Origin of the sequence: Haladaptatus litoreus (assembly GCF_900156425.1) — an archaeon.
GTDB lineage: Archaea > Halobacteriota > Halobacteria > Halobacteriales > Haladaptataceae > Haladaptatus > Haladaptatus litoreus.
Genome location: NZ_FTNO01000002.1, coordinates 106,125 through 161,781, shown reverse-complemented (window position 1 = coordinate 161,781; position 55,657 = coordinate 106,125). Strand labels below are relative to the sequence as shown.

General features: G+C 59.7%; 62 protein-coding genes and 2 tRNA genes (1 of these 64 running past the window's edge). 32 read left to right on the top strand and 32 right to left on the bottom strand.

Annotated features, from left to right (window positions below):
- Positions 1-1,595, top strand: partial view of a flippase activity-associated protein Agl23 gene (locus BW974_RS11890; protein ID WP_076430504.1) — the 3' portion only. It extends 214 nt beyond the left edge of the window; the window shows 1,595 of its 1,809 coding nt (coding positions 215-1,809); its start codon lies beyond the left edge, outside the window; it ends in the stop codon at positions 1,593-1,595.
- On the opposite strand, the gene BW974_RS11885 is transcribed toward BW974_RS11890, so the two are convergent.
- Together BW974_RS11885 and BW974_RS11880 are read right to left on the bottom strand one after the other, a co-directional pair.
- Positions 1,596-2,783, bottom strand: coding sequence for a polysaccharide deacetylase family protein (locus tag BW974_RS11885; RefSeq protein WP_076430503.1), 1,188 nt, complete (start codon positions 2,781-2,783; stop codon positions 1,596-1,598).
- A 6-nt stretch (positions 2,784-2,789) separates the two neighbouring features.
- Entirely contained in the window at positions 2,790-3,587 is a 798-nt protein-coding gene (locus BW974_RS11880; RefSeq protein ID WP_217694325.1) for a polysaccharide deacetylase family protein, read from the bottom strand.
- 260 nt (positions 3,588-3,847) lie between these two features.
- Between BW974_RS11880 and BW974_RS11875 the strand changes: the two genes are divergently transcribed.
- Together BW974_RS11875 and BW974_RS11870 are read left to right on the top strand one after the other, a co-directional pair.
- Positions 3,848-5,179 (top strand): ATP-binding protein, encoded by a 1,332-nt coding sequence (locus tag BW974_RS11875; protein WP_076430501.1) that lies wholly within the window; start codon positions 3,848-3,850, stop codon positions 5,177-5,179.
- 3 nt (positions 5,180-5,182) lie between these two features.
- Entirely contained in the window at positions 5,183-6,001 is an 819-nt protein-coding gene (locus BW974_RS11870) for an MBL fold metallo-hydrolase (RefSeq protein WP_076430500.1), read from the top strand.
- Positions 6,002-6,024: 23 nt separating this feature from the next.
- Here the strand turns inward: BW974_RS11870 and BW974_RS11865 are convergent, their stop codons facing one another.
- The 6 genes from BW974_RS11865 to BW974_RS11840 all read right to left on the bottom strand — a co-directional run bounded on the left by BW974_RS11865 (position 6,025) and on the right by BW974_RS11840 (position 10,795).
- A complete protein-coding gene (locus BW974_RS11865; RefSeq protein ID WP_076430499.1) occupies positions 6,025-7,419 on the bottom strand; it encodes an aryl-sulfate sulfotransferase in 1,395 nt (464 codons plus the stop codon).
- A gap of 121 nt (positions 7,420-7,540) precedes the next feature.
- The gene (locus BW974_RS11860; RefSeq protein WP_217694324.1) at positions 7,541-8,053 is read right to left on the bottom strand and encodes a hypothetical protein; all 513 of its coding nucleotides are present in this window, start codon (positions 8,051-8,053) and stop codon (positions 7,541-7,543) included.
- 90 nt (positions 8,054-8,143) lie between these two features.
- Positions 8,144-9,115: a DUF5787 family protein gene (locus BW974_RS11855; RefSeq protein ID WP_076430497.1), complete on the bottom strand. Its 972-nt coding sequence runs from the start codon at positions 9,113-9,115 to the stop codon at positions 8,144-8,146.
- A gap of 37 nt (positions 9,116-9,152) precedes the next feature.
- Positions 9,153-9,383: a hypothetical protein gene (locus BW974_RS11850; protein WP_076430496.1), complete on the bottom strand. Its 231-nt coding sequence runs from the start codon at positions 9,381-9,383 to the stop codon at positions 9,153-9,155.
- A gap of 79 nt (positions 9,384-9,462) precedes the next feature.
- A complete protein-coding gene (locus tag BW974_RS11845; protein WP_076430495.1) occupies positions 9,463-9,726 on the bottom strand; it encodes a hypothetical protein in 264 nt (87 codons plus the stop codon).
- A 181-nt stretch (positions 9,727-9,907) separates the two neighbouring features.
- Positions 9,908-10,795: a winged helix-turn-helix domain-containing protein gene (locus BW974_RS11840; protein WP_076430494.1), complete on the bottom strand. Its 888-nt coding sequence runs from the start codon at positions 10,793-10,795 to the stop codon at positions 9,908-9,910.
- A gap of 147 nt (positions 10,796-10,942) precedes the next feature.
- Here BW974_RS11840 and BW974_RS11835 point away from each other — a divergent pair, with 147 nt between their 5' ends.
- The 11 genes from BW974_RS11835 to BW974_RS11785 all read left to right on the top strand — a co-directional run bounded on the left by BW974_RS11835 (position 10,943) and on the right by BW974_RS11785 (position 17,821).
- Positions 10,943-12,178, top strand: a complete 1,236-nt coding sequence (locus BW974_RS11835) for a translation initiation factor IF-2 subunit gamma (protein WP_076430493.1) — start codon at positions 10,943-10,945, stop codon at positions 12,176-12,178.
- Between the two features lie 17 nt (positions 12,179-12,195).
- Complete coding sequence (locus BW974_RS11830; RefSeq protein ID WP_076430932.1) at positions 12,196-12,555, top strand: type II toxin-antitoxin system VapC family toxin; 360 nt, start codon at positions 12,196-12,198, stop codon at positions 12,553-12,555.
- A gap of 1 nt (position 12,556) precedes the next feature.
- Positions 12,557-13,129, top strand: a complete 573-nt coding sequence (locus BW974_RS11825) for a DNA-directed RNA polymerase (RefSeq protein WP_049969528.1) — start codon at positions 12,557-12,559, stop codon at positions 13,127-13,129.
- 2 nt (positions 13,130-13,131) lie between these two features.
- Complete coding sequence (gene spt4, locus BW974_RS11820; RefSeq protein WP_049969529.1) at positions 13,132-13,329, top strand: transcription elongation factor subunit Spt4; 198 nt, start codon at positions 13,132-13,134, stop codon at positions 13,327-13,329.
- A gap of 1 nt (position 13,330) precedes the next feature.
- A complete protein-coding gene (locus tag BW974_RS11815; RefSeq protein ID WP_076430492.1) occupies positions 13,331-13,882 on the top strand; it encodes a GTP-dependent dephospho-CoA kinase family protein in 552 nt (183 codons plus the stop codon).
- A gap of 48 nt (positions 13,883-13,930) precedes the next feature.
- Entirely contained in the window at positions 13,931-14,584 is a 654-nt protein-coding gene (locus BW974_RS11810) for a DUF7504 family protein (RefSeq protein WP_076430491.1), read from the top strand.
- 71 nt (positions 14,585-14,655) lie between these two features.
- On the top strand, positions 14,656-14,982 hold the full coding sequence (locus tag BW974_RS11805; protein ID WP_076430490.1) for a 30S ribosomal protein S24e: 327 nt from the start codon (positions 14,656-14,658) through the stop codon (positions 14,980-14,982).
- Complete coding sequence (locus tag BW974_RS11800; RefSeq protein ID WP_076430489.1) at positions 14,982-15,116, top strand: 30S ribosomal protein S27ae; 135 nt, start codon at positions 14,982-14,984, stop codon at positions 15,114-15,116. The genes BW974_RS11805 and BW974_RS11800 overlap by 1 nt, the downstream gene beginning before the upstream one ends.
- Positions 15,117-16,733, top strand: coding sequence for a bifunctional N(6)-L-threonylcarbamoyladenine synthase/serine/threonine protein kinase (locus BW974_RS11795; RefSeq protein ID WP_076430488.1), 1,617 nt, complete (start codon positions 15,117-15,119; stop codon positions 16,731-16,733). It begins immediately after the preceding gene.
- 239 nt (positions 16,734-16,972) lie between these two features.
- On the top strand, positions 16,973-17,245 hold the full coding sequence (locus BW974_RS11790) for a DUF5808 domain-containing protein (RefSeq protein ID WP_076430487.1): 273 nt from the start codon (positions 16,973-16,975) through the stop codon (positions 17,243-17,245).
- Positions 17,246-17,281: 36 nt separating this feature from the next.
- Positions 17,282-17,821 carry an XTP/dITP diphosphatase gene (locus BW974_RS11785; RefSeq protein WP_076430486.1) on the top strand — a complete coding sequence of 180 codons (540 nt, stop codon included), beginning with the start codon at positions 17,282-17,284 and terminating at the stop codon, positions 17,819-17,821.
- 24 nt (positions 17,822-17,845) lie between these two features.
- Here the strand turns inward: BW974_RS11785 and BW974_RS11780 are convergent, their stop codons facing one another.
- The 11 genes from BW974_RS11780 to BW974_RS11735 form a co-directional block, all read right to left on the bottom strand.
- The gene (locus BW974_RS11780) at positions 17,846-18,316 is read right to left on the bottom strand and encodes a DUF7384 family protein (protein WP_076430485.1); all 471 of its coding nucleotides are present in this window, start codon (positions 18,314-18,316) and stop codon (positions 17,846-17,848) included.
- A gap of 147 nt (positions 18,317-18,463) precedes the next feature.
- A complete protein-coding gene (locus BW974_RS11775) occupies positions 18,464-20,290 on the bottom strand; it encodes an LEA/WHy family protein (protein WP_076430484.1) in 1,827 nt (608 codons plus the stop codon).
- 125 nt (positions 20,291-20,415) lie between these two features.
- Complete coding sequence (locus tag BW974_RS11770; protein WP_076430483.1) at positions 20,416-21,282, bottom strand: dihydrodipicolinate synthase family protein; 867 nt, start codon at positions 21,280-21,282, stop codon at positions 20,416-20,418.
- A gap of 675 nt (positions 21,283-21,957) precedes the next feature.
- Positions 21,958-22,218 carry a DUF1801 domain-containing protein gene (locus BW974_RS26195; protein ID WP_245800057.1) on the bottom strand — a complete coding sequence of 87 codons (261 nt, stop codon included), beginning with the start codon at positions 22,216-22,218 and terminating at the stop codon, positions 21,958-21,960.
- Positions 22,219-22,255: 37 nt separating this feature from the next.
- On the bottom strand, positions 22,256-22,765 hold the full coding sequence (locus BW974_RS26190) for a hypothetical protein (protein WP_217694322.1): 510 nt from the start codon (positions 22,763-22,765) through the stop codon (positions 22,256-22,258).
- A 172-nt stretch (positions 22,766-22,937) separates the two neighbouring features.
- A complete protein-coding gene (locus BW974_RS11760) occupies positions 22,938-23,597 on the bottom strand; it encodes a potassium channel family protein (RefSeq protein ID WP_076430931.1) in 660 nt (219 codons plus the stop codon).
- Between the two features lie 82 nt (positions 23,598-23,679).
- Entirely contained in the window at positions 23,680-24,225 is a 546-nt protein-coding gene (locus tag BW974_RS24650; protein ID WP_245800085.1) for an outer membrane protein assembly factor BamB family protein, read from the bottom strand.
- Positions 24,153-25,145 carry an outer membrane protein assembly factor BamB family protein gene (locus tag BW974_RS11750; RefSeq protein WP_084186264.1) on the bottom strand — a complete coding sequence of 331 codons (993 nt, stop codon included), beginning with the start codon at positions 25,143-25,145 and terminating at the stop codon, positions 24,153-24,155. The genes BW974_RS24650 and BW974_RS11750 overlap by 73 nt, the downstream gene beginning before the upstream one ends.
- A 103-nt stretch (positions 25,146-25,248) precedes the next feature.
- On the bottom strand, positions 25,249-26,787 hold the full coding sequence (locus BW974_RS11745) for a PQQ-binding-like beta-propeller repeat protein (RefSeq protein WP_076430481.1): 1,539 nt from the start codon (positions 26,785-26,787) through the stop codon (positions 25,249-25,251).
- A gap of 198 nt (positions 26,788-26,985) precedes the next feature.
- Positions 26,986-27,057: transfer RNA gene (locus BW974_RS11740), tRNA-Thr, on the bottom strand.
- Positions 27,058-27,108: 51 nt separating this feature from the next.
- Entirely contained in the window at positions 27,109-27,750 is a 642-nt protein-coding gene (locus BW974_RS11735; RefSeq protein WP_076430480.1) for a DUF7114 family protein, read from the bottom strand.
- A gap of 58 nt (positions 27,751-27,808) precedes the next feature.
- On the opposite strand from BW974_RS11735, the gene BW974_RS11730 reads away from it, so the two are divergent.
- A complete protein-coding gene (locus BW974_RS11730) occupies positions 27,809-28,516 on the top strand; it encodes an enoyl-CoA hydratase/isomerase family protein (protein ID WP_076430479.1) in 708 nt (235 codons plus the stop codon).
- 8 nt (positions 28,517-28,524) lie between these two features.
- On the opposite strand, the gene BW974_RS11725 is transcribed toward BW974_RS11730, so the two are convergent.
- Positions 28,525-29,319, bottom strand: a complete 795-nt coding sequence (locus BW974_RS11725) for an NAD+ synthase (protein ID WP_076430478.1) — start codon at positions 29,317-29,319, stop codon at positions 28,525-28,527.
- A 230-nt stretch (positions 29,320-29,549) separates the two neighbouring features.
- On the opposite strand from BW974_RS11725, the gene BW974_RS11720 reads away from it, so the two are divergent.
- Positions 29,550-29,620 (top strand) — tRNA-Gly (locus BW974_RS11720).
- 5 nt (positions 29,621-29,625) lie between these two features.
- Here BW974_RS11720 and BW974_RS11715 read toward each other — a convergent pair.
- The 4 genes from BW974_RS11715 to BW974_RS11700 form a co-directional block, all read right to left on the bottom strand.
- Positions 29,626-30,330, bottom strand: a complete 705-nt coding sequence (locus tag BW974_RS11715) for an Nmad3 family putative nucleotide modification protein (RefSeq protein ID WP_076430477.1) — start codon at positions 30,328-30,330, stop codon at positions 29,626-29,628.
- Between the two features lie 87 nt (positions 30,331-30,417).
- Positions 30,418-30,705 (bottom strand): DUF7577 domain-containing protein, encoded by a 288-nt coding sequence (locus BW974_RS11710; protein WP_076430476.1) that lies wholly within the window; start codon positions 30,703-30,705, stop codon positions 30,418-30,420.
- A gap of 152 nt (positions 30,706-30,857) precedes the next feature.
- The gene (locus BW974_RS11705) at positions 30,858-31,946 is read right to left on the bottom strand and encodes a PQQ-dependent sugar dehydrogenase (RefSeq protein ID WP_076430475.1); all 1,089 of its coding nucleotides are present in this window, start codon (positions 31,944-31,946) and stop codon (positions 30,858-30,860) included.
- A 146-nt stretch (positions 31,947-32,092) separates the two neighbouring features.
- Positions 32,093-32,983, bottom strand: a complete 891-nt coding sequence (locus BW974_RS11700; RefSeq protein ID WP_076430474.1) for an acyltransferase — start codon at positions 32,981-32,983, stop codon at positions 32,093-32,095.
- Positions 32,984-33,242: 259 nt separating this feature from the next.
- On the opposite strand from BW974_RS11700, the gene BW974_RS24225 reads away from it, so the two are divergent.
- Both BW974_RS24225 and BW974_RS24220 read left to right on the top strand, forming a co-directional pair.
- Positions 33,243-33,629 carry a hypothetical protein gene (locus BW974_RS24225; protein WP_084186263.1) on the top strand — a complete coding sequence of 129 codons (387 nt, stop codon included), beginning with the start codon at positions 33,243-33,245 and terminating at the stop codon, positions 33,627-33,629.
- 78 nt (positions 33,630-33,707) lie between these two features.
- Positions 33,708-34,091, top strand: coding sequence for an alpha-2-macroglobulin family protein (locus BW974_RS24220; protein ID WP_084186262.1), 384 nt, complete (start codon positions 33,708-33,710; stop codon positions 34,089-34,091).
- A 41-nt stretch (positions 34,092-34,132) separates the two neighbouring features.
- On the opposite strand, the gene BW974_RS11690 is transcribed toward BW974_RS24220, so the two are convergent.
- On the bottom strand, positions 34,133-35,638 hold the full coding sequence (locus tag BW974_RS11690) for a heme-binding protein (protein WP_076430473.1): 1,506 nt from the start codon (positions 35,636-35,638) through the stop codon (positions 34,133-34,135).
- A gap of 136 nt (positions 35,639-35,774) precedes the next feature.
- Here BW974_RS11690 and BW974_RS11685 point away from each other — a divergent pair, with 136 nt between their 5' ends.
- A complete protein-coding gene (locus BW974_RS11685; protein ID WP_076430472.1) occupies positions 35,775-36,290 on the top strand; it encodes a PadR family transcriptional regulator in 516 nt (171 codons plus the stop codon).
- 49 nt (positions 36,291-36,339) lie between these two features.
- Here the strand turns inward: BW974_RS11685 and BW974_RS11680 are convergent, their stop codons facing one another.
- From BW974_RS11680 to pyrH, 4 genes are all read right to left on the bottom strand, one after another.
- The gene (locus BW974_RS11680) at positions 36,340-38,190 is read right to left on the bottom strand and encodes a site-2 protease family protein (protein WP_076430471.1); all 1,851 of its coding nucleotides are present in this window, start codon (positions 38,188-38,190) and stop codon (positions 36,340-36,342) included.
- 64 nt (positions 38,191-38,254) lie between these two features.
- A complete protein-coding gene (locus tag BW974_RS11675) occupies positions 38,255-38,563 on the bottom strand; it encodes a hypothetical protein (protein ID WP_076430470.1) in 309 nt (102 codons plus the stop codon).
- 173 nt (positions 38,564-38,736) lie between these two features.
- A complete protein-coding gene (lysS, locus tag BW974_RS11670) occupies positions 38,737-40,389 on the bottom strand; it encodes a lysine--tRNA ligase (protein WP_076430469.1) in 1,653 nt (550 codons plus the stop codon).
- Positions 40,386-41,105 carry a UMP kinase gene (gene pyrH, locus BW974_RS11665; RefSeq protein ID WP_076430468.1) on the bottom strand — a complete coding sequence of 240 codons (720 nt, stop codon included), beginning with the start codon at positions 41,103-41,105 and terminating at the stop codon, positions 40,386-40,388. Before pyrH ends, lysS begins: the two co-directional genes overlap by 4 nt.
- Positions 41,106-41,192: 87 nt before the next feature.
- On the opposite strand from pyrH, the gene BW974_RS11660 reads away from it, so the two are divergent.
- From BW974_RS11660 to BW974_RS11645, 4 genes are all read left to right on the top strand, one after another.
- Complete coding sequence (locus BW974_RS11660) at positions 41,193-42,008, top strand: molybdopterin synthase (protein ID WP_076430467.1); 816 nt, start codon at positions 41,193-41,195, stop codon at positions 42,006-42,008.
- Between the two features lie 244 nt (positions 42,009-42,252).
- Positions 42,253-42,504, top strand: a complete 252-nt coding sequence (locus tag BW974_RS11655) for a DUF7123 family protein (protein ID WP_049969561.1) — start codon at positions 42,253-42,255, stop codon at positions 42,502-42,504.
- A 419-nt stretch (positions 42,505-42,923) separates the two neighbouring features.
- Entirely contained in the window at positions 42,924-43,874 is a 951-nt protein-coding gene (locus BW974_RS11650; RefSeq protein ID WP_076430466.1) for an AEC family transporter, read from the top strand.
- 34 nt (positions 43,875-43,908) lie between these two features.
- Entirely contained in the window at positions 43,909-45,033 is a 1,125-nt protein-coding gene (locus tag BW974_RS11645) for a site-2 protease family protein (protein ID WP_076430465.1), read from the top strand.
- 13 nt (positions 45,034-45,046) lie between these two features.
- Here BW974_RS11645 and thiL read toward each other — a convergent pair whose 3' ends face one another.
- Positions 45,047-45,931 (bottom strand): thiamine-phosphate kinase, encoded by an 885-nt coding sequence (thiL, locus tag BW974_RS11640; protein WP_076430464.1) that lies wholly within the window; start codon positions 45,929-45,931, stop codon positions 45,047-45,049.
- Positions 45,932-46,018: 87 nt separating this feature from the next.
- Between thiL and BW974_RS11635 the strand changes: the two genes are divergently transcribed.
- Together BW974_RS11635 and BW974_RS11630 are read left to right on the top strand one after the other, a co-directional pair.
- Positions 46,019-47,062: a lysylphosphatidylglycerol synthase transmembrane domain-containing protein gene (locus BW974_RS11635; protein ID WP_076430463.1), complete on the top strand. Its 1,044-nt coding sequence runs from the start codon at positions 46,019-46,021 to the stop codon at positions 47,060-47,062.
- Between the two features lie 148 nt (positions 47,063-47,210).
- The gene (locus BW974_RS11630) at positions 47,211-47,666 is read left to right on the top strand and encodes a 30S ribosomal protein S19e (protein WP_076430462.1); all 456 of its coding nucleotides are present in this window, start codon (positions 47,211-47,213) and stop codon (positions 47,664-47,666) included.
- A gap of 113 nt (positions 47,667-47,779) precedes the next feature.
- Here BW974_RS11630 and BW974_RS24645 read toward each other — a convergent pair whose 3' ends face one another.
- Positions 47,780-47,959 carry a hypothetical protein gene (locus BW974_RS24645; RefSeq protein ID WP_139328865.1) on the bottom strand — a complete coding sequence of 60 codons (180 nt, stop codon included), beginning with the start codon at positions 47,957-47,959 and terminating at the stop codon, positions 47,780-47,782.
- A 90-nt stretch (positions 47,960-48,049) separates the two neighbouring features.
- Here BW974_RS24645 and BW974_RS11620 point away from each other — a divergent pair, with 90 nt between their 5' ends.
- The 5 genes from BW974_RS11620 (at position 48,050) to BW974_RS11600 (ending at position 50,558) form a co-directional block, all read left to right on the top strand.
- Positions 48,050-48,391, top strand: coding sequence for a DNA-binding protein (locus BW974_RS11620; protein WP_076430460.1), 342 nt, complete (start codon positions 48,050-48,052; stop codon positions 48,389-48,391).
- Position 48,392: 1 nt separating this feature from the next.
- Positions 48,393-48,992, top strand: coding sequence for a DUF7411 family protein (locus tag BW974_RS11615; protein WP_076430459.1), 600 nt, complete (start codon positions 48,393-48,395; stop codon positions 48,990-48,992).
- A gap of 159 nt (positions 48,993-49,151) precedes the next feature.
- The gene (gene truA / locus BW974_RS11610; RefSeq protein ID WP_076430458.1) at positions 49,152-49,943 is read left to right on the top strand and encodes a tRNA pseudouridine(38-40) synthase TruA; all 792 of its coding nucleotides are present in this window, start codon (positions 49,152-49,154) and stop codon (positions 49,941-49,943) included.
- A gap of 56 nt (positions 49,944-49,999) precedes the next feature.
- Positions 50,000-50,230, top strand: a complete 231-nt coding sequence (locus BW974_RS11605) for a hypothetical protein (protein WP_076430457.1) — start codon at positions 50,000-50,002, stop codon at positions 50,228-50,230.
- 82 nt (positions 50,231-50,312) lie between these two features.
- Entirely contained in the window at positions 50,313-50,558 is a 246-nt protein-coding gene (locus tag BW974_RS11600; RefSeq protein WP_076430456.1) for a hypothetical protein, read from the top strand.
- Here the strand turns inward: BW974_RS11600 and BW974_RS11595 are convergent.
- A complete protein-coding gene (locus BW974_RS11595) occupies positions 50,555-51,889 on the bottom strand; it encodes a M28 family peptidase (RefSeq protein WP_076430455.1) in 1,335 nt (444 codons plus the stop codon). The two genes, BW974_RS11600 and BW974_RS11595, sit on opposite strands and share 4 nt — an antisense overlap.
- 100 nt (positions 51,890-51,989) lie before the next feature.
- Here BW974_RS11595 and pepF point away from each other — a divergent pair, with 100 nt between their 5' ends.
- Together pepF and pan2 are read left to right on the top strand one after the other, a co-directional pair.
- On the top strand, positions 51,990-53,780 hold the full coding sequence (gene pepF / locus BW974_RS11590; protein WP_076430454.1) for an oligoendopeptidase F: 1,791 nt from the start codon (positions 51,990-51,992) through the stop codon (positions 53,778-53,780).
- Between the two features lie 222 nt (positions 53,781-54,002).
- Complete coding sequence (gene pan2 / locus BW974_RS11585) at positions 54,003-55,226, top strand: proteasome-activating nucleotidase Pan2 (RefSeq protein ID WP_076430453.1); 1,224 nt, start codon at positions 54,003-54,005, stop codon at positions 55,224-55,226.
- Positions 55,227-55,657: the final 431 nt, after the last annotated feature.

Sequence of the window (55,657 nt, the reverse complement as noted above, 5' to 3'; positions counted from 1 at the left end):
CCGGGGTTTGGCACTACCGACCTATCGTTCACGGGCCGTTTCTCGTCCACGTGAACTCGATTCTGTTCTCCATCTTCGGAACCAACGACTTTTCGATGCGATTCATCGTCGCCCTGCTCGGCGGTTTGCTTCCGCTTTCCGCCCTGTTGTTCCGCGAGCGACTGCGACCGTCCGAGACGGTCGCACTCGCGGCCCTGTTCGCGCTGAATCCCATCCTGCTCTACTACTCGCGGTTCATGCGCAACGACGTTCCCTTGGCCGCAGTGATGGTGTTCGCCCTCGGCTTTTTGGTCCGATTTTCCGATACCAGAAAACTGCGCTATCTCTTCTTGGGTGTCGCCTCGTTCGCACTCGGCTTTACGATGAAGGAAAATGCCCTGCTCTACGTCGCCTGTTGGGTCGGCGCAGGGGTACTTCTGTACGACCACCGTCTCTTCCTGCGGCGCGTCGGCAACGAGGGAATCGCTGGCGCGATTCCCCCGCGTGCTCGCAACTGGATTCACACGAACGACAAGCAGTCGATTGCCCTGAAAGTCCTCCTCGGACTCGGTGTCGTAGTGCTCGCGGTTATCGAATTTTTCCTCATCATCATCTTCTTCTACGCGCCGCGGTCACAGAGCCAACCCGGCCCCGGCCTCTGGAAAGCGTTCTCCAACCCCAGCATGTTCCCGGACATCATCGGTACTGCAACCATCGGCACGTGGAACGAGTTCATGAGTTGGACGGGCCACACTGACCACCCGTATCTGCCGTTTTTCACCGACTTCCTTCGGACGCTAGAGGTCGGCGCGCTAGCGCTTTGTCTCCTTGCTGTCGTCGGGTTCGTCGTTGACCGTTACTCCGGCGACCGACCGAACGACATCGTCTCGTTCGGCTTCTACTGGGGCATCGCGAGCCTTCTCGGCTACCCCCTCGTGATGGACATCAAGGCCGCGTGGGCGCTGGTGCACGTCGTCGTTCCACTCGCGTTCCCCGCCGCAGTCGCGCTTGCACTGGTGTTCCGCTGGGGTCGAGACGGTTACGAACGTCGGGACGACGTGAGTGCCATCGCCGCCGTCGTCCTGTTACTGCTCGTTTCGGCACAGGTCGGGATGGCGGTCTACGACACGACCTACCAGAACGACCAGAACCCTGACAATCAACTCGTCCAGTTCGCTCAGTCGTCGTCCGGCGAGGCGAAGCCACTCCTCTTCGACCTGCAGCGAATCTCGCAGGAGAACGAGGGCACGGACGTACTGTTCTACGGAAGCGAACTGTACTCCGAAGACGAATCCGCGGACGACATCGCACCCGTTGGAAACGGCGGCGACGGCTGGTTCGCCCGCCTCCCCCTGGCGTGGTACTTCGAGGCCGTTGACGCAGAGGTGAACAGCACTACCGATGCCGACGACCTTCAGGGAGAGAAACCGCCAATCGTCATCACGATGAACAGCGTGACGACGTGTTCCGACCAGTCGGGTACCGCCGAGGACATCGACCAGCATATGGACGGCTACAGTCGGTACCAGTTCGACCGATACGGCTTCGACAGTGGCTGTACCGTCAGTAGCATGGCGATTTACGTCGAAGAAGAACGGATCGTTTCCGAATCCTGATTATTCGCCGAGTCGCCGCCGGAGCGCGGCGGCACCGCCGACACCGGCGACTGTCGCTAGCCAGCCGAATCCCGGTTGCCCGGTTTCGGCCGTCGTTTCGGAGGATTGGGATGTCGTCCCCTGCTGTCCAGCTTCCAACCCGTCGTCGGTCGTACCGGTTCCCGCGGAGCGCGTTCCGGTCGTCTGAGTGGTTTGCGTCGTCCCGTTTCCGGTGAGGTCGAAGGACGAAAGCGCATCTCGGAGCGTAACGATGTCTATCCCTCGTTCTTTCGCCATTCGAATCGCGGTTTTGATACGGCTCGGCGGAAGGCGTTCGTGCCAACTGTGCCCGCCGAGGATTCCGAGCGCGTTGTTGCCTGCCACCCCGTCGAGATACTCCCCGAGTTCGGTTTCGGTCATCTTCCCTTTGCGGAACATCGCCCGCGACAAGTGCGGGAGTGTGATGTCCTCGGCCCGGTGTAGCTGGCCCCGGCCGCCGATAGCAAGCCCTCCGTTTGCGACAGCAGTGTAGTATTCACCTGCGAGTTCACGTGTTCGAGGGCCGTACGCGCCATACGGCATCACCATGTTCGTGACGGTGACTCCGTACTCCTCCAGTTGCGTCCTCGACTCCCGGAGAGAAGTTCGTATCACTTCGTCCACGTATCGTTCGGTGACGCCATCGTCGGCGGCGAACGACGTTCCGACTTCCGAATCGAGCGTCACAAACTCCCCTCGCTCGTCGGAGCCTCTTCCGCGAACCGTAACGGTGGCGGACTGTGAGCCGTCGTTGACGACGAGTCGGTCGCCTTCTATTTTTCCATGGAGGTTGGACTCGACGTAGAGTTTCCGGTCGTCCGGGACGACGTCCTCGGTTACCGCCATGGCACCGAGCGCGCGATGATAGACGGAGTGGGACATGATTTCCCATCCGTCGGCTTCGAGTTCGCGGAGCTGTGCCGCGCTGAGGCTTCCGTCAGTGCCAACGCCTGCCGACGGAACGGCCACGCATCCCGGGACGCGCTCCTCTCGGTGTGCTCGCTGATAGGCGTGCGTGTAATCCTCGATGGGGCCGTCATCGTAGGTGAACACCACTTTTCCGTTCGTGGACTGAGCGGCGGACGTGCCGACGACCAGTGTTGCACCGGCGGCAGCCATCCCGGTTCGCTTGAGAACATCACGGCGCGTCGAAACGCGTTTTCTTGCCATCGTTGGTCACTCCCCTGTCATCCGCATGGCAACCGACCGAATCGCACGTGCGATGCTCGTCCCTCTGGTGACGCGTCCACCTTTCTGTTGAGCGGTGTGTACATTCTTTACCGCGATTTTTCCGGCTTCGGCGGCGATGTCCCATCCGGTTCGCTCGACGGTTTGATACCGCGTCGTTGCCCACCGGCTTGGATGAGCCAGTAAGTACAGCGTCGGACACGTGCCGGATTCGATGGCGTTGACTACGTCGGCGGTTGACCGCACACCGCCAAAGTCGGGAGCGTGCGCGCTCCAATCCCGACCGGTATCCGAGAGGTACAGCAAATCGCTCGACCCGTCAGAATCGAACTCCAGTCCGCTGTATGCTTCGCCGACAAGTTCGTACTCTGCGGGAGTTCTCGCATCCTCCCACATCTCCGTGTTCAGGTGCGGCGAAAGCGGACTTCCATGCGCACAGGCAGTTCGTACATCAACGTGTTCGCGGAAGGATTCGAGGTTGGTTGCGAACCGTTCATGTGCGGCTTCGACGTTACCGCGTACCTTCGCAAGGTCTTCGTAGTGGTAGCCTACTTCGTGACCCTGTGCCTCCATCTCTTGGGCGGTATCCGGGTCGAATGTGCTCGTTCTGAAGTAGTACGTCGCACTGATGCCCCGCTCGGCTTCCGCAGCGGCCAGCGAAACGGCGTTGTCGGCCCATCGGTCGACGTCGTGTCGAAGGACGATGTACGGTTCGTCCACCGCGTCCGCTTCGATGTAGTCGGCGACGGTGTAAAACCGGTATCCGCCATCCTGTGCTGCGTCCAAAATTTGTTCGTAGTCCGTTAAATTGAATCCAGATAGCTTCATGGGTTCGAAACCGACTTCGATATACCATTACTTTGTTACGAGTAATCTAACCAAAATATAGAGGTAGAAGGATATGTCTGAACGAACGATGATGGTTCGTAAACATCTACTGTGGTAGATTGAACTGATAACGACACTGATTCAAAGGCTGCGATGACGAATCCGTCTCGCTGGGGCTTCGACGCGCTTAAGATTCTCCCGCGATAATCCACGGAAGAATGAACAGCGGGGCGCTGGACGTAATCGAGTTCTTGCTCACTGCGCGTATCTACAGCGAAAACCAAGACCTCGATGAAAACGACTTACCACCGGCCATCCGGCAGGTGTTTTGGCACGACGGGACGATAGAGCGACCGCTCCAGACGACCGTCGAAACGACGCGCGAAGCGACCGAACTCGACCAGCCGTGGGGTGCCGTTTCCGATCTGATGTTTACCGAGCGGGACACGTTCTCGGGGAGCATCGAGTTGACCCAACGTGACATGGCCGAGGAATGGTTCGTAGAGCGCGATGAAGAACGAATCGCGCGGAACCCGACGCTGGCGTACGCACTTTCCGACCGCGACGGCGTCGATGTAGACTACGAGGCCGTGCGCGAGGCGAACCGCCCGGTGCAAGCCGACCGGGCGTGGATAGACAGTCTGCTCGAACAGCATTTCGACACTGACGAGGAAGACGAGGATGGCGAAAACATGCTCGACCTCGTAGATATTCACGCACCCGAGGAGGTCGAACTGACGCTGGACGACCTCGTCCTCACGGAAGACCAAGAGGCCGAGATTCACAAAATCGTGAAGGCCATCGAACACCGCGAATATCTCGCGGAAATCGGTCTGCGCGAAATCGGGAAAATCCTGTTCGTCGGGCCGCCGGGAACCGGAAAAACCTCGACTGCGAGGGCGCTGGGCTACGACTTAGACCTCCCATTTGTGGAAGTCAAATTGTCGATGATTACCAGTCAGTATCTCGGCGAGACGGCGAAAAACGTCGAAAAGGTGTTCGAGGTGGCGAAACGACTCTCGCCCTGTATCCTCTTCATGGACGAGTTCGACTTCGTCGCCAAAACCCGACGGAGCGACGAACACGCGGCCATCAAACGCGCCGTCAACACCTTGCTCAAATCCATCGACAACATTTCGCTGATTCAGGACGACGTGCTCCTCATCGGCGCGACGAACCACCCCGACCAACTCGACGCGGCGGCGTGGCGGCGCTTCGACGAAATCCTGAACTTCCCGAAACCGGACGTGCAGATGCGCTCTGATATCCTCCGCGTCATCACGCGTCGGATGCAAATCAACGACTTCGACCCCGACGAATTGGCGTCGAAGACGCAGGGACTCACCGGGAGCGACCTCCGACTCGTCCTCCGCGAAGCCGTGCTGGAAGCCCTCACCGAAAACCGAACGGAACTCACGCAGGACGACCTGCTCAACGCCATTCAGGGCTTCGAGGAGCGCGACAACTTGAAAGACATGGACATGATCGACGGCGACCACGACGCGCTGGTCGCTGGCGGGGATATAAGTGGTCACTCACACGACCACTGAGCGATGGAAATCACCCTCCTCGGTACTGGCGACACGACGGGGACACCGACGCCCGGTTGCGATTGCGACACTTGTTCTCTGGCCCGTGAGCGCGACATAGAGCGCTCTCGATTTTCTGTTCACGTCCGCAACGAGGAGACGGGAGAAAGTCTGCTCGTGGACGCCAGTCCCGACTTCCGACACCAGTTTCTCACCCACGACGTTCCGCTTCCCGACGAACTCATCGTCACGCACGTCCACTTCGACCATCTCGACGGGTTGGGGAACGCCTACCGACTATTCGACTCCCTGCCGGTTCACGCCGCGAACGAAATCGACCCCGAAAAGGACGAGAGCGTCGCCGACACGATTCGGGACAAGTTCGACTATCTTGACCGGATTTCGGTTCACGACCACGAACCGCTCACCTCGTTTTCGGCCTGCGGGTTCGACGTGACGCTCGTACCGGTGGAACACCCGCCCCTGCTCTGTTACGGCGTCGTCATCGCCGGAAACGGGTCGAAACTCGTTCTCTCGGGGGACACGAGTTACGGGATTCCCGACGCCTCGCGCGAGCAGATGATGAATCCCGACCTCTTTCTCGCGGACGCTATCGTTCCGGCATCGCTCTGTGAACACCATCCCGCGGGCGGCAGACATCACACCGAGGATGGCGTTCCGCGCACTTTTGGCTACAAGCACATGACACGCGAAGGGGCGCTGTCGCTGGCGGACGAACTCGGTGCGGAAGAAACTCGACTCGTCCACGTCTCGCATTTCTATCCCGCAGAAGAAGCGTTCCGCGAACCGTTGGCGATTGACGGCGAACAGTACCGAATCTGAGCCAGTATTATTTCTGTATCGTCCTACCGTCGCCAGACGAAGAGGGCGACTGCGAGTAGGAGTGCGACTGCACCGACGACGAAGTCGAATCCGGGGAGCGAGGCCGGGCCGGAGGGTTCGTCCGCGGTCTGAGTGGTGTTCGAACCGACGAGGGTGCCGTTGTTTCGTTCGTCATCGTCCTGCACGCCGGGGGTGTCCGAACCGGTGTTCGGCCCGGGTTCCTGCCCGTCCGCCCAGCCGTCGATGGATTGGAGATAGGAGTGACACTCCTTCATCGTCTCGGCGTTGTACTTCGCCGTATCGCCCGAAATTTCGTAGCTTCCGGTCACGTTCTGGTCGGCCATTGTCGGGCTTTCGGCGCGTTCGTCAGGGAGGCGTGCAACGTCGTACACCAACCACGGCGCGTAGAACTCCCAGACGACTTCACCGGTCGGCGTCACTTCGATGACGCGCTGGTGTTTCGAGTCGCCGATGAGGGTGTTACCGTTTTCGAGGCGGTCTGCGTCACGGGGCCATCTGAGGTCGTCGCCCTGTCCGAGTTCCCACGTCAGATTCCAGCCGTCGTCCTGTTTTTCGTACTCGACGATTCGCTCGTTTTCGGAGTCAGCGACGAGGAACGTTGGGTCGCCGTCCTCGCTTTCCAGATAGTCCGGGTTGTGCTGTTCGTAGAGGATATCGTGCTCGCCGTCCTCCCCGAGTTGCAGGTCGATTTCCTTCGTAGTTTTGTTGATGAGGATGGCTTGGTCGAAGTTCCGCGGGGAAGCGAGGTACTGGTAGTCACCGACCTTGTCTACGTCGTTGACGTGCGTCCAGTCGTTCGAGTAGTTTTTCGCGGTGTCTTTCGGGTAGTGGTTGCGGAAGTACCAGCGCCAGACGATTTCGTCTTTCTCTAAATCGTAGACGAAGATGCTGTCGTCGTTCCGCTCGGCTTCCTCGTTGTAGGCGCGCATGTTGGCGACGAGGAGTTGCGTGCCGTTGTTGATGAGGTCGATGTCGTGCGTGTCGTGGATTGGGAGCGACTCTTCCCAGACGTGTTCTTGCGTTCGCGGGTTGAACTCGTAGGCGACGGTTTCGCCGTTCGCCGTCCCGGTGACGAAGAGGTTGCCGTTCTCCATCGGGTCGACGTCGTAGCCCCACACCATGCCGTGTTCGGCGGTGTGGTGTACCCACTTCACCTCACCGTTCGGCCCGACGCCGACCAGTTTCGCGGGTTCTTTCCCGCCGTTTTCCAACCACGAGTAGCCTTGTACGGCGACAACGGTCGTTCCATTTGCCGGACTCACGAGCGTTCCGGCACAGGGGTTCTGCGCTGTTTCCTGTCCGCCCGACTGGGCGGTGAGTGGCGAAGCCACCATCGGAAGACAGCACAGGAGTATCACACCGACGGCGAGGAACTGCCGTCGAGAGGGCGTCTGCATATCGGTCACTATTACCGCCCTGCATCTTGTATGTTTACACATCCTTTCGCGGACTCATCGCCTGCACGGTACCGTCAGAATCCGTACAAACGGACGTCACGAATCGTCACGAAAACCGTCCTCACTCCGCTCTCGAACCCAACCACGCGCCGAGCGTCACTCCGTAGATGAGATGACTCACGTGGAAGATGAACCGTTCATCCGACTGAGGGTTCATTCGAAGGACGCGCTTTAGCACGACGTGAATGCCGAACACGGAGAGCAGGAATCCGTACACTGCTCCCCACACCGTTCCGTGTTTTTCGTCCATGTGTCCGGATTCGACTACTCGACGCTCGAACAGGAGCGCGAAGATACCGCCGCCGACCATCCCGTACACGAGATGGAGAACGAGTCCGTGAATGGGATACTCACTCGCCTCCTTCTCGCCGACGAACTGCGCCCAAAACGCCGCGGTCGGCGGGAGCGAACGCGCAATCGGAATTCGGTAGGCGGTCATGACGAGGGTGGCAATCAATCCTCCGAGGAGTCCCCGTCCGAACGAGCGAGCGACGGTGACTGCATCGACTGATTCCCGCGACGAAACGGACTGTACGACAGACTTGCCTTTTTGGACTGATTCTCTGCGTTCCATAGTCTCCCCCGATTCAGTGATAGCTCTGTCAGTAGCGGCGTCAATAGACGTTTGGGCGGTGAGGGGGAGCGAATCCAGTCACTTCCCGATTCAGTTCTCCGTCCGAAAGGCGTCGAGTCCCGTCTGTCGGCGCTTTCGCCCGGCGGGGTCGGCGACCCACGGCGTCCGCGAATCGCGTTCGAAATCGAGGTCTACGTCCGGCGGGTCGGCAGGGTCGTAACCCGGACAATCGGTTCCGCAGTGAACCGGATTGACGACCCGCCCTTTCCAGTGACAGTACGGGAGTCCGCCGTCCCTCGATTCGATTTCGCCACACGCCGGGAAGTCGTAGGTTCGCCAGCCTTTGCCGTATGCTCGCTCTGCCATTCGCCTGCGTTGGCGGGCCTTCGCCGCCGCGCTGACGACGCGAACGTCCGCTTTCCCTGCATGCTGTTCTACGAGTTCGGTTCCCGCAGTATCGGTTTCGAGCGGCGTCGATTCGCGGACGACTTCTATTTCCCGCTCATCTTCATCTCCCGCAAACCGCCAGACGCCGACCTCCTCGGGAATCCGGTTCAGGTGCGCGCGAGTAACGTAACTCTCGGTTGCGAGAATCACCTCGTCCACGAGGCCGAGACTCACGTCCTTGCGGAGTTGCGTTTCGAGGTCGCCAGGGTCTGCGAGGTCTGGTTTGTTCTCGATGCCGACGAGTTTCCCGAACCAGTCGGGATAGCGTGCGACCTGCCGGACGTACTCCCTCCCGCGGTTTCGCTCCCGTTCGAAAAAGCCGATTTCGACCGCCCTGTCGACGACCTTTCGGGCGTACTCCGGCGACGTGTCGAAGGCGTTTCGCCAGTAGCGCGACTGTCCGACGCCGACCTCGCTCTCGATTGCAGCGTCGGGAATCCGCTCGTTCGTCAGTTCCGCGCGGGCGTCGAACCCGGTTCCGGGTTCGACGCACAACACGTCGATGATGCGGTTCGAAGGTGCGTGAACACCGCCGCCGATTTGTCTGGCGAGAATGTCTTCGGTCGTCGCTTCGAGATGGGCACACAGCGCCAGTTCGAACGGGAACTCTCGCACGATACGGGCTTGGTGCGCTGAAAACAAAAATGCCGCGTCAGTCGTCTCTCGTCCCCATTTTCATGGTCGGTTCCGGTTCGCGTCGTCCGTCCTCTCCGGGGGTGTCGAACAGGGACGCGAGACTGGATTTCGCTCGGATGAGTATACCCTCTTCTTTCACTCGCCTTCGCTTTTCGCTCGGGCTTTCGCGCTCGTCCCTCGACTCGCGCTCTTCGCGTGTCGGTTCTCGGTCTTCGATTGGATAATAGGCTTTCCGCGAGTGGCACATCTGTTCTCCCCCCGGGACAGAAATTGGCGAGCGACTTCAATAATCGTTCGTGTGAGTTTCGAAACGGAAGGAGAAAACCTTAGAGTCGGAACGCGGTCAGAATCGCGGTAACGATTCGCACGACGAGGAACGGGGCCAACACTGCGATACCGATACCTGCGACCCATCCGGCGAGTAGCACGGCGAGGTCGCCGCCGAGCAGTTCAACGCCGTAGATGTACGCGAGTCCGACGGCGGCGACGGCACCGACAGCAAGGGTGAGAATACACAGCGCGGCCAGTATCCGACGAATCGCGTCGAAGGTTGGAAGCCGTTTCGGGAGGGTGGTGGTTTCGTATTTCATGGTGCGTTTCCTCAGGTAAAGAGAGGACTGCGCACCGCAAAAGTGTTAGCTGAAATACAGTTATGTAGAACGCACTACTGAAACCGAATCAAGTATTATAATTGTCACTTTCTCCTGCCGATTCCGAACTGCTGACTGTCGTCACTCGATTCTTTCACCGGTCAAAAACAGCCTTAACTCGTCATGCAACCTGTCCGCGTTCGATTTTGACGACGTTCAAATCGCCGTCTACGATGACGCGGAGTTCGTCGTCGGAAAGCGAAATCGCCACTTCGATTTCCCACGGATCGTCGGCGAGAATCGTCGTCTGCCCGTCGCTCACGCACCACGAGAGCGCCCAGAACGGTTTCTGGCAGAGGTCGATTCCGTGGTCGCTGTAGAAGGTGACGACCTGCGATTGGTCTAAGAGGGAGAGGCCGACTGTCGAACGAAGTCGGTGGCGACACTGTTCACACTGGTGGTCAACGCGGATTTTCGTGCCGAGGATGTCTTCCGAATCGCGGGTCACGTCTGTCTCCATCTTCCCGTTGCACTCCGGACACACGCCGTCGGCGGCGAGGCAGTGGAGGTGGCGAACGCGCTGGTTGAACGCGTCCATGATTTCACAGTCGGTTCGGTCGTTCAACCCGCCCGGCGGGAACGAATAGCTTCCGTACAGTTTCGCGCAGTCGGGACAGTCGATGACCAGCGTCTCGTCCTCGTAGGTGGCCTGTAGATTCGCCTCGCAGTCGGCACAGGTTTCTTCCAGTTCGATTGGGTCGAGTCGCGGATGCTCGTTGAACGACCCGGCGAGAATCGCGCTGACGACTTTCTTTCCGGCCTGCCGGAAGTCGTAGCCCTCGTCGGTTTGCACGACGAAGTGGTCGGCCAACTGTTGGAGGTGGTAGTTGAACTGCGCGCTGTCGCGCATGCCGACTTCCTTCCGGAGTTCCGAGAACCGAACCGGGCGTTCAGGCGCCTGCCAGAGGGCTTCGAGGATGGAGAGACGTGTCTCGTTGGCGATAACTGAAAACGCCTCCGCCGGAGCGAGACAGTCGTCGCATTCCTGAAGCGGGGTATCACTGCTCATATACACACTACGGACGGGTAGCGAATAAAACGTTATGTGAATTTCATTTTTGCAACTATTCTGTCAAAAGCGCGCGCCATACCAGAACAGTAGGTTTATCAGTCGTTCGGGCCGAATCTACGACAAATTACTCTCAGGAGGTCAACGTTGACAGGAACACACAACCAACCGGAGGTGAACATCGGACTCGTCGGGCACGTCGACCACGGGAAAACGACTCTCGTGCAGGCGCTTTCCGGCGAATGGACCGACCAGCACTCCGAAGAGATGAAGCGCGGCATCTCGATTCGACTTGGCTATGCGGACGCGACGTTCCGGCAGTGTCCAGACGTGGACGCTCCGGAGTGTTACACAGTCGATGAGACGTGCCCAGACGGTTCGGACAGCGAACCGATTCGTACAGTTTCTTTCGTGGACGCACCCGGCCACGAAACGCTCATGGCGACGATGCTCTCGGGCGCATCGCTGATGGACGGCGCAGTGCTCGTCGTCTCGGCCACGGAAACCGTTCCGCAGGCCCAGACCGAAGAGCACCTGATGGCGCTCGACATCATCGGCATCGAGAACATCGTCATCGCGCAGAACAAAATCGACTTAGTTGACCGCGACCGCGTGGAGCGCAACTACGAACAGATTCAGGAGTTCGTGGAAGGCACGGTTGCGGAAGACGCACCAGTCGTCCCGATTAGCGCCCAGCAGGAGGTCAACATCGACCTGCTGATGCAGGCTATCGAGGAAGAGATTCCGACGCCGGAGCGCAACCCGGACGACGACCCGCAGATGTACGTCGCCCGCAGTTTCGACATCAACCGTCCCGGCACGACGTGGGACAAACTCACGGGTGGCGTCCTCGGCGGCAGTCTCGTGCAGGGGAACCTCACCGAAGGCGACGAACTCGAACTACGCCCCGGACGGGAAATCGACGAAGGCGGCCAGACCCATTGGGAACCCATCCAGACCGACGTTCGCTCCCTTCAGGCGGGCGGCGAGATGGTAGACGAGGTCACGCCCGGTGGTCTGCTCGGTGTCGGCACCGGACTCGACCCGAGTTACACCAAAGGTGACGCGCTGGCCGGACAGGTCGCCGGAACGCCCGGCACTCTTCCCCCGACGTGGGAGAAGTTCACGATGAAAATCGACTTGCTCGACCGACTCGTCGGCTTGGACGACGAGGAAATCGACGAAATCAGCACGGGCGAACCGCTCATGCTGACCGTCGGCACCGCGACGACCGTCGGTTCGGTCACCAGTGCGCGCGACGGCGAGTGCGAAGTCGCACTCAAACGTCCCGTCTGCGCACCGGAAGGCGCGAAAATTGCCATCAACCGCCGTATTGGCGCACGCTGGCGACTCATCGGAATCGGAACGCTCACTACCAACTGATGGTTCACACGGTCGCCATGGACACGAGCGCGCTCATGATGCCCGTCGAATCGGGCGTCAGGGTGTTCGACGAACTCGACAGGCTCTTGGGCCAGTTCGACTGCGTCACACCCCGTGCCGTCATCTCGGAACTCGACGGACTCTCGCAGGGCGGCGGCGCGGAAGCGACCGCCGCCAGCGTGGGCGCGGATTTGGCGACTCGCTGTCGAACCATCGACCACGAAGAATCGTACGCCGACGACGCGTTCGTCGAACTCGCACCCGAGTTCGACTTCGTCGTCACGAACGACGCCCCCCTTCGGAAACGTCTGCTCGACGCTGGCGTACCGGTAATTCATATAAGGGGGCAGAACAAACTCGCAATCACTCAACCATAGCATGTACAAACGGGTTAGACTGAAAGATACGGTCGAGGTTCCGCCCCAGTTCCTCGCAGATGTAACGCCGGGGCTGGTGCAGCGACTTCTACAGGACAAACTTGAAGGACGGATGGACGAGGACGTCGGCAGCGTCGTCAGCGTCACCGAAGTTCACGACATCGGTCACGGCGCGGTGCTTCCAAACCGCCCCGGCGTCTACTACGAAGCAGAGTTCGACGCCGTCACGTTCGACCCTCAGATGCAGGAGGTCGTGGACGGAGAAGTCGTGGAAGTCGTCAACTTCGGTGCGTTCGTCGGTATCGGGCCGGTGGATGGACTGCTCCACGTCTCCCAGATTTCGGACGAATATCTCGCCTTCGACGACGAGAATCAACAGCTCGCCTCGCGCGAGTCCAACCGCACGCTCGGCGTCGGTGACTCGGTTCGCGCGCGAATCGTGACGAAGAGCATCGACGAGCGCAATCCGCGCGAGAGCAAAATCGGCCTCACGGCGAAGCAGGTCGGTCTCGGCAAACACGGGTGGCTGAAAGAAGACCGTGACTCGCGCCAAGCGACTACCGAGAGTGAATAACCATGGCCAGTAATCGACTCGCCTGCCGCGACTGCCACGCCGTGCTCCAAGCTGACGAGGAAATCTGCTCGATATGCAACTCCACCAGCCTCACGGAGGACTGGAGTGGTTACGTCGTCATCGCCCACCCCGAGGAGAGCGAAATCGGACAGGAGATGGGTGTGTCGGAACCGGGGAGCTACGCGCTGAAAGTCAGATAACGTGACCGACTCCGTCGTCTTGCTCCCTCGCGCACTGCGAAGTGAGCTCAAGGAACCGCTCGGGCCGATTTTCACCGATACAGAGAGACTTCTCGAATCCGCTGGAAGCCCGCTCGTCGCGGTCGGCGATGTCGTCACCTACCATCTCGAATCGGTCGGTGTCACGCCGGACGTAGCGCTGGTCGATGGACTGACGAAACGCGACACGGTCGAACCAGAAATCCGCGATGCAGTGAGTGACGACGCCCGCCACGTCCCGGTCGAAAATCCTGCGGGGGTGCTCACTCACGACCTCCTTTCGGCGCTCGTCGGGGCAATTGCCGCGCCGGAAGCGACCGTTCTCGTCGTGGACGGCGAAGAAGACCTCGCGGCGCTTCCGGCGGTGCTCGCCGTGCCCGAGGGGGGAAGCGTCGTGTACGGCCAACCGAACGAAGGGATGGTTCTCGTGCAGGTGACTTCGGCCGTGAAAGAACAGGTTGCCGACCTGCTCTCGCAGATGGACGGCGATACGGAGCGACTCTTCTCGCTCGTTGATGACGGTCGAAATTCATAATCCGCTAAGCGAAAAAATTTATTGGGTGTGGCCTGCCACCTCGTAACAATGCCTAGCGGTCAGCGTGGGGACGACGCGACCGTGGAGTTCACGCGGGTACTCCAGCAGTTGAAACGCAGGGGGTGTAACCTGTTGCTCGTCGGGTCAGTTCCCGATTCCGTTCTGTCGTGTGCCTGTCGGAAGTTTTTCGGCGACCCTCACGAACGTCGCTTTCGCGTGGTCGTGCTCACCGGAACGTCCCGGACGACGGTCGATGAACGAATCCCGATGTACGGCACCCACGAAGAGCGGACGGCCGTCATCACACATCTAACCGAACTATCGGACTGTGGAGTTCCGCCGGTTCGCGTCGATTCGGGTGTTTCGGAGCTTTCTGACGCCGTCTCGGCGGCGATAACCTCCTTCGAGACGGGCGACGGCCTGCAATCGGGACAGCTCCGACTCGGACTGGATTCGCTCGAATCGCTGTTCGAACGCTACGACCCCGAAGTCGTCCGGCAGTTCCTCAGCATCGTCACGGGACAGGTTCGCGGCGCGAACGGGATGGGCCACTTCATCTTCCCGCGCGACTACGACCACGAACTTGTGACCGAACTCGCGCCGCTGTTCGACGGCATCATCGAGTACCGCGTCGATGGAGAAGGGCAAGAACGGTGGCATTTCCCGACCCGCGATTTACAGTCTCCGTGGCTTTCGGTGTAGGGTACCAATCGCCCACTTCGAAATCCTTTTACACGCTACAGGGAGAAAAGGAGTATAACTGAGTGTTACACATGGAAGTCGAAATCCTCTCACAGGAGCAGAATCCAATGCTCCACCGGAATGAAGTGCGGTTCCAGATAGTTCACGACGAGGCAACGCCCTCGCGCCTCTCGGTGCGAGACAGTCTCGCGGCGAAACTCGACAAAAACGCGGACGAAGTCGTCATCCACGAGATGAGCACGAAGTTCGGCATGCGCAAGACGGTCGGCTACGCGAAAATCTACGACAGCTCCGAGGACGCGCGCGACGTCGAACAGGACTACATGCTCGAACGCAACAAAATCACGGCCGACGACGCCGAGGCCGACACGGAAGCAGAAGCCGAGGAGGCTGAATAATGGCGCGAAACGAACTCTACAACGACGACGGCACGACCGAGCGAGAACAGTGCCCGCGCTGTGGCGACTCGTTCCTCGCCGACCACGGTGACCGCGTTCACTGTGGTAAATGTAGCTACACCGAGTGGAAGTAAATGCGAATCCTCGGCGTTGAGGGTACTGCGTGGGCGGCCAGCGCGGCCGTTTATACTACGAACACCGATTCCGTTTTTATCGAAACCGACGCCTACCAACCGGAGAGCGGCGGCATTCATCCGCGAGAAGCCGCAGAGCACATGAGCGATGCGATTCCGACAGTCATCGAGACAGCCCTCTCCAACGCAGACGGCCCAATCGACGCGGTTGCTTTCTCGCGCGGGCCGGGACTCGGCCCGTGTCTCAGAATCGTCGGCACCGCGGCGCGCGCGCTGTCGCAAAGTCTGGACGTACCGCTGATTGGTGTGAACCACATGGTCGCCCATCTCGAAATCGGGCGACAGCAGTCGGGGTTCGATTCGCCCATCTGTCTAAACGCGAGCGGCGCGAACGCACACGTCTTGGGCTATCGAAACGGACGCTATCGCGTCCTCGGCGAGACGATGGACACGGGCGTCGGCAACGCCATCGACAAGTTCACGCGACACGTCGGGTGGTCGCACCCCGGCGGGCCGAAAGTCGAGGAGGCCGCGAAGGACGGCGAGTACATCGACCTTCCCTACGTCGTGAAGGGGATGGATTTCTCCTTCTCGGGAATCATGAGCGCGGCAAAGCAAGCCGTCGATTCGGGCGAAGCAATCGAGGACGTTTGCTTTTCCTTGCAGGAGAACATCTTCGCCATGCTGACCGAGGTTGCAGAGCGCGCGCTTTCACTCACGGGACGCGACGAACTCGTCCTCGGCGGCGGCGTCGGCCAGAACGCGCGACTCCGCGAGATGCTGGCCGAAATGTGCGACCAGCGCGGTGCGAAGTTCTACGCCCCCGAACCGCGATTCCTGCGGGACAACGCGGGAATGATTGCAGTACTTGGAAAGGTGATGCTGGACGCGGGCGACACGACCCCCGTTTCCGATTCGGCGGTCGATTCGAACTACCGCCCCGACCAAGTCGAGGTTTCGTGGCGAACTGACCGCGAGGAAGTGTTCCGAAATGTCGGGGAGCGCGAGATTCGCGGCGCGGAAGCCACCGTTTCAATCGGTTCTGAGCGCGTGACGAAGCACAGAGCGGTCAAATCCTATCGCCACCCCGAACTCGACGCGCGTCTTCGAAAGGAGCGTACGACCCTCGAAGCGCGCCTGACGAGCGATGCGCGCCGTGCCGGGGTTCCCACGCCGGTCGTCTACGACGTTGACCCCGCGACGGCCACAGTCGAGTTCGAACACGTCGGCGAAAACGACCTCCGCGAGGAACTGACCGCATCACGAGTGCGCGACGTTGGTCGGCATCTCGGCGCGATGCACCGCGAAGGAATCGTCCACGGTGACCCGACGACGCGAAACGTCAGATGTGCGGGGGGCGACACGCCCCCGAACGAGCGAGCGGGCGATTCCCGCGAGTCCGACCGCACGTATTTCATCGACTTCGGATTGGGCTACTACTCCGACGACGTGGAGGACTACGCGATGGACTTGCACGTCTTCAATCAGAGCCTCGCCGGAACCTCGGACGTGGCCGACGAGTTGTGGCGCGAGTTCGAATCCGCCTACTTAGAAACTGGTGACGAACAGGTCGTTACCCAACTGCGCGAAATCGAAGGCCGCGGGCGGTATCAGTAACGACTTTGACGTGGAGCAGTCGTTTCACGCCTTTTCTGAAATGGGCCTTATTTTGGTGGAGTGACGACCGTAACAGTCGTGTTTGTAGTCTCCTGCTTCGTCGCCAAAACCTATCTCGCCACTGTCCCGACCTTCCATTCGCCGATTCTCACGAAAACTCTCCTTGGCCGTAAACACCTCCCCATCTTCTCCAACTCCATGCCCCAAACGCTATTACCGGCGCGAACATTCGCTATCATATGTCCGACAAAGAAACCTCAGGAACCCTCTTCGGCATGCCGTACAACTTCGAACGCCCCAGCGTCGGCCGAATGCTGTCGGCCTACTGGAAACCCGGCGAGAAGATGCTGGTCGAAAAACCGTTCGGCATCGGCTACACGCTCAACCTCGCTAACTGGCGCTCGTGGCTCGTCCTCGCGGTTGCCGGAATCCTGCTCTGGCACGAACAAAGTGGCCCGGACGTAGAGGACGCCAAAGACGAACCCGTAGAAGTCATCGTGGACGACGACTGATTCGACGCCTCTTTTTGCTCGCGCCACACCCACTCAATCATGATTCGGTTCGTCACCGGCAACGAGGGGAAAGTGCGCGAGGCACGCGACTATCTGACCGACGAGGTTCGCCAAATAGAGTACGATTACACGGAAATCCAGCACGACGACCTCGCCGAAATCGCGCTCCACGGCGCGCGCGAAGCGTTCGAGGAGACGGGCGGCGAAGACCCCGTCGTCGTGGACGACGCAGGGTTGTTCATCGACGCAGTCGGTGGCTTTCCCGGTCCGTACTCTGCCTACGTCGAGGACACCCTCGGCGTCGAGCGCGTCTGGCAACTCGCCGAGCAAGAGGAGAATCGCCGCGCTCACTTCCGCTGTGTCGTCGCGTACTACGACGGCGAAACCGCGGAAACCTTCTCGGGTGCAGTTCCGGGCACGCTAGTCGCCCCGCGCGGTGACGGCGGTTTCGGCTACGACCCAATCTTCGAGCACGAAGGAAAGACGATGGCCGAAATGACCACGGAGGAAAAGAACGCCATTTCCCACCGCGGGCGGGCGCTGGCGAAGTTCGCAGACTGGTTGGCGGAGCGGTAGACCGGCGCTGAACGGAAGAGCGACTTAGTTTTCCATCTCTCTGTCTGGCCCCGGATACTCCCCGCCGACCACCACGTCGTACAGGCTTTCGGGGTCGAACAGTGAAACGAACCCATCCGGGCGCTTGACGCTGACAGAAATCCGACCCTGAAGCGTGGCCGCGGTTTTCGCGCTTCGCAGGTCGTCGTCGTAGGAGACGATGTGCGCCGCGTTTCCGGCGTGGGCGCTGGCGAGGGCGGGATGGTCGCCGGGCGACTGCTCGACTTCGAGTCTGCATTCCTCGATTTCTTCGCGCCAGTCGCGGGCCAGTGGGTCATCCGCCAGTTGGCGGATGACCCATTCAGATTCGTCCAACAATTCGTCGCTGGCGACGAGTTCCACCCACGAATGCCCGCGAACGATGTCCATCGTTTCGCGGGCGTCCCCGCCGACTAGCAAATCCGCGGCCAGTACGTCCGCATCGACAGCGATGCGGGCGGGATTCGGATTACTCATTTCGTCGCTCCGAAAGCGTCTCACGGACGGTTTCTACGTCTGTGTCGAACTGCTTCGCCCGGTCGAACAGGTCGTGCCACGTCATAGAGTTGTCTGCGAGTTCGAGAGAGAAAAGCGCTCGTTTCGCCGCGAAAATCGTTCGACTGCTCAGGCCGATTCGTTGCCGAGCATGTCGGTCGTTACCGACTTCTCGTAGTTCAGCGCATCGAGTTCGACGCGCTCGGTGTAGCCCTGATACTCCACGATGACGTAGTATTCGACCGAAAGCGTGCTCTCTTCTCCCTGCTGGAGGTGCGTCTTCCACCAGTCGCCCAGTTTCGAGTTATCGAGCGGGACGGTGTCCCGAATCGTTTTTTCGCTGTTCGGCGCAATCTCGATGTCTCGCTCGTTCGCCTCGTCAGCGAGGACGACGTCGTTCATCGTTACGCGGTACCCGATTTCGGTGATGTGGATAGACTCGGCTTGGTCGTTTTTCACGACGGCGGAGGATTCGATTGGCGTCTCGGCCATCGTCGCATCGCCCCACTCCGCTTGCGTCCCGGAAACGGTTCCAACCTGTCTCCCTGCGACGGAGAAATCCAGCGTCGAATTCGAATCCACCGGCCCGAGCATATCGGTCGTGATGGTCCCGCGCTCCGCTTCGCCGCCGACGGGCAGACGGGCGAATCCAGCATCGACCGTCACGTCCCGTTCGACCACGCGGTCGGTTTCCTCGCCGTTGTTGACGTGGCCAACCCACCACTGCTGGACTTCGCGGTCTGTGATGTCGCCGGACAGTTCGAGGTCACTGCGTCCCGAATCGAGAGTTTGGCTCGTCTGGCCTTCGACCAACTGCACGTCGTTCATCAGCACACGATAGTTTGCATCGACCGAAAGTCGGTCTGCGAACAGCGACCCCGGTTGATTCGGGTTCTGCACGACTGCGCTCGTTCGAATCCCGGTGTTTCCGGTTTCGGGGACGACCCACTCGCTTTCGACCGATTGGAGTTTCGGCGGTTCGAACTCGGTTGCCTCGGTTCGCGGCACCGTTTTCGTGGTCGTTTCGCCGCCGCCCAACACGTCGGTCGTGAAGACGACGCGCTTGCTCAGGAAGGGGAGCGTGACTTTCTTGGTTTCGCCATTCTCGTCAACCGTGGCGTAAAACTGCACGTCCATCGTCGTCTGTTCGCCGTTTTCGACGTGGCTCTCCCACCACGCCGGCAGTTTGCCGTTGTCGAACGTCGAGTCGATGGAGAACGACGTTCTCTCGCCCGGTGCAACGTTCACCTCGCCGTCTGTCGTGCCCTCGGCGACGGTCACGTCGTTCATCGTGATAGTGTAGCCGAGTTGTGAGAAGGCCACGTCCCCGCTGGTCGGATTTTCGACGGTTGCGTCGACGTTGAGCGGTGTTCGTTCTTCCGTCGCTTCGCCCCACTCGGCGTCGGTTTCGGTCACGCGGAGCACCGTCCTCTCTCCGGCGGTCATCGTCTGCGTTTCGTTACTTTCGAACGCGCCAAGGAGATTCGTTTCGAACGAGCGTTCTTCGGCGGGGAGGTTCTTCGAAATCAGTGGCAGACTGATTGCCGGCTGGATACTCACGGTAGTTTGCTCGCCGTTGTTGATGTGGGTCGCCCACCACGCGGGAATTTTTTGATTGTCCATCCGCGTCAAAAGCGAAATCGTGGACTCTCCCGTTGGAACGCCGACGTTGTTGCTCGTTCCCTCGGCGACAGTCACGTCGTTCATTCCGACTGCATAGGTCACGTCGGCGACGCCGGGGACGCCGACTGAACTCGGATTGTGCAGGTCGATTTCCGTCCGGATTTCGCTCGTCTCGGGGTTCACCGCACCCCAATCGGTTCGGACTTCTTCGACGGTCGGTTGGCCGACGGTGAGCATCCCGGACGTGACGGCTACGCCGAGACCTCCGGCAGTGATGACGAACACCGACAGTATCCCGACGACGAACTTTCCGAGCAGGCTACGTGGCGTCACGACTGCCTCCTAAAATTGACGTATCGAAAGACACACAGTTCATTAGATGGGCAGTTCGGCTGGAACCCCAAGTATGTTTACCTGTAATTATCCAGCGTGGGAATCGGGATGTCGGAGTCGGTTGTTTACTGCTCTGCGGCCTGCACCAGTTCCGCGAGTTCGCCCCGAACCTCGTCGCTCACCGGGCGGTGCGGTCGGCGCGGCGCACCTGCGGGTGCGCCGCGCGCTTGCATGGCCGCTTTCGCACCGGGAACGCCGTACTCGGCGGTAATCGCCTGATTCAGTTCGACCAGTTTGGCGTTCAGCTGGCGCGCCTGCGCGTCGTGGCCGCCCTGATGCAGTCGATAGATTTCGCTGGCACGCTCGGGTGCGACGTTCGCCAGTCCGAGGATACCCCCGTCAGCACCGGCGTCGAGTCCGGCGGCGAAGATGCTGCCGCTTCCCACCAACAGGTCGAAATCTGCGTCCTCGGTGCGAGCGCGCTCTCGCTGGAGTCTAGTCAGGTTCCCGCTCGAATCTTTCATCCCGGCGATGTTCTCGTGGTCGGCGAGTTCGCCGACCACTTCTGGCGAGAGGACGACGTCGGTGAACACTGGAACGCTGTAGAGGTACACCGGAATCGGACTTTCCTCGGCCACAGTTCGGTAGTAGTCGGCCAACGTATCATCGCCGTGACCGAAGTAAAAGGGCGTTACCACGAGCGCGGCGTCGGCTCCCGCCTCCGCCGCGAGGTTCGTCTGCCGGAGCGTCTCGCGGAGTCCGGGATGCCCGGTTCCGGCGAGAACCGGAACGCTGGCTTCGTCCGCGACGATTTCGGTCACTCGATTGCGCTCCTCAACGCTCATCAGTTCCGCCTCGCTGTTCGACCCGCAGGGGACAATGAAATCCACGCCGCGGTCTTCGACCCACGCGACCAGTTCGCGGAGGTCGGCCTCTCGGAGGTTCCCCTCGTCGTCGAACGGTGTCAGCAGTGGGACGCCAGTTCCGTGCATGGCTCTCACATCTCACGCCGTGACTATGAAATCGGTGGTAGCGGAAGGGTCGTACAGCCGTCTGACGCGGTTTTAAGTCACCGTCGCGCCGAGCTAAAACCGGGCGCGCACAACACTCTCTCCCATCCTCCCACTTCGCGCGCCCGGCACACCACCCACATCCTCCCTGACCCCGCTCTCCCACACCTCCACTTCGGGACTCCCCTTTCGGCAGGCAACTCCTGACTCGTCGTAGAGCTACCCTGACAGTTCCAAACGGTGCCTGTACTCCTGACAAACAGTTCATAACAAAGAGGTATCCCGTCTTTTTCGTATTTGCGCCCGACGGCTCGGGCGCGAAGCGTGTCGCAGTCTCGCGGTGGGTTTCCGGCGGGGCCGGGGGCTCTGGCGGCGGGTTGGCTTCCCGTTACAGTGTCACCAATCTCCCCACGAAAGTTCTCGTCCCGGACGACCCTAGAACCCCGCGCTGCCCAATCGTTTTTCCGGCTCTATTGAAATCCGTGGAGAGTTACAGATTCAATTAGTAGTGTAACTGGATGCAGTTCTTCCCGAAGTCGCGGTTGCCGTGCTTCGTGGAGCAGGCATGCATGTACAGTGGAATTTCAATAGCTGTGTTTCGACAAATATCGGGGAGGGCTGGTGGTTGCCTTATCGTCATCGCATAGACGCGAGTCCTCACCAACCCATCGCCGGATTGGTGGCGGATTGCCGTATCCAAGAAGCGACCTGCTCCTCGTCCAGCGCGTCCGTCTTCTTCAGATCCAAAGCCTGTCTCTCCGGCCCCGTCCCGCTGGGCGGCTCCGGTTCGAGATACGTTTCACACACGAACGACAGTTTCACATGTTTCGAGAATGCGCTGAACGACGCGAACCATCCTTGGCCCTCGACGCCGTAGAACGGTTGGTGATACTTCACGGCGCGGCGTACGGGGGACACTTCCTGTTGAATGATTTCATCGAATTGTGTCGCAACCTCACGCTTCCACCCCCGGCAACGCCGCAATGTACGCCTTCACCGCAACCGACCCATCGGAATCGTCCTTCCTCCGTACCGTCTGGTAACGTTTGCGCCGTTCCTCCCATTCTTGCTCGGTCGGAACCTGATCTGGCAACTCGATTTCTCCGAAGTCTTCGTCCACGATGGTTTTCTCTCCCTCTCGGCCTGATATCGCGGTCACGACCAACACCGAGTCTGATTCCTCGGATTCAGAAAACAGGTCGAAGTCTAGCCGCAACGTGTCTCCTCTCCAGTGGCGAGCGAAGCCCACCCAGCCGTCGGAGTAGTTTTCCCGTGTGTCTTGCTCAACCTGGAAAAGACTCATCAAGGCTGGAATGACGTCAGCTCCCCATTGGAGGCCCTTTTCCAGTTCCGTGAAACGAACTCCCTCGTCGTGTTCGGCACGGTAATAGGGTGCTCTGATTGCTCGGTTCGACATCACGAGTTCAGCGACCCGTTGGGTCGTCAGTGGGCCGGATACGCTCATAGACACTCATTAGAACGTAGTACGGGAGTATCAATATTTCCGCGGTTCGAAGAACGCCGGTTTCAGCCCTCGTCAGTGGCATTCCGAAATATATTCGTATCTATTTGTATATTATCGAAATATAATTCCTACGGTGGGGCTTTACATTGATAGCGACAGCGAACCGCACTGACTACGCCGACCCCTGTAGTCGCTCACGAACCGCCGGGAGCGCATCCCGCGCGGCGATGAGCGCAACGCGGTCGCCGCCTTCGAGCGCGGTTCCGGGGAGCGGAATCGTCATTCGCTCGTGCGAACGTCCGTGGGCGTAGATTCGCGCGTCGGTCGGTAGTTCGACGCCCATGACGTGCGTTCCGATAAGTTCCGAACCCTCCGGAATCGTCATCGTCGTCAACTGCAAGTTCTCGGTCAAATCCGCGATAACGTCGAAATCCCCGCCGAGCAGGGCAGTTTTCGCTCCCGCAGCGCCGAGGCGTTCGGGGTAGATGACCTCGTCCACGTCGTCCGCGAACTTGTGGTAGATGTCCTCCCGGTAGTCCTCGTCGATGCGCATGACGGTTCGACAGCCGTGATGTTTGCCGACCATGCAGGCCGCGAAGTTGACGTTCAAATCGCCGGTCAGTCCGGCGATTGCATCCGCCGAGTCGATACCGGCCTCGACCAGTGCGTTCTCGTCCGAACCGTCGCCTTCCACGACTTCGAAGCCGTCCTTGCGCGCTCGCTCGACTTTGTCGGGGTTGCTCTCCACGATAACGAGGTCGTGGCCCTCCTCGGTTAGCACTCGGGCGGTTCGCAATCCGACTCGTCCGGAACCCACGATAACAAATCGCATGGCTGTGTGAAAGCGAAGCGAGAACAAAAACGTTGGTGTGGTTCCGTCAGCTCGGGGAGATGACTGCTGATGAACTCTGTTCTTAGCAGTCGTCTTCGTTGCCGTCCGACCCGTCGTCATCAGGTCCGCTGTTCGAATCATCGCCGTCGTCTGCGCCATCATCGCCACCGTCGTCCGAATCGTCGGAACCATCGTCGCCACCGTCATCCGGCACGTCACCAGAGCCGAGAACGAAGAGGTCGGCATTCTGGACGTATTGGTGGTCTATCGTCGAACCTGACGGATAGGTGGCGGTGAACACCTTACCGTCCGCAATGACTGGGGTGTTGGCGCATGGTCCGTATTCGTCGAAATTCCAGCTTCCGAACGTGTAACTCCACTCCCGGTCACCGGATACTACATCGACGGCGACGACTACCGCCTCCCCGAGGTCGGTCTCGGGGTCGGTCCGTCCACCGACATAGACCGTTCCATCGGCCACTGTTGCATCCCTGCTCAAGGACGCTTCCGCGTCGTGCGTCCACGCCACGTCGCCCGTCGTCGCATCGAGTGCGATTATTTCGGTTGCGTTACCGTTGTAATCGGGCACGAACAGTACGCGGCCATCTGCGACGGTGAGCGACCTGATTCTTCCCCATATCCCGTCGAGTTCGTGTTCCCACAGGAGGGACCACCGTCGGCGGATCTGGCCTGAATAACCGGGGTCGAATCGCTGATTTCCTCCTCAAGAACTCCGTACACCGTTCCGTCGGCAACTGCTTTGAACAAGCCGTTGCTGTATTCGTACCCGACATCGTCGGGAAGACGCCACTGTTCGGCCCCATCGTCGGTAGAAAGTGCGATTCCTTCGCCGTAAAAGAGAGTGCCGTCAGCGTAGCATGGTGTCGTCCAGTGGGTAGTGTCGTCCGTCCGTTCGGTTTCCCATATGGTTTCACCCGTTTCGGGGTCGAATGCGTACGCATTTCCGCCATCGGTAGCGTACAGTTTTCCATCTGCAAACGACGGGAACGACCAAATCGCGTCGTCTTTCAGCCACTTCGTCTCGCCGGTTTCGGCGTCGAGTGCGACGAGATTGCCCTCGTTAGATGCGAACTCTTCGGTTACCGTCGTGACGAAAAAGACCGTTTCGCCACCGACGACCGGAGTTTGAGCGGCGAAGTCCCGCTTCCACCGCTCGTCTCCCGTTTCCGGGTCGTAGGCGGCGATGTATCCGTCGCTCACCGTTGGACTAGTGGATTCGTTTGCGGCCAGATACAGCGTCCCATCCGCGACCACTGGTTCGATGTACGACATACCGCCGTTCAAGTCCATTGACCAGTCGGTCCTTACCGCCGATTCGGGACCGCTATCGGTAGTTGAGCCCGTTCGTCCGGCGTTCCCACGATACATCGTCCATCCGCCTGTCGGTGTGCTTTCATCGGTGCTATCGTCATCTCGTTGTGCGAGGGTGATACCGGTGCCCGCGATGCTGGCTCCGCCGATAGCGACGCCAACCGTCTTCAGGAATGTCCGCCTTATTTCGTTCGGCATGCATCTACGGTTTTTCATAGCCACTCCTTTCCTATGATTATGGTAAACGAGCTATTTTGACGATAACTATCATTTAATCGTATAACTAATAAAAATATATAAATTGGTTTGTATAGTTATTCTAGTTCGGGGCGATAATGACGCTCGCCGTGTCAGTATCCCCATCCGAATCAGTGATGCGAAGCGTAACTTCGAGCGATTCGCAGTCCGGAACAGTCACTTCGACTGAGTGGCCGGTTTCGTCGTACTCGCCATCGCCGTTGGTGTCCCACTCGTGCGTTGGCCCTTCGTCGGTGTAGCAGGTCGAGCAGGTTTCGAGACGGACGGTATCACCCGCTTCGAGGTCGTCGAGGTTCGACGAGGACTCGATACACGCTTCCGGCGCTTGTCCGTCCGAATCGTCCTCTTCGTCACTGTATTCGAGAGCAAACAGTGTCGACTTCTCTCCGTCCGGGGTATCGTCGTACGGCCAACTCGGACTGACCGTAACGTACACTTTCTCGTCAACGACGACGGGAGTTCGGACAGTGAGCAACTCATAGTCCCACTCCCCAAGCGTGTATCTCCATTGTTCTTCGCCGGTCTGCACGTCGATTGCGAGGACAACCGCCTCTTTTGTGTCGTCCAGTTGCTTTACGCCACCGACGTAGAGAACGCCGTCTGCCAGCGTTACGAACTGAGTGCCTACGTCCAACTCGTATATCTCGCTCGCTGTTCCTGTCTCAGCATCGACTTCGATTACTGTGTCCGACCCCCACGTTGTGATGAACGCGCTCCCGTCTCCTACCGTCACGGACCGAATAACCGAATTGTCCGGATAGCTGTACGACCATTCGCTCGAATCGTCGTCTGCAGAGGTGGTGTAGAGTTGGTTCGTGCCGTCTGCTGGATACAGAATTTTGTAGACAAGTCCATCGCTTATTGTGTGCACCGAGTTGTTGTGCCACGAGTAACTCCACTTCAGAGAACCGTCGTCGGGATTTCGAGCACCCGTGCTGTAGTGGAGGGTCTCGTTTCCGTAGAAGACCCTGCTTGAGTTGCCCCTCTCCTCCCACAGTAGCTCACCCGTTTCAGCGTCGTACGCGTATCCACCATCGGTGTACACCCGTCCATCGACAACTACCGTTTCGGGCTGATACAGATGCTCATCTGTACGTTTCCACTCCGTTTCTCCCGTCTCCGCGTTGAGTGCAAACAACGAATCGTCAGTTCCTACGTAGGCGGTGCCATCGACAACGGTCGGAGAGGTTGTGACTCTAATATCGTCTCGCTTCCACTGCCGCTCGAACGTGGCCGCATCGTAGGCGGCGACGTATCCATCGGTACTTTCCGCGTTCCGTACCGCAACTGAGAGATACACCGTCTCACCGACGACGACGGGTTCGCCGAGTTGGATTAGTTCATCCGATGATGCCTCGAAATCCATCTTCCGATGATTCGTCGCACGCGGCACGGGGCCACTCGCGTCCGTCGACCTGTTCCGCGCCATGTTGCCGCCTCGTGTCGGCCATCCATCTGCATGAACTGTACCATCGTCGCCCGTGTCACCATCGCTGTCGTCGTCTTGCTGTGCGAGTGTGACACCTGTTCCAGTGAGGCCTGCCGCACCAACTGCGATACCGACCGTTTTGAGGAACGTCCGCCTCTCTTCGTTTGGCATGCGAACGAAATTCTGTTCGCTTAACTATTTCCTATGAATGAATTAAACGGGCTCTGATTCCAACTATGTGTCATTTAATCAGTCAGTGTTCAATCCTTTTCTTGTTTTTCTATTTATAGATTAGAGTGCGAATTTCTCTTATGAGTTTACCAAGACGAATCGAAGAAACACTCCGCTGTTCGGCTGAGAAACTGAAAAAGCCTAGGCCGGGATTTGAACCCGGGCTCTCGTCCTTACCAAGGACGCGCTTTACCGCTAAGCTACCCAGGCGCAGGCATCTATTTCTACACACGGAACTGTCTTTAGGCGTTTCGATTTCGGTCAGGGGTCGGTCGTCGATGACGGCGGTTCATCGACGTGATTCGTCCGGCGTCCTGACAGCTTTGCGAGTCTCTCCGCGGTGTCGTCGGGAAGGTTCGAACTGGATTCGTGTTCGGCTACTGTCGTCGCGAGATGTTCCGCGTATCGTCGGGCCCCTGCCGGTCGGTCACCACCCGTCGCGGTCGTTCCCGCGACGATGGCGAGTTCGAACACGTCAATTTCGAGCGCGCCCTCGCCATTTCTTGCGGTCTGGTCGCGACCGAAGGACTTCACGGTTCGAACCGCTGTTTCGGCGGCTTCCGTGCGCGCGAGAAGCGAAAAGCCGCGAGAAACCATCACGTCCGCGGCGAGAACCGCGATGTTGCTCTCGGTGTGTGGCGGTTCCGCGTTCCACGGTTCGTCGTGTGCGAGTCTTCGTGTGAGTCGCAATCCTTCGTAGATGAGTTGGACGCCTGTGGCGCGACGCTCGACTTCGTTTGCATCGACATCGTCATCGCCTGCTCGCACGCTGAGCAACGTCAGCACACCCGGGATGATTCCCGACGATTCCAGCAGTCCGTCGATGTATTCGCGGAGTCGCGCTGGCGTAATGTCCTCGATAGCCTCGCGCGCTGCCCCGCGCGCCCGGACGGCCTCTTCCATTATCGGGGCTTACGACGGAACTGCCAAAGACCTTTGGAAAGCGTCGCCAACGTGGCGTATGATTCGCGTAACCGATGGCTCGAAAATCAGAACGATCACCATCGACCGCCCCGCGTCCCGCAACGCACTGACATCCGAAGGTCTCGACGACCTCGCGGAAGCCGTCGAAAACGCCGGCCAATCGGTCATCCATCTTCATGGCGAAGGGACCGCTTTCTGTGCCGGTGCCGACCTCGATACTGTCGCCGAACTGAACCAAGACTCGGCTGAGGCGTTCGCGGAGCGCGGCCAGCGCACCGCGAACGCAATCGAGCGCGCTGAAAGCGTCGTCGTCGCCGGAATCGACGGCTTCGCCCGCGGCGGCGGGGTGGAACTCGCGCTCGCCTGCGACCTACGAGTCGCCACGCCGAACGCGACGTTCGCCGAACCGGGGGTGCAACTCGGTATCTTCGGCGCGTGGGGTGGCACTGCCCGACTTCCCGAAATCGTCGGACTGGGTGACGCCCTCGACCTCGCGCTTTCGGGCCGGGTCGTGGACGCGGAGGAAGCCAGACGGATGGGCTTAGTTTCGCGCATCACCGACGACCCACGGGCAGTCGCAGAAAAAGTCGCCGACAATGCGCCGGATGCGCTTCGAGTCGTCAAATCCCGTGTCCGCGACCGGTCTTCGATAGGGGTACAGGCCGCCCGCGAGGCCGAAGCGTTCGGTGAACTCGTCGCAGAACACGCCGAGGACATCGCCGCTACGCGCCGCGCGACTAAATAAGTAAAACCTCACAGCGATTCCGGTGCTGGCGGAACCGCCCGCTTGTGCTCGCTTCGGGCGAACATCGACCCGATTCGGGACACGTCTTCCTCGCTTACGCCGTCAACCTGCCGAGCGGTCGCAGAGGCCGAAAGCGGGCCATCGACGTGGAGCGCCAACACCGCGTCCAGCGTGTCGTAGTCGATTCCCAATTCCTCTTCGTCGGTCTGTCCGGCCCAGAGTCCCGCGGTCGCCTCTTTTTCCGCCAGTTCGTCGGGGACGCCGACGTGTCGCGCCAGTTGGCGCACCTGCTGTTTGTAGAGGTTGCCGATTGGGTGGCAGTCCACCGCCCCGTCGCCGTACTTCGTGAAGTAGCCCACGAGCGCCTCGGTTCGGTTTCCGGTTCCGAGCACCAGCGAGCCTTGGTGGTTCGCGACGAGGTAGTTCATCACCGCTCGCGTGCGGGCGCGGGCGTTGCCCACCGCCATCTGGTCGCCCTCTGCCTCGCTGTAGGCGTTCAGAAACTCGTCCACGATGGGGTTGATTTCGAACACGTCGTAGGAAATCCCGAGTTCTTGGGCGACCCACTCCGCGTCGCTCATGTTGTCTTCCCGGCTCACCGCGCCGGGCATAACGAGGCCGTGGAGGCCCTCGGTTCCGAGGGCTTCCACCGTGAGGTAGGCCGTCAGCGTGCTGTCGATTCCGCCCGATAGGCCGAGAACTGCGGATTCGGTTCCTGCCTCGGTGACTTTTTCCTCGATGAAATCCGTGATGTGGTCGCGGTGGGCGTCGAGTTCCGACTCCGAGAGTTCGAGGTCTATCATAGGTCAGTGTAGGTCTGCTGATGACTAAAACATCCCCGATGGTGGTGGATTTGTGGACGAGTGTTCAGTCGGGGAATGTTGAAGTTGAATCGGAGCGTAGTATGTGTGGAACCGTTCGAGTGCGCTAGTCTGGGCGAAATTGACAGTATTCGAACGTCGGTTACAAGCGCCGGTGTCCTGCTGAACGGAGTGAAGCAGGGCTCGGCGCGTAAGGAGCGGAGCGACGAAACGCGCCGGTGGTCTAGTGGGAGGACATGAGCTTCCCAAGCTCATAGCCCGGGTTCAACTCCCGGTCGGCGCATCTACTCAAAGTCCATTCTCCTGAATCTCCAGAATTTCCTCAACATCATCCTCGTCAAACTTCATCGGCCTGCGCCACCACGGCCCTTTTCCGGAATCGCTAGACAACTCGGTCACGATTCGATTCGCCTCCACCCCTGCCTCGGAACTGCTTAGTGGAACTGCCTGCTCGTACAACCCTGATTCTTCCTCTGCACCCTCCACCAACACCTCCGCATCGAACTCCTCACGTTTCAGATGCGCATTATTGGCGAAAACTTCCCGAACCCCATCCCTCAAATCCGAAAACTCCGCACCCGAAATCGGCTCCCGAGCGAGTCGAAACTGACCGATGATGTAGGTTCCCCAATCGGGAGTAATCCATTTTTCTTCTGGCTCGCCACTCGTCGAAAGCGTCGCGTAGAAGAAGACGAAATCACCTTCGTCTAACTCCAGCAGTGGCCGGGCTTTCACGCCGAAGGGGTCGCCGTAGGTGTATCGCTCACAGCAGGGGTACTCCGCGAACTCCGGGTCGAGGTGAACCGAGAGTTGGTCCGCACCCTCCGGCAGTTCGACCGAGAGGTCGAGGTCGGCGTAGGTCGGCACGTTACCACTGGTCGGTTCCGACTCGGGAATCGGGACGTATTCGAAACTCCCGTCCGGAAAAACCGGGCCGCGGACGCCGGGCTGATTGGTGTTTGCGGCGACGTTGATGGCGACGGCGCGGGGCATGGCGTTCTGTGGGAACGCAAGCGTGAAAAGCGTGGCTACCGGCCACTGCGAGCGACACGTTGCCCCGAAATGTATCGACGAACCCGACTACCAGACCCCGAGCGGTTCGACACACTCCCGACAGAAGGTGTACTCTGCGCCGTTTTCGGTTCCGCAGTGCGGACACAGTCGGATGCTCGGGTCGGTGGTGTTGGGCTCGCTGAACTCTTCGAGAACGCTCTCCTTTCGGATGTCGTCCGGCGCGCGTCCGTCGGGACCCGACGGTGTAGACTGAAGGAGCGGCGAATCCTCGTCGCTCCGTAGAAACCGATAGATGAGTAGCTGGAGTCCCGCGAACAGGACGACGTACAGGATTATCCACCCCCAGACGTTCATGCTACGTCATGACATACGTCGTCATGCTACTTGGTAGCTTCGCACACTTCTATCGGGCAATTTTAGAAGTTCTGCTGATTGGTCGCGGGACTGGTCGTTGCGATTTGCGACGACGGCAGTTCGAATGATTACGGTTCAGGTCGGACTACCGCTTAGGCCGGTTGCAGTCGAAGCACCCGGTCGTCCTGCGGTGCCGGTGCCGCAGACCGCCCGTCTTGGTTGCTGGTCGTTACGTACAGGTGTTTGTCCGGGCCGATGAACGTCGTCCGGAGACGGCCGTACTCTCCTTCCAGCAGGCGTTCCTGTTTGACCACGTCCCCGTTCTCGATTTGAACGCGATGGAGATGTTGGCCCGCGAGCGTGCCGAAGAAAAAGTCGCCCTGCCACTGGGAGATGGGGCCGTCGTAGAACGTCGCACCGCCAGGTGCAATCGTCGGTGTGTACGTCGCAATCGGGTTCGTGAACTCGTCGCTCTGGTCGCCCATTCCCGTGACTGTCGGCCAGCCGTAGTTGTTTCCGGCGTCGAGGACGTTGATTTCGTCGTCCGTGATCGGGCCGTGTTCGGTGCTGAGGAGCGTCCCGTCCCGGAACGCGAGTCCCTGTGGATTCCGGTGGCCGTAGGTGAACACCTCGTTGTCGAACGGATTGTCGGGATGTGGTTCGCCGTCCAAGGTTAGCCTGAGGACTTTTCCGGCCAAAGAATCCCTGTCTTGTGCTTGCCCTTTGTTGTCGGCGTCACCCGTGGTCACGTACAGCGCGTCGTCGTAAATCGCCAGTCTGCCGCCATTGTGAACGGACGACGCGGGAATGCCGTCCAACAGTGTTCGCTCGCGTTCGAACTCGTCGTTGATGCGGTGGCGAACGATCCGGTTTCGAAGCCCGTTTTGGCTGTCGTAGGTCTGATAGGTGTACGCGAGGTTGTCGTTCTCGGGGTGGAACTCGAATCCGAGGAGGCCGCCTTCGCCGCTGTGGGCTATCTGGTCGGTGATGTCCGCGACGATGTCGTTACTGTTTGGACGAATGCGTCGAATCCGCCCCGGTCGCTCCGTGACGTACAAGTCGCCGTTAGAGTGAAAATCCGCACCCCACGGCACTTCGAGGTTCATGGCAATCGTTTTGATACGAACCCCTTGGTCGATGTTCGCGGTGGAGGTTTGTGTCGTACTACCGGTCGATTTTATACACCCGGTGAATCCAGTGATGCCGAGTGCCATCGTCCGGAGGTACGTGCGGCGTCGCATAATCCGCTCCACGACCCCACGGGGGAAAAACGATGCGGGTTCGTTCCGCGAGGGAGTTTGTTTGGTGAATTACGTAACTCCGGACAGTATTGACGTAATACGTGTCTGCTATCCGATACACGAGTCCAGTCGAGGGCGCACCGGATTTAGTCGAGGTTGCGCTGGAACTCGTCGAACTGCTCGAAATTGTCCGGTAATTCGGAGTCGATTCGACGCGACTCCTTTTCGGTCGGTGGCACGTCGTCCAGCGGAACCGCCTCGTTTTCCCATCCGGGTTTGATTTTGACGCTCTTTGCGGGCGTGCCGACCGCGATGTGGTGCGCCGGAACGTCGTGCTGAACGACCGCGCGCGCGCCGACGATGGCGTTCTCGCCGATTTTCAGTCCCGCACGAATCATCGAATCGTAGGTGAGGCGCGCGTCGTCCCCGATGATTGTGTGGAAGTTCGTCACAGCGGTCTGGTCAACGACATCGTGGTCGTGGCTGTAGATGTGCACGCCATCGCTGATGGAACACCGGTTTCCGATGGTCAATTTACCGCGGTCGTCCAGATGCACGCCGTCGTGGATGACCGTGTTGTCTCCCACGGTGATGTTGTGCCCGTAGGTCATCGTGACGCCTTTGAAGATGCGGAGGTTGTCGCCCGCCTCCTCGAAGAGGTGATTCGCCAGCATCTCGCGGAATCGGAGCGCGAACTCCACGTTGTCGGCCATCGGCGTCGCGTCGAACTGCCGCCAGAGCCACTGGAGATGCTTCGAACGCCGGAACTTCTCTTCGTCCTTTTCGGCGTAGTACTCGCTCTCCAGCGTTGCGTTGCACGGGTCGTAGCTCTGGAGTCGAACGCGTTCTGCGTTCGACACCTGTTCGCCGTTCTGCCATGCCTCGTATGCGTCGCGGTCGCCGTGGAGGTCTACGAGCACCTCGTTGACGACTCTGCAGGTATCCTCGTCGCTGGCGAGTCGTTCGTCTACTTCATCGATAAACCCGCGAAGGCCCGCCTCTGCGGACTCGGGGAGTGTGACGTGTCGCTTTGTCATATCCTTATTTCACCCTCGGTTTTCTTATAGGTTAGTTACTCTTCTGAGGGCATGGGGGTTTTGGTTCCGGCGGGGAGTGTGACTACTTCCCGCCCTCGTTTCGACTGGGGAATCGAAAGACAGAGTTGTGTCCTTTGTCGCCGATGCGTCTCGCTATTTCGGAACGAAACCGTTCGACAACGGAGCAGTACGTCGATAGCGACGGTTGGACGTTGATTCCCGAAAGCTTATGCCACAATCGTCAAACCATTGTTCAGTAATGGTATCTGGCTATTCCCGCCGTGATGCCCTCCAATTCGGTGGTGTGGCCCTCACACTGCTCGCAGGCTGTACGACCAGCTCGACTCCCGAAAGTCAGTCCACGACATCGACTACGGAGACGAAAGCCACAGCACAGACGTCGACCACGTCAGCTACCACGACGGATACAGCGAGTGTGACGGTAGACAACGTTAGGGCGACGCCAACCGTGGTCGCACCGAACTCCCCGGATTCCATCGGCACCATCGGAGAACGTGACGAACAGTTCGTCCTCGCAACGGTAGCGAGCGATGGAAAGCCGCTTCCCAACCAAGACGAAGTTACGCTGGAGACTGCCGCAGATACCTACACGCCGACGGAACCGTCATCGATGCACGCGCTTTGAGACGACGAAGAAGGCTACACGTCGATTCCGGACGACCTCTTCATCTTCTCGATACCGAAACCCCTCGACGCGACCGAGGTGACGATTCGCTGGCCGGATGGTGAGTTCGTCGTGCACGACGAACTCACCAAACAATTGGCGCGGCCACCGACGGAGTTCTCGGTTGAATTTTCTGCACCTGAATCCGTCACGAGCGGGGACGAGGCGAGGATGACGCTGACAGTCGAAAACACCGGGTCGGTCGCCGGAACGTTCGTCGGCGCGCTCAACCGCGTCGGCCCGAACGTCGCCTACATACCCGTCATTGGTATCTCGCTCGACATCGAGGCGGGCGAATCCGAGACGTGGACTCATTCATACACACCGAGTCCGCATTCATCGACTGACGACCTAACGGCGACGTTTCACCTGAACTGGCGGGATGGTCGCCAGTCGAAAACTATCGATATCGAACTACTCTGAGCGAACAATCCACAAAAAACGGCTTACAGTAGTTCGCCGTTCTACGCCAAGAACACGTGCCGAGGCCTATCCGCGAGAACATCCCGACCCCAATCGACCGTGTCGCTGAAGGCGTCACTGCGGAAAAAGGCCATCGCGTCCTCCTTCGAGCGCCACTGACTGGAGATGAACATGTCGTTTTCGTCCTCGTGATTGGTGAGCAGGTCGGTGTCGAAGTGGCCTTCCATATCTGCAAGCACACCGCCGACCGTCTCGAATTTCTCCACGAAATCCTCCCGTTTGTCGGGCTTGACGGTGTAGAACATCCCCATCGTCCCGAACCCGCTTTCCTCGCCCGCGCGGGCGACGACACCGGGGAGGTCGGCGAGGAAACCACCCGCCGTCTCCGCCGCGCTCTGGGTCTTCCAGAGGCTCACGACCGCCGAGCGGTCACTGCTGCCGTACACTGCGGTTTTGACGTGGGTGTCGTAGTGGTCGAAGTTCTTTCGCAGACCGTCCACTTCATCGAACAACTCGTCCGGGTCTTCCTCGGAGTAGAGCACCATCGCGTACACGTCCTCGCCGTGGGGTTTTCCGGCGTAGATGTCGAGGTCTTCGAGTTCGCCGCGGATGTCGCCGTCTTCGTCGCCCTCGTCGCCTTCGCCACCGGATTTTCCGTGGTGGTGGCCGCCCTCGCCGTGACCGTGTGGACTCTCGCTTTCTGATGACTCACCGTGCGAGTGTCCGTGACTGTGGGAATCACCGTCTGGATGAGCGTCCTCCAGAACCGGAACTTCGTCGCCGGACATGAACGCCGGGAGGTCTTCCGGCGGGAAACGCCGCCCGAAGTAGAACGACCCGAACTCCGCGAAGCGCGAACTGCCTTCATCGAACCGCATCTCGTACAGCAGGTCTTTGATGTGTGTCGGGTCGTTGCTGAACAGGTCAACGCCCCATTCGAAATCGTCCATGCCGATGCTTCCGGTGATGATTTGGGTGACCTTTCCGGCGTAGCCCTTTCCGATTTCGCCGTGACTGGACATCATTTCGGCGCGCTCGTCGAACGGCGTATCGTACCAGTTGTCCTCGGCGGTTCGGCGTTTGCTCATCGGGTAGAAGCAAACGAACTCAGCGTCCGGAACGTCGGGGTAGAGTTTGCTCGCAACGTAGCGGGCCATCCCCGTATCCTCGATGTCCTCGGGGTCTTTCACCATCTCGTCGGAGGTGTACCCGCCGACTTCGGTGACGGAAACGTAGGAGTCGGTTCGCTCGGTAAAGTCGGCGAATCCGGTTCGCTCGAAGGCTCGTTCCGCGGTGTCGAGGTCGTTCATTTCCGGCCGGAAATGGACGACCAACAGGTCTGCTTTGTGTCCCATGACGCTGAAGACGGCGGACGACCCGTCGTCCGCGTCGGTGACGTTTTCGCGCGCTTGCAGGAACTCGGTTCCGTCGGTCAGCGCGTTCTTTCGGACTCGCTCGGGGGCGTCTCGCCATGCGTTCCAGTCGATTGTTCGAAAGTCGTGGAGTGCGTACCACCCTTCGCGCGTCGGTGGGACTTTTCTCGGCATACGCGAGGGTTAGGAGCGACCGGACAAGGAACTTTTGAGTCGTCTCGGAAGTTTCGCTTCGCCGACGTTGATATTACTCCGGAGAGTGTCGCTCCGACCGAAAGCCTTTCAAAAACACGACTTAAACCCCCAGTCAATGCGGAAAAGCGGCCCGCCGAAAGGCCTGATCTCGTACCTCGTGCTCGAACTTCTGGACGAAAAACCGCGGTATGGGTACGAAATACTCAAAGAAATACGGGAGATTAGCGGTGGCCACTGGGAACCATCCTACGGTTCCGTCTACCCCATTCTGTACAAATTCGAGGACAAAGGCTGGGCGGAGCGAATCGAACGTGAAGACGAACCCGACCGAAAATACTTCGAACTCACCGACTCGGGCTACGAAGAACTAGAAGAAAAACGAAAGGAAAGTGGAACGAAAGCCCGCGAGTTCGCGGACGTTATTCTCGGATTCTACCACGTCTACGTTGCCTTTTCTACCGACGACCGATTCGAAGTCGAGAGTCCCGACGGAGAATGGCAGTTCGACGAAACGTTCAGCTCGTGGATTCTCGAACAGATAATTCGTCACCACGAACGCGATTTCGACGAGTTCGAGCGGATTCCCGACACGCCCGAGGAGTTCTACGAGCGGATGGGACTCGAAGACTGACCGATTTTCCTTCATCTTTGAAAACCAGCGAATAGATTTCTGGCGATTTTCAGGCCAGCAGTTGCGGGCCGAATATCATCAAGAGAAGACTGGCGAGCATCGTCAGCCCCACCGTCGTCGTTATCATCGTAGTAACCTGTCGCCCTTGACTCGTCGGCAGGCGCGAAACGATGGCTTCCGAACCCATCCGGAGGATGTGCCCGCCGTCCAGCGGGAACGCCGGAATACAGTTGAAGAAGCCGAGATTGAGATTTATCCACCCCGTCCAAAACAGGGCGTTTGCGAGGATGAAGAGGCCGCCACCGAGTCCCGAAAGCGGCCCCTGAATCGCGTAGAAGTTGGTGTTCCACGCGACGAATCCGGCGAAGTTGTATCCGACAGGCATCGAGAGGCTGGCGAACGGAAGGAGGAGCGTTCCGGCGACACCGAGCAGGAACGTCGTGAGTGGACCGTCACCGCCACCGCCGCCACCACCGAAAGCGGTCATGAACTGCCCTGCCATCAGGTCGCGGAACGTCTCGGCGGGATACAGATTCGTTCCGAACCCGCTGGTTTCGATACCGGAGGTTCCCGGCGCGACGAGGATGCCGACGATGGCCTCGCCGCTGTTGTTCTCGTCCAGCGTCACCTCGTAGGTCGTTCGCTGGTAGGAATCCCCGCTTTGCGTTTTGGTGTAGGCTTCCACGGTGACGGTTTGTCCCGCTTCGTAGCCATCCATGGTACTGCTCAGGTCGCTACTGTTGACGATTCGGTTGCCGTCGATGGCGGTGATGACGAGCGTGTCGCCCGCGCTCAGTCCGTCGGCACTGCTCATCGGCCCGTCCTGTTGAACCGTCGAAAGTGCGCCAATCGGTCCCGTTATCTGTTCTCCGTTGACGGTCAGCGTGGCGACTTTCCTGTCCGCGAGCTGCTGGCTCAGGTTCTTTTCGGTGTACACCGTGGTTCCGTTCACCGCAGTGATGTTCTCGCCAGTACTGATCGCCGGTTCGTTCGACTCCTCTTCGCTATCGCCCGCCGCAAACGGCGAAGTTTGTGTAATCGCCGTCACGAGCAGAGAGCGTTGGATTGTCGTCTGTCGCTGTTCGTCGCCGTTTTCGACCGTAACCTCGACCGACCTGCTGTCGATTGCCGCGAGTTCGGCTTGCAGGTCGGCGTTGTTTTCCACATCGGTGCCGTTCACCGCGACGATTCGGTCGCCGCGCTCGATGCCGGCGTCCCCCGCCGCAGAGCCATCGAAGACGCCGCCGACCGCCGCGCCGGACGCGACGGTTACCGACCCCATTATTGGGCCGAACAAAAGCATGAAAACGAGAATCGTGACGGCGAAATTGTTCGTCACACCGGCCGCGAACATTCGACTCTGGCCGCCTCTATCCGCTTCTCTGCGGTTTTCCTCGTTCGGCTCGACGAACGCACCGATTGGGAGGATCGCAAACAGTGCGAGTCCCATCGACTCGATTTCGATGTCCTCGACGCGGCAGAAGATACCGTGGCCGCCCTCGTGAACCACCAAGCCGATTAGCAGACCGAGCAGAATTTCCGGGGCGACGGAAAGCGGGAGGAAATCGTTGACGCCAGGTATGACGAGCACGTTTCGTGGCTGTGTCACTGCTGTCGGCTCCGGTGGGTTCTGAATGATAGAAACCGCCTGCAAGACGAGGAGGAGGAAGGTTCCAATCATGACGACCAGCGCGATACCGAGGCCGAAGTTGCCCCACGCTCGCCAGAACCGTTTCGGACGGGAGAGTTTATCGAGTAGCTTCTTTCCTTTCTGGGTGTGTAGCGTTAGAATCGGCCCCTGCATGCCGATATACGACGGCAGCATGCCGTTCGCCCGTAGTCCAAGCAGGGCGAACCAGTAGGCTGTGATTCCGATAACCACCCACACAATCGTATCCATTGGCAAAAGAAAGGTTCGCACCGCTCAAAGGCGTTTGGGAAAACGGTCGTAAATACCGGGAACGTTATTCCGCGGTCTGCCAGTCTTCTTCGAAGTCCTGCTGCTCTTCGTCCTTCTTGCCTTGGCGTTTCTGCTGGAACTTTCGTGCGGCCGCGAGTCCGGCGGCGGTGCCACCGAGGACTGCGGCGCGGCGGGCGAACGTTCCGGCTCTGCCGCGGCCTTTCGTCTCCTCGATTTCTGCTTCCGCGACTTCTTCCTCTTCCGTCGTCTCGGTTTCCGTCTCTGTCGCGTCCGTTGCTTCGGTTTCGGATTCTTTGACGAGTTCAGTTCGTTTCAACGCTGGTTTCTCAAGATTGAGTTCTATCAGGGCCATGGTAATATATTGGTTTAGTCGCTGACGTGATTAGTCGCCAGACAGACGTTACATCTCTCTATATCACTGGCAGGTACTTTGTTATGCACCTGTTATGTGGAGACAGTAGGGTTATATTTACCAACGCTATTAACTCTGTTGGCGATTAGGGTAGTCGTAAAAATCGGTTGAAACTATCCTTCCCGGCGAAGTCGCCGAAGGACGAACTCGCGGTCTAAGTTCGAGAGGAACGGTCCGAGTTTCGGGCCTTGTTCCTCGTCGAAAAAGAGACGGTAGCCCGTGCCGAAGAAGTCGCCCATGTCGATGTCGTGGCGCTTCGCGGTTTCGTAAATCTCTTCCTGAATCTCGTCGCCGTCGTGTCCCGCCTCGATGAACTCTGCGAGTTCGTCGAGCGCGACTGCGGTTTCGGCGTCGACGTCCGCCTCCGGCATCTCGGTTCGTTTCAGGTCGTAGTCGTACTCGTTGCTCGTGCGCTGTGCCCACGTTTGCGCTCGTTCCACTCGCGCGAGGGCTTCCTCGGCCGCCCAGTCGGGTGCGTCGTCGGAGATATGGCCCTCCTTTCGCGCGATTTCCTCACGGAGTTCGGGGTCGTCGGTCATGCCTAAAATCGCCGCGAAGGTGTACGGAATCCGGATTCGTTCGGGCCGAATCTCGTCCACGACCATCGGGTAGATTCGCTCTGCGAGCGCGGTTTCCCGCTCGTCCGCGCTCTCCTCGCCGAAGTAGATTCGTTCGAAGCGGTCGAACTCGTCCACGAGCAGGTCGAGGCGGCCAATGTCGAAGTCGCGCGCCTTGTTCGGGTCTTTCGTGAAGAAGTACCGGAGCACCTCGGGTTCGAGCAGTTCCAGCACTTCCGAAACCAACACGATGTTTCCTTCCGAGGAGGAAAACGGCTTTCCGTTGAGGGTGAACCACTCGTAGGTCATCGGAACCGGCGGTTCGAAATCCATCACGTTTCGCGCGATGTCCTCGCCGCTCGGCCACGAGCCTTCGGCGTGGTCTTTGCCAAACGGTTCGAAGTCCACGCCCAGCGTCTTCCACTGGGCCGGCCACTCGAACCGCCACGGAAGTTTGCCCTCTCGGAGCGTCGCGGTGCCTTCGTGGCCACAGCCGTCGATGGTGTTGTCGCCCGCCTCCAGGTCGGTGCAGACGTATTCGACGGTTCCCGCCTCGGTGTCGAAATCCGTCACCGTCTCCGTAATCTTCCCGCACTCCTCGCAAATCGGGTTGAACGGAATGTAGTCCGCGTCAACTTTGTCCTGATACTCGGCAAGTACTTCGCGAGCTTTCTCCGAATTGTCGAGGATTTCGGCTGTTACGTCCTCCAACTCGCCGGATTCGTACATCTCGGTGTTCGACACCACGTCGATGGGAACGCCGAGTAAATCCGCGCTCTGCTGGATGAGGTTCGAGAAGTGTTCGCCGTAGGAGTCACAGCAGTCGAACGGGTCGGGAATGTCGGTGTACGGTTTCCCGAGGTTTCGACCGAGCGCCCCGGCGTTCACGTCGCCCAACTCCACGATGTTGCCGTCCAAGTCGGCCAGTTTTCGTGGGAGTTTGCGCAGTGGGTCGCGGTCATCCGCGGTAAACACCTGTTTCACTTCGTGGCCTCTGTCGCGGAGCGCTTCCGCGACGAAGTAGCCGCGCATGATTTCGTTGACGTTCCCGAGATGGGGAACCCCAGACGGCGAAATTCCGCCCTTGATGATGATCGGGTCGTCAGGGTCGCGCGCTTCGATTCGGTCGGCAACCTCGTCGGCCCAGAAGACGTGGTGGTCGTCCCCTCCCTCGTCTCGTTCGTCCATCGGTGCCGTGCCCGCGCTCATTCTTGAACCCAGTAGGTCATCTCGTCGTCCGTCCCGTGGGGGATGATGTCCGTTCCGTTGTGTTCCCCGTTGAGGACGGCGTCGGCGATTCGCTCCGGTTCGGTTCCGTCGAGGACGATGGTTCTGACACCCGAGCGTCCGATGAGCTTCGCGGCCACGAAGTCTACAGGTGCGGAACTACCAGCCGTCATTTCGAGGTCTGCGACGATGTCCACGAGTTCGCCCGCAGACAGTTCGTCGTACTTCGTCGCGTCGTCCACTTCGTTCGGGTCGTCGCTGAACACGCCGTTGACGCTCGTCGCGTAGACGAGCAGGTCGGCGTTCGTATACTCCGCGAGCGCCGCACTCACGGCGTCGGTCGTCTGACCGGGCATCACGCCGCCCATGACCGCGATGTCGCCGCGGTGCATCGCGGTTCCCGCTTTTTCGTACGTCTCCGCGGGACTTGGCGCGGCCTGCTCGCCGAGCGCCGCGATGAGCAGACGAGCGTTGAGCCGCGTCACGTCGATACCGATGTCGTCAAGTTCGATTTCGTTTGCGCCGAGGTTGCGCGCTGTACCGATGTACTCACGCGCGACACCGCCGCCGCCGACGACTGCGCCGATGGTACACCCTTCGTTTGCGAGCGATTCGATGACTTCGGCATGGCCACGGACGCGCTGAGACTCTAGGTCTGGCGCGAGTACGCTCCCGCCGATAGAAACGACCACCTTCATACTACCGCCGTCTTACCGGGACTTCGCCTTAAGCGTTCTCAACTTCCGACCGAAGGCTAAAAGCGATTCGCCGCCTGCGTTACGCGCATGAAAGTACTGGGTGTCGTCGGACGCGAGTCGGCGGCAGTCGCCGACCGACTCGCGTCCCGACTCGCGGAACAGGGGCGGGTCGGCGTTATCACGTCCGAAGGTTCGAACCCGGCGGTTACGGGCGACGCAGTCGAATCGACTGCGTCGCTCGACTCGTCTGTCACCACCACGTTCGAACTCGGCGACGATGGTTGGAGCGCCAGCGGGACGAATCGCTCCCTGTCCGGCGTTTTGGACGAACTTGCGCCGACGCACGACTACGCTATCGTCGCCGGGTTTCCGAACGTTGACGCTCCCACAGTTTTGCTCGGTGACGCCGACGGAGTCGGCGAACCGTTGATTCGCGCGGAAAACGCGGACAGCCTCGAAATCGAGGCTGTCCGCGATGCTGTCGGCGGAGTCGAAGAGTACGAAACGCTCGAATCGCTCGTCGCGCGTGCGAAAAAATCACCGAATGCGGAGCGCTCGGGCGCGATTGCCACCTTCACGGGGCGCGTTAGGGCCAAAGATAGCGACGACGACACGCCGACCGAATCCCTCGAATTTGAGATGTACGACGGGGTCGCACAGACGAAACTGAACACCATCCGCGAGGAACTCGAAGCGCGTGACGGTGTTTTCACCGTCCTCCTTCATCACCGAACCGGCGTCATCGAGTACGGCGAGGACATCGTCTTTGTCGTCGTCCTCGCTGGTCACCGTGAAGAGGCGTTTCGAACCGTCGAAGATGGTATCAATCGGCTGAAAGCAGAGGTGCCGATTTTCAAAAAGGAGGTGACTACGGATGAACAGTTCTGGGTTCACGAGCAGTAGGCCGAAGGTACCGGTGTGATTTGTCCGGGTTTTCGAACCGAGTGTGCCGATAGAGTGTGACTGTGAAATAAAAGACGAGAAGTGTTTCTAAACTTTCTAAGGAATTTTTAGCAGTTCGTAAAACGTCGTTTTCACCCGCATTCACGTCGATTTCCGCTCAATCGAACTGAATATTCCCGAAACTACCCTAAGATTCCTCCCTTTATAACATCCCTCCCGACTATGCAGAAACTGGAGTCAGCACATGAGCGCTACCACCCAAGTTGCCCCTGAAAGCCCTGAACCGGAAACCAAAGAAGCCCGACTCAAGCAGTACCTGTGCGAGAAGGCGAGCGACGGAGAGATGTACTTCAAAAGCAAGTTCATCGCGGACGAAGTCGACCTTTCCGCGAAGGAAATCGGTGCGCTGATGGTGAAACTGACCGACTGCGCCGAACTCGAAGTCGAGAAGTGGTCGTACACGAGTGCAACCACGTGGCGCGTGGCCCCTGCGTAAGCCCCTCGGCCCGGCCCCCGCACGACAAAACCTCCAACGACACCCCGCAACGCCACTGCAACCACACCCTGCTCCCCATCCGCACCCTGAAACGCCCCGTCACGCGAAACCCCACTCCGCGACGAGAAGACACTCCAACAAAAGACACCCCACCTCGAAACGCTCGCAAATCGAATCCCAGCAGAACAGTTCTCGAACACCCCATGCCATCCACTCCCTGAACGGCCCCGCTTCCCCTGAACTCTCCCACCCGCTCCCCTGCGAACCCCTCCAAACGCTTCCAATTCCCCTCGAAACGACACACCCCCTGAACTCCCTGCACGTCACACCCCAACTGCCACGGCGACACCCTCTGACCCCTCAATCTCCGTTTTCCGCCTTCGACGCATTTGTAATGCCCCACCGATTTCGTTCGACCAGTGTCACTCCTCTCCGCATTGACGAACGCCATTCTTCCTGTTCTCTCGGTTGCGGCCGTCGGTTTTCTCCTCGGAACCCTCCGAGACATCGACGTTGACGCACTCGGGACGGTTACCATCTACATTCTGACGCCCGCGTTGGTTTTCCACAGCCTCACGACGACCTCCATCGGCGGAAAAACGGCGCTCAACCTCGCAGTCGCCGTCGTCGTCTTCACCCTCGGCATGGTGGTGGTGGCGGAGTTCGTCGGGCGTGCACTCGGCGAGTCGGAACCGGTTCTCGGCGCGCTCGTGTTGGCGAGTTCGTTCCCGAACGCCGGAAACTACGGGATTCCGCTCTCGCAGTTTGCCTTCGGCGAAGTCGGCAGAAGTACCGCGATTCTCTACATCGCGGCTCAGTCGGTTCTCACCTACACCGTCGGCGTCTACCTCGCTTCGCGTGGAAACGGCACGTCGAACCTTTCGGCACTGAAAGAGGTGTTCAAACTCCCGCTGGTGTACGCGGTTTTGGCCGCCGGAATCGCGCGTGCTCTCGGTTTCGTCCCGCCTGTCGATTCGGCGGCGATGGAGACGCTGAAACTGACCGGGGACGCCGCGATTCCCGTGATGTTGCTCATGCTCGGGATTCAACTGGCAAATACGGATTCCGGTGCCGCCATCACGCGCGTGGGCGCTTCGAACGTGATGAAACTCCTCGTCGCCCCTGTTGTCGCCGTCGGTGTCGTCTTCCTGCTCGGGTTCGAAGACCTTACGGTCGCGCGCGTGTTCGTCCTCGAATGTGCGATGCCTGCGGCGATAACCCCGCTCATCCTCTCTATCGAGTACGACGAGGGGGGTGTCGGGCTGTCTGCACCCGAGTACGTGAGTACGGCGATTTTTGTCAGTACTTTGGCAAGCGTGCCGGTGTTGACGCTCCTCATCGCCGTCTTGCAGTCAGGTGCCATCGTCTAGGGGTTTATACCGATTCGTTCCGTACTGGGAGTGAATGGCTTCGACCGAGCCGCCCGAGAATGGACCTCCACTCGACCGACTTCATTCCGTATTTCGGGTGTATGACGTTCGTCGAGACGGTGACCAATTGGTCTACTACGGAGAACCGCTGGTGCCGCAAAATCGGCTGATAAAGACTGTGTGGCCGCTGTTTCGAGAACAAGGCTACGAGGTCATGCTCTCGACGCGAATGGGCGAGTACGTTCTCGTGGCCGAACCGGTCGAACTCGGGCCGAACGGCGTTCCGTGGAAGAACGTTTTTCTCTTCGTTGCGACCGTTCTCTCGACGCTCTGGGCGGGCGCATCGTGGTACCACGTCAATCCCGTTTCGAACCCGATAGAGGCGCTGTTAACCGCGTGGCCGTTTACGCTGGCCGTCCTCGGCGTCCTCGGAACCCACGAACTCGGTCATTACGTGATGAGTCGGTACCACGGCGTAGACGCGACACTACCGTACTTCATTCCGATGCCGACGCTCATCGGGACGATGGGGGCCGTTATTCGGATGAAAGGCCAGATGCCCGACCGGAAGGCACTGTTCGACATCGGCGTCTCCGGCCCGCTCGCGGGCCTCGTAGCGACGGTCATCGTCACCGCAGTCGGCCTGACGATGGAACCCGTAACCGTCTCACAGGAGATGCTCAACAGCGCATCGACCATCGAGGTGAAGTTCGGCTACCCGCCGCTGTTACAGGGAATCGCGGCGATTATGGGCGAACCGCTGGCCTACGACAACGACCCGACGAAATCCGTCAATCCGGTCGTTATCGGCGGCTGGGTCGGGATGTTCGTCACGTTCCTCAACCTCATTCCGGTTGGCCAACTCGACGGCGGTCACATCGTTCGCGCGATAATCGGGGAACGGCAGGAGAGCATCGCGGCACTCGTTCCCGCCGTTCTGTTCGGACTGGCGGCCTACGTCTTCTACGTCCTCGACGTGAGCAACGCGACGGTGCTCTGGGTCATCTGGGGCTTCCTCTCGATGTTCTTCGCCTACGTCGGCCCTGCGACGCCGATAGACGACGGCGAACTCGACTCGCGGAGAAAGCTGATCGGTATCCTGACGTTCGTCCTCGGCCTGCTCTGTTTCACGCCGACGCCGATTCAGATCATCTCCTGACCGACTCGCCGCGTTACTTTTCTCCCTGTCCGTGCGTGTAACCGCGGTCAGGGAGCGATTCTCCGTCCATCACCACTCCGGAGTCGGTGACGTTGCCGACCACGGAAATCGGCGTCGGTGACGCTTTTCGTGCCGCAGAGAGGTCGTCTTCTGGAAGCGTGAACACCAGTTCGAAATCCTCGCCGAAAAAGAGGCTCAACGCACGTTCGTCCGCTTCGTCCTCCGCGACGTCACGGACGCTTTCCGCGACCGGAATCGCATCGCCGTCGAGGGAAAAGCCGCAGTCGCTCGCCTCCGAGAGTTGGTGAACCGAGCGCGCGAGGCCGTCGCTCGAATCCATCATGGCGGTTGCGTAGGGTACGAGTGCCCGCCCCGCGGGCACTCGCGGGTCGAAACGAAAGAGGTCGTTCGCGCGCTCTTCGTCTCCCGCCTCGAACAGTCGGAGGGCCGCGCCGCTCCGGCCGAGCGTTCCGGTGACGCACAGAACGTCACCGGATCGCGCTCCCGAGCGAAGAACTGGGGTGTCGGTTCGGCCCAGTGCGGTCGTCGTCGCGGTGAACTCCGAAAACGTGTCGAGGTCGCCGCCGACGTAGCGCGCATCGACGGATTCACACACGTCGCTCGCGCCCGCGACGAACGCTTCGAGTTCGTCGCGGGCGAACTCTACGTCGGCATAAACGGCGACCGCGGCGACGGCCTCCGCACCCATCGCGGCGACATCCGAGAGGGAGGCACCGACCGCGCGCCATCCCGCGGTGTATTTTTCCGTTCCTGTCGGGAAGTCCGTCGTCTCGTGGAGCATGTCGGTCGTTATCACCAGTCCGTCGACGACCGCCGCGTCGTCGCCCGCGTCGGGGAGTTTGCCCGCCAGCAGTTTGAGCGCGGCCCGTTCGTCCATATCGGTCGTTCTATCGCGCCGCGAAAAAAGCCGACCGGTCTTCGTTGGCTTCAAGCAGTCTCGCTGATAGGAGGGAACTGATAACTGATGCGCCTCGATTTGGGTGACCTGCGAACGGTGGCCGTCGGATTCGTCGCCGCAGTCGCCGTCCTGTTGGTCGTTTTCTCTATCGTCGGCATCGACCACGTGGTGTCGGCGCTGTCGATGGCCGACGCACGAATCGTCGTCGCCGTCGCGGCGGTCGCCCTTCTTTGGTTGTTCTCGTGGGCGATGTCACTTCGAACCGTCCTCGGAATCCTCGGCGTTCACGTCTCATCACTCCGGGCGTTCTTCCTCTACGCGGGCGCAACGTTCGCGAACAACGTGACGCCGTTCGGGCAGGCGGGCGGAGAGCCGTTCACAGCCTTGCTCATCTCGCGGGTCACCGACGCCGAGTACGAGACGAGTCTCGGCGCGATTGCCACAGTAGACTCCATCAACTTCGTACCCTCCATCTCGTTCGCGCTGGTCGGCGTGGCCTACTACGCGACCGTTCTCACGCTCGGCGACACAATCGAACTGGTCGCGCTCTCAATCGCTGCGTTGGCGCTCGCCGTTCCCCTCGCGGTGTTGTTCGCGTGGCGTAATCGCGACCGATTGGGGTCGGTTGTCGCGGGCGTCGTCGTTCCCATGGTCGGAATCATCGCCCGGGTGGTTCCTCCTGTGAACCCGATTACGGAATCCGCAGTCGAACGGCGGATTCAGGGCTTTTTCGGGACAATCGAGCGAATCGCGGGCGACCGCCGCGGTCTGTTGCTCGCCCTGTTCTTTTCTGCCTTCGGATGGCTTCTTTCCTCCCTCTCGCTGTGGCTCTCGCTCTACGCGCTCGGCCATCCGGTTCCGTTCGCCGCGGTACTGTTCATCGTCCCGATTGGAAGTATCGCGGGTGTCGCGCCCCTTCCGGGCGGACTCGGCGGTGTGGAGGCGGCGCTGGTAATTTTGCTCGTTCCGATTACGGGCGTCACGGCAGCGACGGCGGGGGCGGCGGCGGTCATCCACCGCGGGGCGACCTACTGGCTTCCGACCATGCTCGGCGGGGTGACGACGGTGATGTTGGAAGCCGACAGTGCCAACGGCGAGTTGCCACGGTAATGCGGCCCGTGAAGGGCGACTGTCGTCGTCCGGTTCCGGAATTCTAGAAGTCCGCGGTGAGCGAAAGCGACGGCCGAGACGGCTATCGAGTCCCGCGTCCGAACTCCGTAACGATGGCTTTAAACGCCGCCGAAGGGAATCCAATCGTATGACGACGCTCTACGACGTTCCGGCCGACGCGCTCATCGAAGCGCTTGCCGACGAGCTTGAGGATCGAATCGACGAACCCGACTGGTTCGAGTTCGCCAAAACCGGCGCACAGCGCGAACTGCCACCCGAGCAGGAGAACTTCTGGTACATCCGCGCAGGCAGTCTCCTCCGCAAGGTCGCCACCAGCGGCCCGGTCGGTGTTGAGCGACTCTCGACCGAGTACGGCGACAGCAAATCCGGTTCGAACCGCTACTCCGTCGCGCCAGCACACCGCGCCGACGGAAGCAAGAAGGTCATCCGAACCATCCTCCAGCAGCTCGAAGAGGAAGGTTTCATCAGCTCCAGCGAGAGCCGTGGCCGCGAAATCACCGGCGAGGGCCGCAGTTTCCTCGACGACACGGCTGGTGAGGTTATGTCCGACCTCGACCGCCCGGAACTCGAACGCTACGCGTAAACTCGGAATTTCCGTTTTCGACTATTGGTTTTTGTTTGAGTAGTTACGGCTTTGCGTGGGTTGTGTGGTTTTTACTGTTGATTTTCTCGTTTGGTCGGCTACTGTGACTCGAATTACGACTCCAAACACCGCCACCGCATGCGGACGAGTGCGCCGACCGCTGGCGCACTCGCCTTTTTCGTCCCCCGACCTCCCCGGGCGCTCGACCACCTGCGCCGACCGCTGGCGCAGGTGTCCTCACCGCGCGTCCAGTCCGTGTGTGTGTGGATTCCGACATCGTTTCGAGAACTCAAATTTCGAACATCCAGACCGATTGTCGCGCCCAGTCGAACGCTGGTGTCCGTAATTGTTTTTGGTCGTGCGCGGTAACGAAGTGATAAGGCATGAGTGGAAGTCCTGACGACGACCGACTGGAAGAGCTTCGAAAGAAAAAGATGGAGGAGATGCAAGACCAAAAACAGCAAGAAGAGGCCCAGCAACAGGCCCAACAGCAGGCAGACGCCCAGAAGAAGGCCCTGCTCCGGCAGTATCTGACCGACGGTGCGCGAAAACGACTGAACTCGGTTCGGATGAGCAAACCGCAGTTCGCAGAACAGGTCGAACAGCAAATCCTCGCCATCGCCCAGAGCGGGCGAATCAACGGCAAAATCGACGACCAGAAGATGAAAGAACTGCTCCGCGAACTGAAGCCCGACAAAAAGAGCTTCAACATCAAACGCCGCTGAGATGGAACTCGGACTCCTCTACAGCGGGGGAAAGGACTCGACGCTCGCCGCCCTCCTGCTAGACGATTTTTACGACGTAACCCTCGTCACGGCCCACTTCGGCGTCACGGACGACTGGAAGCACGCCCGCAACACCGCGAAAGCGACTGGATTCGACTTCGAGACGGTCGAACTCGACCACGACGCTGCCATCACCGCCGTCGAACAGATGGTCGAAGACGGTTATCCGCGAAACGGTATCCAGCAGGTGCACCTGCACGCGTTGGAAATCGTGGCCAGCATGCGGTTCGACGCGGTCGCAGACGGCACGCGCAGGGACGACCGCGTGCCAACCGTTTCGCGAGCACAGGCCCAGAGTCTCGAAGACCGCCACGGAATCGACTACATCGTGCCGCTCTCCGGCTTCGGACGGAATGCGGTCGATTCGCTCGTCACGGCGAACCTCGACGTGGAATCCGGCCCGAGCGACCAAATTCGGAAGGCCGACTACGAGGCGGAACTGCGCTCTCTCCTCGTGGACGAACACGGTGCCGACGCGGTGGACGACGTGTTTCCCGCACACGAACAGACCTACGTTACAGGGTTCCACACACCGCGGTAACGCGGTGCCTGCGAGGAGTTTGTTCGTCGTTTGGGAGAGCCAGTACCGTACCCACGTCGAATAAATCGCCATCTGTTTTCTCGGGACGGCTCTGCAACGACTGCGTTCTTCCCGGTAGCATCCAACGAACTAAAGCCGTCCCCCATCTATGACCTGGCGATGCGCGCCTTTCGAGTTGCCTACGACGGCCGTCCGTTCTACGGATTTCAGCGCCAGCCGGATGTCCCGACAGTTGAGGACGCGATGTTCGACGCGCTCCGTGCCCTCGGGGTGGCCGACACCGTACCGGAGGGGTACGCCGCCGCGGGCCGCACCGACGCCGGAGTTTCTGCACTCTCCCAGACCATCGCGTTCGAGTGTCCCGACTGGCTCACTCCCTCTGCGTTCAACAGCGAACTTCCGAAGTCGATTCGTGCGTGGGCCAGCGCAGAAGTCGTGCCGCAATTTCACGCGACTCACGACGCCTACTATCGAGAGTACGTCTACCACTGCTACGCCCCAACGGCGAACCTCGCGCTGGCGAAAGACGCAAGCCAGCGACTCTCCGGCGAGAACGATTTCCACAACCTGACCCCGGACGAGGACGGCACCATCCGCGACCTCGATATTCACGTCCTCCAAGACGGCGACTACCTCGTCTTCACGCTTCGGGCGGGCGGCTTCGCCCGAAATCTGGTTCGCCGAGTCGTCTCGCTCGTCCACGGGATTGCCGTGGGGAACACTCCGATGGAAAAAATCGAGCGCGTCCTTTCCGCGAGACCGTTGGATGGCCCGGAGGGTGTTCCACCCGCCTCGGCACACCCGCTCCTGCTCGCGGATGTGGGATACGACTGCGAGTTCGAAATCGAGGACGACGCGGCGGAAAGCGCGGAATCCGTATTCCGCGACATGCGAATCGAACACCGAACCCGGTCGCGGGTCGCCCGCGAAATCACCAGCCATCTAGAATAGTTTCAGCAGCGTCACAGCTCGAATAGTTTTATAGTTGTCACCTGTAGCTACCCGATATGGTAAACAGCAATTTGCTTCGGGACGTGACCGTGAACGTCACCGCCGGAATACTGATTATCTTGTTCGGTCGCTGGCTCGGCGCGACGATTGCCGGAGGCATCGACGGATTCGGAATCGTCGTCTTCGCGTTTGTCTACCTCGTTTCGCTCTTCGCTGGCGTCTATGTCATTGTCCGTGCACTTGGCAATCTCGTCGAGGACGTCGTCCGAAACGAGGTTGCACAGTAAGCCTACCCCTGTATCTCGAAGAGAAGTTATCGACGTTTCATCTCACCGAATCATTTTTGATATCTAAGTGAAATTTTTCAGCATGAGTCGAAATACAAACGACACCGACTGGCTCTGGCAGTCGGCGATGTACATCACCGTCGGCGTTGTAATCCTAACCATTGGGTCAGGAATCGCCAGCGCGGCCATCGTCGCCTTCGAAATTATCGGTGCCATCCTGTCGCTGTTTATCATCGGGGGTTCGACGCTGGTTGGTGTCTATTTCGTCCTCCGTGGCCTCGCTCTGTTTCTCGGAAAAATCGTGGACGGAGAGCGAATCGACCTCTAATCCCACTCTTCGGGCCAGATTCCGGCGGCCCGCATGCCTTCTTCGAATTCGTTTTCGCGGAGGTTCTCCGTCAGACTCTCGGTGGTCGGTCGCGGAATCTCGTCGCGCGAGGCGACTTCCTGAATCAACAGCGCGGCCAGCATGGCGTGTTCACGGAGATTTCTGTCGTCCACCTTGTCCCGCGTATCTGCGTGGGTGTGGCCCCAGCCACGCCCACGGGCGCCGGGCGCACTGTGGTCTTGCTCGCTGTGCAGTTGGAGGGCCGGAACCCCTCGCATCAAAAACGGCCAGTGGTCGCTGAAGGGATGGACGTTTTCCTGCTGGTGAATGGGCTGGTTCGCCTGCTCCGAGACGGTTTCGACCACGTCACGCATCGTCTCGGAATCGTGGAGGTACGCCCGCATGTCGCGGAATCGACCCGCACCGTCGATGTTGACCACCGCTTTCACGTTGTTGGTGTCGAGCGACCCGGCCAGTGCTTTGGCTCCGAGGAGTCCGATTTCCTCACAGCCGACGCCAGCGAGTCGGACGCGCGTGTCGAGGTTCATTTCGGCGAGCAGATGGGCCACCGCGACGACGACGGTGATGCCACAGCCGTTGTCCAGTGCGCCTTCGGCGATGTCGTGCGAATCGAGGTGCGCGACGACCACGATTTCGTCGTCCGTCTCCGGGCCGAGTTCCGCGATGGCGTTGTGGCTGGTTCCGGGTTCCGTTCTGGCATCGACAGTGAGCCTCGCGGTCGCGTTTTTCTCTGCGTATTCGGTCAACCACGCGCCGGTTTCCTTGCTCACGCCGACGCCGGGAATCGCGGTTTCGTTGCCGAACGTGAGCGACCCAGTGGGTGGCAGTTGTCCCGAGACGTGGTTGTGGAAGATGAACCCCTCCGCGCCCGCCGCGGCGGCGTAGCCGAACTTCTCCATTCGATGAATGAACCGACTTCCCGCGGGCGTCGTCGTACTGGCGACAGCGATTTTTCCGGCCACGTCCTTGTCGTCTATCTCGTCGGGCATTCCGTGGCCGACATCGACCAACTCGCCGCGCACGTCGCCAGCGGGCGAGTACGGCAGTGCGATGGTTTCGAACGAGCGTTCCACCGGGTCGGTGACGGCGAGTTGCGCGGAACCGCGCGACCAGCAGTCCATGTCGAACGATTCGGTGTGGGCGTTTCGTGCACCGGCGCGTTCGAACCCTTCGGTGACGAGTTCTGCGGCCCGTTTCTCACCGGGATGGCCGCCCATCCGATTTTCGAGTTCGGTCAGTTTCGTCAGAAATTGCCACGGATAGTCGTCCTGCCACATTTCGGCGAGCGCTGTGTGTGCCTCGTCAGCCATACCCCCACTGTGTCGGCATCCCGTAAAAACCTCTGTCCGGCGGTAAAGTATTCTCCCGAAATCTCAACGTTTACAGGGTGGCTGTTCTTACCAGTATGGTATGAGTTCTGTACCCGAACGAAGCGACATCGATACGCAGTACAAATGGGATTTGGAGAGCATCTACACGAGCGACGAAGAGTGGGAGGAGGCCTACGAGGAAGTCGAAGAGCGACTCTCCGACCTCGAAGCATACGAGGGGCAGGCGACCGAAGACGGCGAGACTCTCCTTTCGGTGTTGGAACTCTCGGACGAACTCGGTCGCGAGGTGGCGATGGTCGCGTCCTACGCGCGAATGCGAAGCGACGAGGACACGTCAGACCAGCAGTATCAGGCACTGTCCACCCGTGCACAGTCGCTCGCCTCGCGCGCACAGAGTGCGGGCAGTTTCATCGAACCGGAAGTGCAGTCGTTAGACCGCGACGAACTCGACCGCATGATTGCGGAAACTGACGGCCTCGAACAGTACGACCACTATCTCGACGACGTGATACGGATGAAAGAGCACACTCGCTCGGCCGAAATCGAGAATCTCCTTGCGGAGTTCGGCGAAGTCACCGGCGCGTCCGGCGAGATTTACAACATGCTCTCGAACGCCGACATGGAATTCCCGACGGTCGAAAAACCCGACGGGGATGCAGTCGAAATCACACAGAGCAACTTCGTCAACCTGCTCAAAAACCCAGACCGCGAGTTCCGCCAGTCGGTGTACGAAGGGTACTTCGATGAATGGGCCGACGTGCGAAATTCGGTCGGCGCGGCCTACAAAAACAGCGTCAAAGCCGACGTAAAATACGCCCGTGCCCGGAACTACGACACCGCGCGAGAGGCGGCACTGGACGGGCCAAACGTTCCGCCGAAGGTGTACGACAACCTGTTGGAGACTGTTCGGGACAACCTCGACAAACTCCACCGCCACGCCGAACTCAAACGCGAAAGCCTCGGCGTAGACGAACTCCAGATGTGGGACGTGTACATGCCGATGACCGAATCGGAGAGTCCCGACCTCGACTACGACCAAGCGGTCGAGTACGTCGTCGAGGCAGTCGGCGCACTCGGCGAGGATTACCAGTCGAGAGTCGCAGAAGGTATCGAATCGCGCTGGATAGACGTGTACGAGTCGCAGGACAAACGGGCCGGGGCGTACAGCGGCGGCACCTACGACACTCAGCCGTTCATCCTGATGAACTATCAGGACGACATCTCTTCGATGTACACCCTCGCGCACGAACTCGGCCACTCGCTTCACTCGCAGTTGACGAGCGAGACACAGCCCTACGTCTACGGTGGCTACGAAATCTTCGTCGCCGAGGTGGCCAGCACGGTCAACGAAGCACTGCTGACCCACCACTTGCTCGAAACGGTCGACGACCCTGAGTTCCGTCTGCACGTCCTGAACGAGTATCTGGAACGATTCCGCTCGACCCTCTACCGCCAGACGCTCTTCGCGGACTTCGAGTATCAAGCACATCAGGTCGTGGAAAACGGCGAGGCACTCACGCCCGACCGACTGGACGAAATTTACGGCGACCTCAAACGTGAGTTCTACGAACCAGCCGTCGTGGACGACCGAATCGAGCGCGAATGGATGCGCATCCCGCACTTCTACCGCGCCTACTACGTCTACCAGTACAGTACGGGTATCAGTGCGGCCGTTGCGCTGGCCGACAAGATTCTGGACGAAGGCGAACCCGCCGCGGAACGCTACCTCGACTTCCTGAGCAGTGGGTCGCGTGAATACCCACTCGAACTCCTCCGTGGTGCGGGCGTCGATATGGCGTCGCCAGAACCCATCCAGCGCGCGCTCGACGTGTACGACACGCATCTGGACGAGATGGAAGAACTGATTTAACTCGGAACGTTTACCAAACTGAGTTTTCTACTCACTGACTTTCTACCGAAATAGTTATTTTCGGACAGTATTCTAAATTATTTACTCGAATTAAACGACAGAACTGCAAAAATAACGTGAAACTACCCGAACACGCGCGACTATTTCGAACGTACACAAATCTTGCGGATAGCCCGCGACCCAAAGGCACTTTTAATGTGGCGACATACGAACGAATAACAAATGTCGCGCAGTCCATCTGTCCCTGATAGACCAACACTCGAACTTGACCCGGAGATGTCCGACGAGGAGCGTCTTGCGGCGCTTCAAGAACATTTCACGGACATCATGAAGGTCAACGAAAAGCTGCGCGAGCGTGTCGAAAACGCCGGTGACCGTCGTGAAGACCTCGCCGACGAGGTTGACCGACTCCAGCGGGAAAACGAGACGCTGAAGACGACCTCGCTGTATGTCGCCACGGTCGAGGACGTGACCGACGACGGCGTCATCATCAAACAGCACGGCAACAATCAAGAGGTGTTGACCGACGTTGCGGTACAACTCCGCGAGGACATCGAGGCAGGCGACCGAGTCGCCGTCAACGACTCGTTCACCATCGAGCGACTGCTCGATTCGGAGACGGATGCGCGAGCGCAGGCGATGGAAGTGGACGCATCGCCCGAAGTGAGTTACGAGGACATCGGCGGCATCGAAGAACAGATTCGGGAAGTCCGCGAAGCGGTCGAAGAACCGCTCGTCAACCCCGAACAGTTCGAAGCCGCGGGTATCGAACCGCCGAGCGGCGTGCTTCTCCACGGGCCACCCGGAACCGGGAAGACCATGCTGGCGAAGGCAGTCGCCAACCAGACCGACGCCACCTTCATCAAGATGGCCGGGTCGGAACTCGTCCAGAAGTTCATCGGTGAAGGTGCGAAACTCGTCCGCGACCTGTTCTCGCTCGCGTCGGAGCGCGAACCAGCCGTTATCTTCATCGACGAAATCGACGCCGTCGCGTCGAAGCGCACCGACTCGAAAACGTCGGGTGACGCGGAAGTGCAGCGTACGATGATGCAGTTGCTCTCGGAGATGGACGGCTTCGAAGACCGCGGCGAAATCCGCATCATCGCCGCCACCAATCGCTTCGACATGCTCGATAACGCGATTCTCCGCCCCGGTCGTTTCGACCGCCTCATCGAAGTCCCGAACCCGGACAACGAGGGTCGCCGCCGCGTCCTCGAAATTCACACTCGCGACATGAACCTCTCGGATGACGTGGACTTCGACCATCTCGCCGAGGCAACCGATGGATTCAGCGGTGCCGAAATCGAGAGTCTGACGACCGAGTCCGGAATGTTTGCTATCCGCGACGGCCGCACCGAAGTCACCATGGACGACTTCACAGGTGCCTTAGAGAAAATCGAGGCTGGCGACGACACCGCGGTTCCGAACCTGCGATACGCGTATTAAACCCCACTTTTTCCTGTCGTTCGAAAGAGCGACGCTCTTTCGTGATGCTGTCAGAACACCGTTCTGACTACCAGCCAGAAATCATAGATTTCTGGCGATGACGAAAATCTCTGATTTTCGAACCACGTTCGCGCGACTTCGTCGCGCTCTCTGGCAAAACCTGGACTAAAAGCACCGGAAGACGTTCCTGCTCACTTCGTTCCGCGGGCATGCGACTTCCGAGCCATTCGCTCGCTTCGCTCACGAAGACACTCCTCACCCCCTCAGTCACGTCTTCGACGCTCCTTCGAGGGATTCGTCGGCCCGCTCACTCGTCGCTATCGCTCCTCGTTCGCGGAGGAGTTGCTGGCCGCTATCGGTTGTGTAGTTTGCTGATTTCTGTGGTTTGTCCGGATTGCTGATTTCTGTGGTTTGTCCGGATTGCTGATTTC

Coding starts and splice junctions, on each gene's coding strand:
- BW974_RS11885 (WP_076430503.1), bottom strand. CDS start 2,783: ATGGCAAGAAAACGCGTTTCGACGCGCCGTGATGTTCTCAAGCGAACC.
- BW974_RS11875 (WP_076430501.1), top strand. CDS start 3,848: ATGAACAGCGGGGCGCTGGACGTAATCGAGTTCTTGCTCACTGCGCGT.
- BW974_RS11870 (WP_076430500.1), top strand. CDS start 5,183: ATGGAAATCACCCTCCTCGGTACTGGCGACACGACGGGGACACCGACG.
- BW974_RS11865 (WP_076430499.1), bottom strand. CDS start 7,419: ATGCAGACGCCCTCTCGACGGCAGTTCCTCGCCGTCGGTGTGATACTC.
- BW974_RS11860 (WP_217694324.1), bottom strand. CDS start 8,053: ATGGAACGCAGAGAATCAGTCCAAAAAGGCAAGTCTGTCGTACAGTCC.
- BW974_RS11850 (WP_076430496.1), bottom strand. CDS start 9,383: ATGTGCCACTCGCGGAAAGCCTATTATCCAATCGAAGACCGAGAACCG.
- BW974_RS11845 (WP_076430495.1), bottom strand. CDS start 9,726: ATGAAATACGAAACCACCACCCTCCCGAAACGGCTTCCAACCTTCGAC.
- BW974_RS11840 (WP_076430494.1), bottom strand. CDS start 10,795: ATGAGCAGTGATACCCCGCTTCAGGAATGCGACGACTGTCTCGCTCCG.
- BW974_RS11830 (WP_076430932.1), top strand. CDS start 12,196: ATGGACACGAGCGCGCTCATGATGCCCGTCGAATCGGGCGTCAGGGTG.
- BW974_RS11825 (WP_049969528.1), top strand. CDS start 12,557: ATGTACAAACGGGTTAGACTGAAAGATACGGTCGAGGTTCCGCCCCAG.
- spt4 (WP_049969529.1), top strand. CDS start 13,132: ATGGCCAGTAATCGACTCGCCTGCCGCGACTGCCACGCCGTGCTCCAA.
- BW974_RS11810 (WP_076430491.1), top strand. CDS start 13,931: ATGCCTAGCGGTCAGCGTGGGGACGACGCGACCGTGGAGTTCACGCGG.
- BW974_RS11805 (WP_076430490.1), top strand. CDS start 14,656: ATGGAAGTCGAAATCCTCTCACAGGAGCAGAATCCAATGCTCCACCGG.
- BW974_RS11800 (WP_076430489.1), top strand. CDS start 14,982: ATGGCGCGAAACGAACTCTACAACGACGACGGCACGACCGAGCGAGAA.
- BW974_RS11795 (WP_076430488.1), top strand. CDS start 15,117: ATGCGAATCCTCGGCGTTGAGGGTACTGCGTGGGCGGCCAGCGCGGCC.
- BW974_RS11790 (WP_076430487.1), top strand. CDS start 16,973: ATGTCCGACAAAGAAACCTCAGGAACCCTCTTCGGCATGCCGTACAAC.
- BW974_RS11780 (WP_076430485.1), bottom strand. CDS start 18,316: ATGAGTAATCCGAATCCCGCCCGCATCGCTGTCGATGCGGACGTACTG.
- BW974_RS11770 (WP_076430483.1), bottom strand. CDS start 21,282: ATGCACGGAACTGGCGTCCCACTGCTGACACCGTTCGACGACGAGGGG.
- BW974_RS26190 (WP_217694322.1), bottom strand. CDS start 22,765: ATGAGCGTATCCGGCCCACTGACGACCCAACGGGTCGCTGAACTCGTG.
- BW974_RS11760 (WP_076430931.1), bottom strand. CDS start 23,597: ATGCGATTTGTTATCGTGGGTTCCGGACGAGTCGGATTGCGAACCGCC.
- BW974_RS11750 (WP_084186264.1), bottom strand. CDS start 25,145: ATGAAAAACCGTAGATGCATGCCGAACGAAATAAGGCGGACATTCCTG.
- BW974_RS11745 (WP_076430481.1), bottom strand. CDS start 26,787: ATGCCAAACGAAGAGAGGCGGACGTTCCTCAAAACGGTCGGTATCGCA.
- BW974_RS11735 (WP_076430480.1), bottom strand. CDS start 27,750: ATGGAAGAGGCCGTCCGGGCGCGCGGGGCAGCGCGCGAGGCTATCGAG.
- BW974_RS11730 (WP_076430479.1), top strand. CDS start 27,809: ATGATTCGCGTAACCGATGGCTCGAAAATCAGAACGATCACCATCGAC.
- BW974_RS11725 (WP_076430478.1), bottom strand. CDS start 29,319: ATGATAGACCTCGAACTCTCGGAGTCGGAACTCGACGCCCACCGCGAC.
- BW974_RS11715 (WP_076430477.1), bottom strand. CDS start 30,330: ATGCCCCGCGCCGTCGCCATCAACGTCGCCGCAAACACCAATCAGCCC.
- BW974_RS11710 (WP_076430476.1), bottom strand. CDS start 30,705: ATGAACGTCTGGGGGTGGATAATCCTGTACGTCGTCCTGTTCGCGGGA.
- BW974_RS11705 (WP_076430475.1), bottom strand. CDS start 31,946: ATGCGACGCCGCACGTACCTCCGGACGATGGCACTCGGCATCACTGGA.
- BW974_RS11700 (WP_076430474.1), bottom strand. CDS start 32,983: ATGACAAAGCGACACGTCACACTCCCCGAGTCCGCAGAGGCGGGCCTT.
- BW974_RS24225 (WP_084186263.1), top strand. CDS start 33,243: ATGGTATCTGGCTATTCCCGCCGTGATGCCCTCCAATTCGGTGGTGTG.
- BW974_RS11690 (WP_076430473.1), bottom strand. CDS start 35,638: ATGCCGAGAAAAGTCCCACCGACGCGCGAAGGGTGGTACGCACTCCAC.
- BW974_RS11685 (WP_076430472.1), top strand. CDS start 35,775: ATGCGGAAAAGCGGCCCGCCGAAAGGCCTGATCTCGTACCTCGTGCTC.
- BW974_RS11680 (WP_076430471.1), bottom strand. CDS start 38,190: ATGGATACGATTGTGTGGGTGGTTATCGGAATCACAGCCTACTGGTTC.
- BW974_RS11675 (WP_076430470.1), bottom strand. CDS start 38,563: ATGGCCCTGATAGAACTCAATCTTGAGAAACCAGCGTTGAAACGAACT.
- lysS (WP_076430469.1), bottom strand. CDS start 40,389: ATGAGCGCGGGCACGGCACCGATGGACGAACGAGACGAGGGAGGGGAC.
- pyrH (WP_076430468.1), bottom strand. CDS start 41,105: ATGAAGGTGGTCGTTTCTATCGGCGGGAGCGTACTCGCGCCAGACCTA.
- BW974_RS11660 (WP_076430467.1), top strand. CDS start 41,193: ATGAAAGTACTGGGTGTCGTCGGACGCGAGTCGGCGGCAGTCGCCGAC.
- BW974_RS11655 (WP_049969561.1), top strand. CDS start 42,253: ATGAGCGCTACCACCCAAGTTGCCCCTGAAAGCCCTGAACCGGAAACC.
- BW974_RS11645 (WP_076430465.1), top strand. CDS start 43,909: ATGGCTTCGACCGAGCCGCCCGAGAATGGACCTCCACTCGACCGACTT.
- thiL (WP_076430464.1), bottom strand. CDS start 45,931: ATGGACGAACGGGCCGCGCTCAAACTGCTGGCGGGCAAACTCCCCGAC.
- BW974_RS11635 (WP_076430463.1), top strand. CDS start 46,019: ATGCGCCTCGATTTGGGTGACCTGCGAACGGTGGCCGTCGGATTCGTC.
- BW974_RS11630 (WP_076430462.1), top strand. CDS start 47,211: ATGACGACGCTCTACGACGTTCCGGCCGACGCGCTCATCGAAGCGCTT.
- BW974_RS11620 (WP_076430460.1), top strand. CDS start 48,050: ATGAGTGGAAGTCCTGACGACGACCGACTGGAAGAGCTTCGAAAGAAA.
- BW974_RS11615 (WP_076430459.1), top strand. CDS start 48,393: ATGGAACTCGGACTCCTCTACAGCGGGGGAAAGGACTCGACGCTCGCC.
- truA (WP_076430458.1), top strand. CDS start 49,152: ATGCGCGCCTTTCGAGTTGCCTACGACGGCCGTCCGTTCTACGGATTT.
- BW974_RS11605 (WP_076430457.1), top strand. CDS start 50,000: ATGGTAAACAGCAATTTGCTTCGGGACGTGACCGTGAACGTCACCGCC.
- BW974_RS11600 (WP_076430456.1), top strand. CDS start 50,313: ATGAGTCGAAATACAAACGACACCGACTGGCTCTGGCAGTCGGCGATG.
- BW974_RS11595 (WP_076430455.1), bottom strand. CDS start 51,889: ATGGCTGACGAGGCACACACAGCGCTCGCCGAAATGTGGCAGGACGAC.
- pepF (WP_076430454.1), top strand. CDS start 51,990: ATGAGTTCTGTACCCGAACGAAGCGACATCGATACGCAGTACAAATGG.
- pan2 (WP_076430453.1), top strand. CDS start 54,003: ATGTCGCGCAGTCCATCTGTCCCTGATAGACCAACACTCGAACTTGAC.